Source organism: Methanocorpusculum labreanum Z (genome assembly GCF_000015765.1).
GTDB lineage: Archaea > Halobacteriota > Methanomicrobia > Methanomicrobiales > Methanocorpusculaceae > Methanocorpusculum > Methanocorpusculum labreanum.
Genome location: NC_008942.1, coordinates 1,363,283 through 1,420,123, shown reverse-complemented (window position 1 = coordinate 1,420,123; position 56,841 = coordinate 1,363,283). Strand labels below are relative to the sequence as shown.

56 protein-coding genes and 3 tRNA genes (2 of these 59 only partly in view) are annotated in these 56,841 nt (G+C 51.7%); 24 read left to right on the top strand and 35 right to left on the bottom strand.

The window, feature by feature from the left end:
• Window positions 1-279, top strand: the 3' end of a protein-coding gene (gene cbiQ / locus MLAB_RS07365) for a cobalt ECF transporter T component CbiQ (RefSeq protein WP_011833759.1). Its footprint begins 567 nt before the window's first position; the window shows 279 of its 846 coding nt (coding positions 568-846); its start codon lies off the left edge, out of view; its stop codon occupies window positions 277-279.
• Between the two features lie 608 nt (window positions 280-887).
• Here the strand turns inward: cbiQ and MLAB_RS07360 are convergent.
• The 3 genes from MLAB_RS07360 to MLAB_RS07350 all read right to left on the bottom strand — a co-directional run bounded on the left by MLAB_RS07360 (window position 888) and on the right by MLAB_RS07350 (window position 6,889).
• Window positions 888-2,612 (bottom strand): formylmethanofuran dehydrogenase subunit B, encoded by a 1,725-nt coding sequence (locus tag MLAB_RS07360; RefSeq protein ID WP_011833758.1) that lies wholly within the window; start codon window positions 2,610-2,612, stop codon window positions 888-890.
• A gap of 70 nt (window positions 2,613-2,682) precedes the next feature.
• A complete protein-coding gene (locus MLAB_RS07355; protein ID WP_011833757.1) occupies window positions 2,683-3,942 on the bottom strand; it encodes a 2-hydroxyacyl-CoA dehydratase in 1,260 nt (419 codons plus the stop codon).
• Between the two features lies 1 nt (window position 3,943).
• Entirely contained in the window at window positions 3,944-6,889 is a 2,946-nt protein-coding gene (locus MLAB_RS07350; protein WP_011833756.1) for an acyl-CoA dehydratase activase-related protein, read from the bottom strand.
• A 128-nt stretch (window positions 6,890-7,017) separates the two neighbouring features.
• On the opposite strand from MLAB_RS07350, the gene proS reads away from it, so the two are divergent.
• From proS to guaB, 5 genes are all read left to right on the top strand, one after another.
• Window positions 7,018-8,451: a proline--tRNA ligase gene (gene proS, locus MLAB_RS07345; RefSeq protein ID WP_011833755.1), complete on the top strand. Its 1,434-nt coding sequence runs from the start codon at window positions 7,018-7,020 to the stop codon at window positions 8,449-8,451.
• A gap of 118 nt (window positions 8,452-8,569) precedes the next feature.
• Window positions 8,570-9,025 carry a NusA-like transcription termination signal-binding factor gene (locus MLAB_RS07340; RefSeq protein WP_011833754.1) on the top strand — a complete coding sequence of 152 codons (456 nt, stop codon included), beginning with the start codon at window positions 8,570-8,572 and terminating at the stop codon, window positions 9,023-9,025.
• Window positions 9,022-9,336, top strand: coding sequence for a phosphoribosyl-ATP diphosphatase (hisE, locus tag MLAB_RS07335; RefSeq protein WP_011833753.1), 315 nt, complete (start codon window positions 9,022-9,024; stop codon window positions 9,334-9,336). Before MLAB_RS07340 ends, hisE begins: the two co-directional genes overlap by 4 nt.
• Before the next feature lie 71 nt (window positions 9,337-9,407).
• The gene (locus MLAB_RS07330) at window positions 9,408-10,097 is read left to right on the top strand and encodes a (5-formylfuran-3-yl)methyl phosphate synthase (RefSeq protein WP_011833752.1); all 690 of its coding nucleotides are present in this window, start codon (window positions 9,408-9,410) and stop codon (window positions 10,095-10,097) included.
• A 5-nt stretch (window positions 10,098-10,102) separates the two neighbouring features.
• On the top strand, window positions 10,103-11,572 hold the full coding sequence (gene guaB / locus MLAB_RS07325) for an IMP dehydrogenase (protein WP_011833751.1): 1,470 nt from the start codon (window positions 10,103-10,105) through the stop codon (window positions 11,570-11,572).
• 643 nt (window positions 11,573-12,215) lie between these two features.
• Here the strand turns inward: guaB and MLAB_RS07320 are convergent.
• The 13 genes from MLAB_RS07320 to endA form a co-directional block, all read right to left on the bottom strand.
• Window positions 12,216-12,818, bottom strand: coding sequence for an ArsR/SmtB family transcription factor (locus MLAB_RS07320; protein WP_011833750.1), 603 nt, complete (start codon window positions 12,816-12,818; stop codon window positions 12,216-12,218).
• A gap of 68 nt (window positions 12,819-12,886) precedes the next feature.
• Window positions 12,887-15,628, bottom strand: a complete 2,742-nt coding sequence (alaS, locus tag MLAB_RS07315; RefSeq protein WP_011833749.1) for an alanine--tRNA ligase — start codon at window positions 15,626-15,628, stop codon at window positions 12,887-12,889.
• Between the two features lie 148 nt (window positions 15,629-15,776).
• The gene (locus MLAB_RS07310) at window positions 15,777-16,505 is read right to left on the bottom strand and encodes a sugar phosphate isomerase/epimerase family protein (protein WP_011833748.1); all 729 of its coding nucleotides are present in this window, start codon (window positions 16,503-16,505) and stop codon (window positions 15,777-15,779) included.
• Window positions 16,502-17,731, bottom strand: a complete 1,230-nt coding sequence (locus MLAB_RS07305; RefSeq protein ID WP_011833747.1) for an ABC transporter ATP-binding protein — start codon at window positions 17,729-17,731, stop codon at window positions 16,502-16,504. Before MLAB_RS07305 ends, MLAB_RS07310 begins: the two co-directional genes overlap by 4 nt.
• On the bottom strand, window positions 17,728-18,675 hold the full coding sequence (locus tag MLAB_RS07300; RefSeq protein WP_011833746.1) for a FecCD family ABC transporter permease: 948 nt from the start codon (window positions 18,673-18,675) through the stop codon (window positions 17,728-17,730). Before MLAB_RS07300 ends, MLAB_RS07305 begins: the two co-directional genes overlap by 4 nt.
• 57 nt (window positions 18,676-18,732) lie before the next feature.
• Complete coding sequence (locus tag MLAB_RS07295) at window positions 18,733-19,383, bottom strand: hypothetical protein (RefSeq protein WP_011833745.1); 651 nt, start codon at window positions 19,381-19,383, stop codon at window positions 18,733-18,735.
• Between the two features lie 2 nt (window positions 19,384-19,385).
• Entirely contained in the window at window positions 19,386-23,096 is a 3,711-nt protein-coding gene (locus MLAB_RS07290) for an outer membrane protein assembly factor BamB family protein (protein ID WP_187146112.1), read from the bottom strand.
• Window positions 23,097-23,246: 150 nt separating this feature from the next.
• The gene (locus MLAB_RS07285; RefSeq protein WP_187146111.1) at window positions 23,247-25,064 is read right to left on the bottom strand and encodes a helical backbone metal receptor; all 1,818 of its coding nucleotides are present in this window, start codon (window positions 25,062-25,064) and stop codon (window positions 23,247-23,249) included.
• Between the two features lie 341 nt (window positions 25,065-25,405).
• On the bottom strand, window positions 25,406-26,413 hold the full coding sequence (locus MLAB_RS07280; RefSeq protein ID WP_011833742.1) for an ABC transporter substrate-binding protein: 1,008 nt from the start codon (window positions 26,411-26,413) through the stop codon (window positions 25,406-25,408).
• Window positions 26,414-26,526: 113 nt separating this feature from the next.
• Window positions 26,527-28,149: a phenylalanine--tRNA ligase subunit beta gene (gene pheT, locus MLAB_RS07275; RefSeq protein WP_011833741.1), complete on the bottom strand. Its 1,623-nt coding sequence runs from the start codon at window positions 28,147-28,149 to the stop codon at window positions 26,527-26,529.
• Window positions 28,150-28,151: 2 nt separating this feature from the next.
• On the bottom strand, window positions 28,152-29,576 hold the full coding sequence (gene pheS / locus MLAB_RS07270) for a phenylalanine--tRNA ligase subunit alpha (protein ID WP_011833740.1): 1,425 nt from the start codon (window positions 29,574-29,576) through the stop codon (window positions 28,152-28,154).
• Between the two features lie 3 nt (window positions 29,577-29,579).
• Complete coding sequence (locus MLAB_RS07265; RefSeq protein ID WP_011833739.1) at window positions 29,580-30,836, bottom strand: tryptophan--tRNA ligase; 1,257 nt, start codon at window positions 30,834-30,836, stop codon at window positions 29,580-29,582.
• A gap of 10 nt (window positions 30,837-30,846) precedes the next feature.
• Window positions 30,847-31,857 (bottom strand): tRNA-intron lyase, encoded by a 1,011-nt coding sequence (endA, locus tag MLAB_RS07260; protein WP_011833738.1) that lies wholly within the window; start codon window positions 31,855-31,857, stop codon window positions 30,847-30,849.
• A gap of 97 nt (window positions 31,858-31,954) precedes the next feature.
• Between endA and MLAB_RS07255 the strand changes: the two genes are divergently transcribed.
• Entirely contained in the window at window positions 31,955-33,145 is a 1,191-nt protein-coding gene (locus MLAB_RS07255; RefSeq protein ID WP_048062098.1) for a hypothetical protein, read from the top strand.
• A 656-nt stretch (window positions 33,146-33,801) separates the two neighbouring features.
• On the opposite strand, the gene MLAB_RS07250 is transcribed toward MLAB_RS07255, so the two are convergent.
• The 5 genes from MLAB_RS07250 to MLAB_RS09440 all read right to left on the bottom strand — a co-directional run bounded on the left by MLAB_RS07250 (window position 33,802) and on the right by MLAB_RS09440 (window position 37,265).
• Window positions 33,802-34,560: a MarR family transcriptional regulator gene (locus MLAB_RS07250; protein WP_011833736.1), complete on the bottom strand. Its 759-nt coding sequence runs from the start codon at window positions 34,558-34,560 to the stop codon at window positions 33,802-33,804.
• Window positions 34,561-34,645: 85 nt separating this feature from the next.
• Window positions 34,646-35,584 (bottom strand): ribonuclease Z, encoded by a 939-nt coding sequence (locus MLAB_RS07245; protein ID WP_011833735.1) that lies wholly within the window; start codon window positions 35,582-35,584, stop codon window positions 34,646-34,648.
• Entirely contained in the window at window positions 35,585-36,355 is a 771-nt protein-coding gene (locus MLAB_RS07240) for a sugar phosphate isomerase/epimerase family protein (protein WP_011833734.1), read from the bottom strand.
• The gene (locus MLAB_RS07235; protein WP_011833733.1) at window positions 36,352-36,891 is read right to left on the bottom strand and encodes a dephospho-CoA kinase; all 540 of its coding nucleotides are present in this window, start codon (window positions 36,889-36,891) and stop codon (window positions 36,352-36,354) included. The genes MLAB_RS07240 and MLAB_RS07235 overlap by 4 nt, the downstream gene beginning before the upstream one ends.
• Window positions 36,891-37,265 (bottom strand): Sjogren's syndrome/scleroderma autoantigen 1 family protein, encoded by a 375-nt coding sequence (locus tag MLAB_RS09440; protein WP_052288993.1) that lies wholly within the window; start codon window positions 37,263-37,265, stop codon window positions 36,891-36,893. Before MLAB_RS09440 ends, MLAB_RS07235 begins: the two co-directional genes overlap by 1 nt.
• Before the next feature lie 121 nt (window positions 37,266-37,386).
• On the opposite strand from MLAB_RS09440, the gene MLAB_RS07225 reads away from it, so the two are divergent.
• Window positions 37,387-37,650, top strand: a complete 264-nt coding sequence (locus MLAB_RS07225; RefSeq protein ID WP_048062097.1) for a UPF0147 family protein — start codon at window positions 37,387-37,389, stop codon at window positions 37,648-37,650.
• Here MLAB_RS07225 and MLAB_RS07220 read toward each other — a convergent pair.
• Window positions 37,647-37,895, bottom strand: coding sequence for a DUF1922 domain-containing protein (locus MLAB_RS07220; RefSeq protein WP_011833730.1), 249 nt, complete (start codon window positions 37,893-37,895; stop codon window positions 37,647-37,649). The two genes, MLAB_RS07225 and MLAB_RS07220, sit on opposite strands and share 4 nt — an antisense overlap.
• A gap of 131 nt (window positions 37,896-38,026) precedes the next feature.
• Here MLAB_RS07220 and MLAB_RS07215 point away from each other — a divergent pair.
• From MLAB_RS07215 to MLAB_RS07205, 3 genes are all read left to right on the top strand, one after another.
• Window positions 38,027-38,137 (top strand) — tRNA-Tyr (locus MLAB_RS07215).
• Window positions 38,138-38,156: 19 nt separating this feature from the next.
• Window positions 38,157-38,229, top strand: a tRNA-Asp gene (locus MLAB_RS07210).
• A 45-nt stretch (window positions 38,230-38,274) separates the two neighbouring features.
• Window positions 38,275-38,347 (top strand) — tRNA-Asp (locus tag MLAB_RS07205).
• A gap of 682 nt (window positions 38,348-39,029) precedes the next feature.
• Here MLAB_RS07205 and MLAB_RS07200 read toward each other — a convergent pair.
• The 8 genes from MLAB_RS07200 to MLAB_RS07165 are packed head-to-tail and all read right to left on the bottom strand — an operon-like array spanning window position 39,030 to window position 46,236.
• Complete coding sequence (locus MLAB_RS07200; protein ID WP_011833729.1) at window positions 39,030-39,866, bottom strand: tetratricopeptide repeat protein; 837 nt, start codon at window positions 39,864-39,866, stop codon at window positions 39,030-39,032.
• Window positions 39,859-40,497, bottom strand: coding sequence for a 2-phospho-L-lactate guanylyltransferase (cofC, locus tag MLAB_RS07195; RefSeq protein WP_011833728.1), 639 nt, complete (start codon window positions 40,495-40,497; stop codon window positions 39,859-39,861). The genes MLAB_RS07200 and cofC overlap by 8 nt, the downstream gene beginning before the upstream one ends.
• Before the next feature lie 44 nt (window positions 40,498-40,541).
• The gene (gene folP, locus MLAB_RS07190) at window positions 40,542-41,345 is read right to left on the bottom strand and encodes a dihydropteroate synthase (RefSeq protein ID WP_011833727.1); all 804 of its coding nucleotides are present in this window, start codon (window positions 41,343-41,345) and stop codon (window positions 40,542-40,544) included.
• The gene (gene glyA, locus MLAB_RS07185; protein ID WP_011833726.1) at window positions 41,345-42,595 is read right to left on the bottom strand and encodes a serine hydroxymethyltransferase; all 1,251 of its coding nucleotides are present in this window, start codon (window positions 42,593-42,595) and stop codon (window positions 41,345-41,347) included. Before glyA ends, folP begins: the two co-directional genes overlap by 1 nt.
• A gap of 38 nt (window positions 42,596-42,633) precedes the next feature.
• On the bottom strand, window positions 42,634-43,947 hold the full coding sequence (locus MLAB_RS07180) for an FAD-dependent oxidoreductase (protein WP_048062096.1): 1,314 nt from the start codon (window positions 43,945-43,947) through the stop codon (window positions 42,634-42,636).
• A 1-nt stretch (window position 43,948) separates the two neighbouring features.
• Window positions 43,949-44,884: a hypothetical protein gene (locus MLAB_RS07175; RefSeq protein ID WP_011833724.1), complete on the bottom strand. Its 936-nt coding sequence runs from the start codon at window positions 44,882-44,884 to the stop codon at window positions 43,949-43,951.
• A 48-nt stretch (window positions 44,885-44,932) separates the two neighbouring features.
• Window positions 44,933-45,688, bottom strand: coding sequence for an NAD(+) synthase (gene nadE, locus MLAB_RS07170; protein ID WP_011833723.1), 756 nt, complete (start codon window positions 45,686-45,688; stop codon window positions 44,933-44,935).
• Window positions 45,685-46,236 carry a hypothetical protein gene (locus tag MLAB_RS07165; RefSeq protein WP_011833722.1) on the bottom strand — a complete coding sequence of 184 codons (552 nt, stop codon included), beginning with the start codon at window positions 46,234-46,236 and terminating at the stop codon, window positions 45,685-45,687. Before MLAB_RS07165 ends, nadE begins: the two co-directional genes overlap by 4 nt.
• Before the next feature lie 91 nt (window positions 46,237-46,327).
• On the opposite strand from MLAB_RS07165, the gene MLAB_RS07160 reads away from it, so the two are divergent.
• Entirely contained in the window at window positions 46,328-46,756 is a 429-nt protein-coding gene (locus MLAB_RS07160) for a hypothetical protein (RefSeq protein ID WP_011833721.1), read from the top strand.
• Window positions 46,757-46,798: 42 nt separating this feature from the next.
• On the opposite strand, the gene MLAB_RS07155 is transcribed toward MLAB_RS07160, so the two are convergent.
• Genes MLAB_RS07155 through MLAB_RS07140 form a run of 4 tightly spaced genes read right to left on the bottom strand, consistent with a single transcriptional unit; the run spans window position 46,799 to window position 49,689 of the window.
• Window positions 46,799-47,533: a methyltransferase domain-containing protein gene (locus MLAB_RS07155; protein ID WP_011833720.1), complete on the bottom strand. Its 735-nt coding sequence runs from the start codon at window positions 47,531-47,533 to the stop codon at window positions 46,799-46,801.
• A complete protein-coding gene (locus MLAB_RS07150) occupies window positions 47,530-47,868 on the bottom strand; it encodes a nascent polypeptide-associated complex protein (protein ID WP_011833719.1) in 339 nt (112 codons plus the stop codon). The genes MLAB_RS07155 and MLAB_RS07150 overlap by 4 nt, the downstream gene beginning before the upstream one ends.
• Window positions 47,865-48,359 carry a PUA domain-containing protein gene (locus MLAB_RS07145; protein WP_011833718.1) on the bottom strand — a complete coding sequence of 165 codons (495 nt, stop codon included), beginning with the start codon at window positions 48,357-48,359 and terminating at the stop codon, window positions 47,865-47,867. The genes MLAB_RS07150 and MLAB_RS07145 overlap by 4 nt, the downstream gene beginning before the upstream one ends.
• Complete coding sequence (locus MLAB_RS07140; RefSeq protein WP_011833717.1) at window positions 48,292-49,689, bottom strand: single-stranded-DNA-specific exonuclease RecJ; 1,398 nt, start codon at window positions 49,687-49,689, stop codon at window positions 48,292-48,294. The genes MLAB_RS07145 and MLAB_RS07140 overlap by 68 nt, the downstream gene beginning before the upstream one ends.
• A gap of 62 nt (window positions 49,690-49,751) precedes the next feature.
• Between MLAB_RS07140 and MLAB_RS07135 the strand changes: the two genes are divergently transcribed.
• From MLAB_RS07135 to MLAB_RS07080, 12 genes are all read left to right on the top strand, one after another.
• On the top strand, window positions 49,752-51,128 hold the full coding sequence (locus tag MLAB_RS07135) for a bifunctional ADP-dependent NAD(P)H-hydrate dehydratase/NAD(P)H-hydrate epimerase (RefSeq protein WP_011833716.1): 1,377 nt from the start codon (window positions 49,752-49,754) through the stop codon (window positions 51,126-51,128).
• A 1-nt stretch (window position 51,129) separates the two neighbouring features.
• Window positions 51,130-51,606: a cyclic pyranopterin monophosphate synthase MoaC gene (gene moaC / locus MLAB_RS07130; RefSeq protein ID WP_011833715.1), complete on the top strand. Its 477-nt coding sequence runs from the start codon at window positions 51,130-51,132 to the stop codon at window positions 51,604-51,606.
• Between the two features lie 136 nt (window positions 51,607-51,742).
• Window positions 51,743-52,327: a 50S ribosomal protein L15e gene (locus tag MLAB_RS07125; protein WP_011833714.1), complete on the top strand. Its 585-nt coding sequence runs from the start codon at window positions 51,743-51,745 to the stop codon at window positions 52,325-52,327.
• 23 nt (window positions 52,328-52,350) lie between these two features.
• Entirely contained in the window at window positions 52,351-52,995 is a 645-nt protein-coding gene (locus MLAB_RS09435; protein ID WP_011833713.1) for an RNase P subunit p30 family protein, read from the top strand.
• Window positions 52,992-53,435 (top strand): Rpp14/Pop5 family protein, encoded by a 444-nt coding sequence (locus MLAB_RS07115; RefSeq protein WP_011833712.1) that lies wholly within the window; start codon window positions 52,992-52,994, stop codon window positions 53,433-53,435. The genes MLAB_RS09435 and MLAB_RS07115 overlap by 4 nt, the downstream gene beginning before the upstream one ends.
• A 2-nt stretch (window positions 53,436-53,437) precedes the next feature.
• The gene (gene psmA / locus MLAB_RS07110; protein ID WP_011833711.1) at window positions 53,438-54,256 is read left to right on the top strand and encodes an archaeal proteasome endopeptidase complex subunit alpha; all 819 of its coding nucleotides are present in this window, start codon (window positions 53,438-53,440) and stop codon (window positions 54,254-54,256) included.
• Between the two features lie 8 nt (window positions 54,257-54,264).
• Entirely contained in the window at window positions 54,265-54,966 is a 702-nt protein-coding gene (locus MLAB_RS07105) for a ribosome assembly factor SBDS (RefSeq protein ID WP_011833710.1), read from the top strand.
• Between the two features lie 59 nt (window positions 54,967-55,025).
• Window positions 55,026-55,310, top strand: a complete 285-nt coding sequence (locus tag MLAB_RS07100) for a 50S ribosomal protein L37ae (RefSeq protein WP_011833709.1) — start codon at window positions 55,026-55,028, stop codon at window positions 55,308-55,310.
• A gap of 4 nt (window positions 55,311-55,314) precedes the next feature.
• Window positions 55,315-55,446 carry a DNA-directed RNA polymerase subunit P gene (locus tag MLAB_RS07095; protein ID WP_011833307.1) on the top strand — a complete coding sequence of 44 codons (132 nt, stop codon included), beginning with the start codon at window positions 55,315-55,317 and terminating at the stop codon, window positions 55,444-55,446.
• Window positions 55,443-55,844 carry a hypothetical protein gene (locus MLAB_RS07090; RefSeq protein ID WP_011833708.1) on the top strand — a complete coding sequence of 134 codons (402 nt, stop codon included), beginning with the start codon at window positions 55,443-55,445 and terminating at the stop codon, window positions 55,842-55,844. Before MLAB_RS07095 ends, MLAB_RS07090 begins: the two co-directional genes overlap by 4 nt.
• Window positions 55,841-56,071: a KEOPS complex subunit Pcc1 gene (locus MLAB_RS07085; RefSeq protein WP_011833707.1), complete on the top strand. Its 231-nt coding sequence runs from the start codon at window positions 55,841-55,843 to the stop codon at window positions 56,069-56,071. Before MLAB_RS07090 ends, MLAB_RS07085 begins: the two co-directional genes overlap by 4 nt.
• A 3-nt stretch (window positions 56,072-56,074) precedes the next feature.
• Complete coding sequence (locus tag MLAB_RS07080) at window positions 56,075-56,452, top strand: prefoldin subunit beta (protein ID WP_011833706.1); 378 nt, start codon at window positions 56,075-56,077, stop codon at window positions 56,450-56,452.
• A 27-nt stretch (window positions 56,453-56,479) separates the two neighbouring features.
• Here MLAB_RS07080 and cofE read toward each other — a convergent pair whose 3' ends face one another.
• Window positions 56,480-56,841: the 3' end of a coenzyme F420-0:L-glutamate ligase gene (gene cofE / locus MLAB_RS07075; protein WP_011833705.1), read on the bottom strand. It continues 412 nt past the right edge of the window; only the last 362 of its 774 coding nucleotides appear in the window; its start codon lies off the right edge, out of view; its stop codon occupies window positions 56,480-56,482.

Below are 56,841 nucleotides of genomic sequence, written 5' to 3'. Positions count from 1 at the left end.
ATCCAGTCGGCATTTGCCTGCAAATGTTTCACCTGGTCCGATCGTCATCTTCCTCTTGCGTATCGGCTTCGCGTGATCGGCAACGCGGCCGGATCCTTATTTATTCGTGCCATCGATCAGGGAGAACGAACCTATGTTTCGATGTGCTGCCGGGGATATGCGGCCGACTCGGCGATGCATTTTTCAAAGAAACCTCTGGTATTTGCCGAGTGGATCTTCCTCTTCTTTGGGGTCGGGTATCTCCTTTTGTTTCCGGCACTGGTTTATATGATATTTTAATGCGTGTTAGCCGGCCCGCATTGGATTTCAAGGGTTTTGCGGGCGCTACCCGGCGCGCATGCGATTAACGTTTCCTAGTGTCCGCGCTCTTGCTGCTTTCCTCTAAAACCCTGCAGATCAGGCGTTTTTGGACGATTTTGCCACGTTTTCTCCGAGACCTTCGCAAAAGTATTTACAGTGAGAAATCAACAAGAAAAATAGGAAGTTCCACAGGATTGAGGCGACGTGGGTTAACTTACACCGGGGAGCCGGATAGGGGGTCTGACCAGCCCCTGAATGCTGCAGTCATTGAGATAAACGAGGTGCCGGGAAGACGGGAATCGTCTCGCCATGGAAATTTATCCATCGACAGGTAGCCAGACTATTTGCGTAATCACTCACTAAAAACCGAGGTGAAAACCAAATGCAGAACAAACCTATGGCAGGCAAAAAGGACGCAGCACCTGTTAAATCAGACGCAGCCCCGAAAGCAGCCCCAGCACGCGACGCACCTTCAAAGAAAGGAAACCGCAAGTAATGCGGTCTCTTTCCTGAAGGAAAAAATAGTTGAACATACCCTTATGTGAGGCGGGCACCCCGTTTCACATAAGCTCGCCTGCATTCAGAACTTACACTGTCTGCTCTTTTTTGATCCGTCTGACTTCTGAGAGAATGCGCTGGAGTATCTCCGTATCCGAAGGAACAGAGGAGTCGAGGATCTTTTTGACATGAATTGGGATCCCGTCCATCCGGTATGCTGTACCTTGCGTATCGATCCCGACGATGGATCCCGGCAGCTGGATCTTGGCAAACGGAGTTGTCAGCGACACGTAGGGGTCAAGGACGATCGTGTTTATTTTCGCCAGTCTTTCGATGCTTGTTCTCGGGAAATGTGCGCCGATATCTGTCGATACGACAACACAGCAGTCGACCTCGTTTCGTTCCAGCAGATCGATCCCGCTCGTTTCGCCGGGATTGTAGTAGGCGATCCCGCGCGAATAGTCGATGGCAAACGGATAGCCTGTTGTCAGAGAGAAGATATGGCATGTACCGTCCACGTTCCAGTGACCTTTGAGAGGGGAAAGGGCATATTTGGTATGACGGTTCAGTTCATCGATAAGTTCGATTCCTGCCCGGACGTTTTTGTACTTTCCTCTTGAGTGGGTGAGCCCAACCCCGGTAAAAAAGATCCCGAACTTTGCGCCAAGCAGGATGTCCCCGAGTTTTAAGAGCTGACCCTTCTCGACCCCGCCGATCTCATCGGGGAGGATATCTCCTTTCCCGGAGACGATCGCCCGCAGAGCATTGAATACGGCAAAATCCGCTCCCGGTTTTATTTTCAGGAAGACATCTGCCAATTTTGCCGTCTCGGATTCACGAATGTCAACCACGACAATTGTTCGATCCTCTCTTCCCTCTTTTCGGAAATAACCTGATGTATAGGTCGTATAGCGGGACATATGCCGCGGATGGGCTACCTGCGGATTACATGCCCAGTAGACCACGACGTCGGCCCTGTTCTTGACCTGACCAAGTGTACATCCCGGATGGCCAACCTCCTGGATGGCGAGAACCGTTGGTCCGTGACATTCCGAAGAACAGTTGTCTATCACGCCCCCGACCTCTTCGGCGAGTTCGATTCCAACCTGCATTGCCTCGGCCGATGTACTGCTCCATCCGTACAAGAGCGGCCGTTTTGCGTGGGCGAGACACATCGCGGTCTTGGTTATCGCTTCATCGTAATCGGTATATCTCCATTCATTTCCTTCACGAACCGCGGGGGAGAGGAGCCTGCCGGATGCTTTGAATTTTTCGGCACAGAGCGTACAGCCGTTTACGACTGATGTGACTTTCCCGTTTGAGAAATGAATCTCCAGATCATCACAGACGCACCCGCACATCGGGCAGACGGCATGCTGTGCTACTATCTCCCCATCTGGACAGCCGGGAACTCTGTCGGCAGTTGGAAGGTCGAAAGGAACTCCGCCAAGGTCAATCATAAGATCCGTTGCCGAAACCGATTTTTCCTTCGTGGCCGAGACTTCCACGATTATACCTTTAAAGTCAGGAGCTCCGGTGGAGTGAGTGTTTCCCGTCAGCAGAGCATTGCAGTATGGACCAAGCGGCATGTAAATGATGCCTCTGGGGGTGTCTGAAGACTGGATAGCAGTAAAAACGATGGAAGTCACTGGTGAGGAAACGAGGATCTGCTCTCCGTCTTCAATATCGAGGTCCATCATGTCCATTGGATGCAGATAGCAGAGCGATGTACTCCTGGAGTAACTCTCTCCCTCTTTGTGATAGAGGGCTTTTCCCTGATCGATCGTTCGGCCGCTGCTCATCAGCATTTTCATGATATCCTACCTCTCGTATCTTTACTTTAAGTGGTATCCTCTAGTTAATATATGCATTTATAGGTCCCGGTTACTCGGATTTTGCGTTGGCCAGCATAAGTTTGATCCGGTTTTCCTGATTGATCCGTGTTGCCCCCGGATCATAATCCACTGCGACAATATTCGAGTCAGGGAAATCCACTTTCAGTCTTCTCATCATGCCCTTCCCCACGACATGGTTTGGAAGACAGCCAAACGGCTGAGTACAGACGATGTTCGGGGTTCCGGTGTGGATAAGTTCCAGCATTTCGGCGGTGAGGAGCCACCCCTCTCCCATTTTATTCCCGTATCCGAGATATCCTTTGATGAACTCCTGCAGATCGGCAAAGGTCCCCATGGCACGAAATGATCCTTCGTCTTTTATTACGCCGATCGTGATCTTCTGGCAGGTCTCGATATATCGCTGGGCGACCCCGATTGCGAATTTTTTCAGTTTGCTTCCGCCGTACAGATCCACATCCACTGAGCGGTTGTTGAATTTGAACAGCATGAAGTCGGTGATTCCGGGCACGATCACTTCCACACCTTCGCTGGTCAGGAAGTCTTCGAGATTGTTGTTTCCAAGCGGAGCATACTTGATATAAATCTCGCCGACGATCCCGACCCTGATCTTCTTTTCTGTACTTTTTGGGATCGCTGCAAAGTCGCGGGTAATCTTTTCCATATATCGTTTCATCTGTCCGCGGCTCATTCCTTTTCCGTGAACGAAAAGGTCTACAAGATCATCGGTCCATTTCGAGATCAGGGAATCGGTCGCTCCCTTCTCCAGCTCATACGGCCTGCATTGATTGCCGAGATGAACCAGAAGATCCCCGTACATCATACCGTAGATCATCCGGCGGCCGACCGAGAAAGGGATCTTAAATCCGGGATTCTTTTCAAGACCCGACAGATTGATCGAGATCACCGGAATATACTCTAAGCCCGCTTTCTTGAGCGCTTTTCTGAGAAGGTGGATGTAGTTCGAGGCCCGGCACCCCCCTCCGGTCTGGCTGATGAGAAGGGCCACTTTGTGGGGGTCGTATCTTCCGCTTTGGACCGCTTCGATCAGCTGACCGATGACGAGAAGAGCCGGATAGCAGGTGTCGTTGTGTACATATTTCAGCCCGGTCTCTACGATCTCCCGGTTGGTAGATGTCAGAATCTCGATTCTGTATCCTTCGAGTTCGATGATCCGCTTCAAAAGATGGAACATCACCGGAAGCATCTGGGGCATGAGGATCGTGTATTCATGCTTCATCTCCTCGGTGAAGAGGAGCCGCCCGGTCTCGTCGTACACTAATTCAGCCATCTTATGTTCTCTCCCTTGCTTCGACCGCTGCGATCAGACTTCGCAGACGGATCTTCACAGCTCCGAGATTGGTGATTTCATCGATCTTGATTTGCGTATAGAGTTTGCCCCCCGATTCAAGGATGTCTCTGGTCTCGTCCGTTGTTATTGCATCGATCCCGCACCCGAATGAAACGAGCTGGATAAATTCCATATCCGGCTGGGTGCAGACGTATCTGGCAGCCGAATAAAGTCTGGACTGATAGGTCCATTGATTCAGTACTTTTCGCGGCTCCTTTTTCACGAGATGGGCTATTGAATCCTCGCTGATGAGAACAAATCCATATGACACGGCAAGTTCGTCGATCCCATGGCCGATCTCCGGGTCGATGTGATAGGGTCTTCCGGCCATAACAAGGATCTTTTTCCCGTTGTCCCGTGCGTATTTGATATATTCTTCGCCTTTTGCACGGATCTCAGATTTATAATCCTCATATGCCTTGTATGCCGCACGGGCGGCCTCCTTTGTCTCATGTGCCGGAATGCCGAACTCGCCTTTGAAGTAGGCGGCGGCACGTTTGGCAAAATCTTTTGGTCTGTGCAGACCGAAGTAGGGATTCAGGAACCTGACTTTTTCCAGTTCGGAGATGTTTGCTGCAAGAAGTTCCGGATAGTAGGCGACGACAGGACAGTTGAAATGGTTGTCTCCTGCCCCCTCGTCGAAGTTGTAGGGCATACAAGGGTAGAAGATCGTATCAATTCCTTCGTCGATCAGGGAAATAACATGCCCGTGCATAAGTTTTGCCGGGTAGCAGACCGTATCCGAAGGGATAGTGTGTTGACCGAGCCGGTAGATGCTGCGGGATGATTCGGGAGACAGAACCACTTCGAAGCCGAGTCTGGTAAAGAACGTATGCCAGAAGGGAAGGTTCTCGAACATATTGAGTCCAAAGGGTATCCCGATCTTCCCGCGGGGTCCCGGAACGCCGGTCAGCGAACGCAGACGGTCATACTTCCATTTTGCCAGATTCGGAAGGTCGTTTTTCTGTTTTCCAAGCGGGCGGCTGCATCTGTTTCCCGAGACGAACCGGCGTCCGTTGTCGAAGGTGTTGATCGTCAGACTGCAGTGGTTCGTACAAAGTTTGCAGGTGATAGGTCGCGCCTTGTGGGTAAAATCCGCAAGCTGATTCAGGGTAAGGAGTCCCGGGTTTTCCGGCGCCGTATCCTTTGCGTACAGCGCGGCGCCGTATGCCCCGGATATCCCGGCGATGACCGGGCGGGTGACCTGACGCTTGAGTTCCTGTTCAAAACTTCGAAGGACCGCGTCATTATTGAATGTCCCTCCCTGAACGACGATGTGTTTGCCGAGATCGTCGGCACTTGCTGCGCGTATGACTTTGTAGACCGCATTTTTGACGATCGAGATGGACAGTCCGGCAGAAATATCGGCGACCGTTGCCCCGTCCCGCTGGGCCTGTTTGACCGATGAGTTCATGAAAACCGTACATCTCGATCCAAGGTTCACCGGATGTTCAACGAACAGGCCTAATTTCGAAAACTCCCCGATCTCGTAGCCGAGAGCCCGGGCGAACGTTTCGATAAACGACCCGCATCCGGATGAACATGCCTCGTTTAAGAAGATACTGTCGACTGCCCCGTTTCGGATCTTGAAGCATTTCATATCCTGTCCGCCGATATCGATGATAAAATCCACGTCCGGGTTGAAGTGTCTGGCGGCCTGATAATGGGCGATCGTTTCAACCAGCCCAAGATCCATATTGAAGGCGTTTTTTATCAGCTCTTCTCCATAGCCCGTGACCGCGCTTCCTTTGATTTTGATTCTGTCTCCGGCAAGTTCGTAGATCTTTTTGAGTTCGGCGAGAACGATCCCGACCGGGTTTCCCTGATTCGATCCGTAATACGAGTAGAGAATCCCGCAGTTTTCATCGATCAAAACGAGTTTTGTCGTCGTGCTTCCCGCATCAACGCCGAGCCAGGCGTCACCCGTGTATGATGAGATGTCTGTTTTCGGCGGTGCATTGCTGTTGTGCCGTTTGCAGAACTCCTCATATTCTTCCTGAGAGGTGAAAAGAGGCGGCATGGTGTTTGTGTGGGTCGCGTCGTCCACGCTTTCCCGGATTCTTCTCAGAACGTCGCCAAATGGGGTGGATTCGTATCCGTCCGTCGAGAGAGCCGCTCCAAGCGCCGCAAAACAGTCGCCGTTTTCCGGGAAGACAGCATGTTCATTGTCGAGGCCAAGCGTCTCGGTAAACCTTTTCCTGAGACCTTTGTAGTAATACAGCGGCCCGCCCAAAAATACGATAGTCTCTCCAAGGCTTCTGCCTTGTGTCAACCCGGCAATCGTCTGGTCAACGACGGCCTGATAAATGGATGCTGCTACATCCTCTTTTCGTCCGCCCTGATTGAGGATCGGCTGGATGTCCGTCTTTGCAAAAACGCCGCAGCGGGATGCGATCGGATAGATCTTTTCGAAATGCTGCGAGAGTTCGTCGAGTTCCTCGACGCTTACGTTCAGCAGGGTCGCCATCTGATCGATGAAAGCTCCCGTCCCTCCGGCGCAGCTCCCGTTCATCCTTTCTTCAAGACTTCCCTTAAAAAAGATGATCTTTGCATCCTCCCCTCCGAGTTCAATCACGGAATCTGCATTGGGGATGTAGCTTCTGACGGCCTTTGCTGTAGCAAAGACTTCCTGAATAAACTGAAGATCGGCGGACTTTGCAACGCCGAGCCCCGCCGAACCTGTGATCAGGATACGAACCTGTTTTCCGTCAAGAATCTCCGAGGCCCGATTCAGAAGTTCTTCTGTCTTTTCCCTTACCTTCGAGAAGTGACGTTCATATGCCCGATAAAGAATATTGTCTGCTTCATCAAGGACTACAACTTTGACGGTGGTCGAGCCGATGTCGATGCCGATTTTCAATATCGATGTATATTTGGGCTCCGTCATTTATGTAAGCAGTATTAGTCCGGCTTTTCAATATATCTTGTGGGATATATCTCCATGATAAGCGTCTCCTGACGGAACGTGGGATTAATACTATCAAGGGCCCAATAATAACTACTTCAGGTGAATATATGGCAGAAGAAACCGGGGCACTCCCCTCCCGTACCGATTTTAGCGCATGGTACAACGAAGTTATCCGCCGTGCGGATATTATGGACGTTAGGTATCCCGTCAAAGGACTCTACGTCTGGTATCCGTTCGGATTTGCACTCCGCAATCACACATACACCCTTCTTAGATCGCTTCTAAATAGAGATCACGAGGAAACCCTCTTCCCCCTTCTCATCCCGGAAACCGAGTTCATGAAGGAAGCCGAGCACATCAAAGGATTCGAGGACGAGGTCTACTGGGTCACCCACGGCGGTCTCTCACCGCTTGACGTTAAGCTCGCTCTTCGTCCGACCAGTGAGACGGCAATCTATCCGATGTACGCTCTGTGGGTACGTTCCCACGCCGATCTTCCATTAAAGCTCTATCAGGTCGTCAACACCTTTAGATATGAAACAAAACACACCCGCCCCCTGATCCGGCTTAGGGAAATCACCTCTTTCATGGAATCCCACACGGTCCACACCGACTGGGACGATGCAAATAAACAGGTCGAGTATGAGCTTGGTCTTGCCACCGAATTCTATCGTGATCTCGGTGTGCCGATCATCATCTCCCGCCGCCCGGACTGGGACAAGTTCCCCGGAGCTGACTTTACGATGGCAATCGATGCAGTCATGCCCGACGGCCGGACCCTGCAGATCGGAACCGTTCACCATCTCGGCGACCACTTCTCCACGACCTATAATATCACCTATGAGGATGTGAACGGCGAACAGAAACTTGCTTCGCAGACCTGCTTCGGCATTTCCGAGAGATGCATTGCCGCGATCATCGCGGTTCACGGTGATGACAAAGGCCTGGTCCTTCCGGCAACCGTTGCCCCGACCCAGGTCGTTATCATCCCGATCATCGTTGGAAAACGCGGTGACGAGATCATGGCTGCGGTGGAAAAACTCGAGAGCGAACTGAAAGCCGCCGGGCTCCGTGTGAAAACGGATGCACGCGATATGCGGCCGGGCGCCAAGTATTATCACTGGGAACTCCACGGCGTGCCGCTTCGCGTAGAACTCGGCCCGCGCGATCTTGACAATAATCAGCTCGTCTGTGCAAACAGGCTTGGCGTCAAGACCACGATCCCAAGAGAAAATGCCGCCGATTCCGTGAAGCGTCTGCTTGATGAAGCACACGATCAGATCCTCGAAAAAGCCGAAGACCATCTGAGCAGTCATCTGAAGACCGTTAAGACCGTAGATGAGTGTAATCAGAGTTTAGAGGAAAACATCGTCATTGTTCACTGGTGCGGAGAGAAGGCCTGCGCCGATAAGCTTGAGGAGCTCACCAACTCATCCCTTCTTGGAACGGGTGTCCGCAGCAAATATGTCGTCGATGATGAAGGACCGTGCATCGTCTGCGGCAAACCGGGAAAAACCGCTCTCGTCGGCAGATCATACTAAAATAATTTTACACACAATCAAAAAAATTCATATAAAAACAGAGGATATCATGTCAAACAATGATCAATATTCAAAAACACAAAATGATAAAGCCGCATCCGGCATGCCGATAGATGAGATGCATGAGCTTGACCGGACCCTCGGCTTCAAAGAACGCCGCTATATTGAGGAGCTTCGAATCCTGACCAAAGCTACCGCAATCGACTGTATCATTGATGACCGGTTTGAACGGATCATCTATGTTATCCGTCAGGGAGACATGGGGATTGCTATCGGGAAAGGCGGAGATAATATCAAAAAGATGTCCCGTGTTCTTGGGAAACGAATCGAGATGGTCGAGTTCGATGAGGACCGCGAAGTTTTCATCGCGAATATGTTCAAGCCGGCCGAAGTCGCTTCAGTTTCGTATGGCGGCCGGGACGAACCGGTGATGATCACCGTTCCGGAACGGGGGGACTTCGGTCTTGCTATCGGAAAAGGCGGGTCGACGATCGAAAAAGCCAGAATTCTGGTCCGAAGGTTTTATGGTAAAGAGGTTGGAGATATCCTCATACCGAACAGAGGAAGCGTATGACGGATGCAAAAGTATTCGATGAGTTATGGCAGGTCATCTGCGAAAGGGCGGCGTCTGAAAGTTTAGAGAAGTCATATGTGCGGCATCTCCTGTTTCATGAAAAGGGCATCGACAAATCCCTTGAAAAGGTAGGAGAAGAGGCCGTTGAATTCATTCTCGCCGCAAAGAACGGCGTTTCTGAAAAAACGGTGGGAGAAGCAGCGGATCTCATTTTCCATATGATGGTTGCTTTAAAAGCGGCTGATGTGGACTTTGATCTCGTGGAAGAAGAGCTCGCCGTTCGTCGCGCCGGGATGCATCTTCACGATTAATCCGGCGAATCTGTGGTTTCTTATCTCATTCAGACGTAACCCCTATTAACCCGAACCGCCACATAATATACATGAAACTCTTAGTCAGCCCAAGTTCAATAGACGAGGCAAAGTTCTGCCTCGATGCTGACATTATTGATGTGAAGCGCCCTGCCGAAGGGTCGCTTGGCGCTAATTTTCCGTGGGTGATCCGCGAAATTAAACGTATGGCTTCTTCAACTCCCGTTTCCGCAGCTATCGGCGATTACCGCCCGACTCCGGGAAACGCTTCTCTTGCTGCATACGGTGCTGCCTGTGCCGGAGCTGATTTTGTTAAGATCGGTCTGATGTTCAGTGATAAACAAGCTGCAAAAGAAGTTATCGAAGCAGTCGTTCGTGCCGTCAAAGAACCTTTTCCGGAAAAAACCGTTGTTATTGCCGGTTACTCGGATTATGAACGGCTCGGTGCAATCAGTCCTTTTGACATCTCACCGCTCGCAGCTGAATACGGCGCAGATTTCTCTATGATCGATACCGGGATGAAGGATGGTAAAAGCACATTCGAGTTCATGAACGAAGATTCTCTGACAGACTTCACCGATCTGAACCGATCCCTAGGTATAGGCACTGCTCTGGCCGGATCCCTGAAGTTTGCGGATCTTCCGATCCTCAAAGAGATCGATCCAGAGATCATCGGTGTCCGCGGCATGGTTTGCGGCGGAGACAGAACAACCATGGTTCAGGAAAGTCTCGTAAAGAAAGCGATTCAGATGGTAAGGTAAACAACATGTTTGGAGAAAAACTCAACATCCCTACGGCACTCACCTTCGATGATGTGCTGATTGAACCGGCAGAATCCTGGATAGAGCCAAATGATGTAGATGTTCGATCCAGATTCTCTAAAAACATTTCACTCTCCATACCTTTGGTGAGTGCGGCAATGGACACAGTTACCGAGGCGGAAATGGCAATTTCTATGGCACGCGCCGGAGGTATCGGCGTTCTGCACAGAAACTGTACGCCCGATGAAGAGGTCTCCTTTGTCACCCGCGTTAAGTCGGCTGACAATGTCATCGAACGTGATGTCAGATACGTGACCCCCGACACGACCATTGCTCTTGTGGCAAATCTCATGGACCGCCACTCGATCGGCGGCGTGCCGGTCGTTGGTCCTCACGGCAAACTTCTCGGCATCGTTTCGCGCCGGGATGTCCGCGGCCTTGTTAACAAGACCGGGACGGAAACCGTCGAAACGATCATGACCAAAAAACCGATCGCCGTGAAAGACAATATCACTGCAGATGATGCCATCAATATGATGTACACCAAAAAGGTCGAGCGTCTTCCGGTCGTTGATGACAAAGGCAGACTGACAGGTATCATCACCATGCAGGATCTGCTTGAAAAACAGCAGTATCCGAAAGCCAACCGCGATGCAAACGGAAAACTCCGTGTCGCCGCCGCAGTTGGACCGTTCGACATGGAGCGTGCATTAAAACTCGCAGAGGCAGGCGTTGATGCGATCGTTGTGGACTGTGCCCACGGCCATAATATGCATGTTGTCCAGGGAGTAAAAGCGATCAAAGGCGCCGTCTCATGCGATGTCGTCGCCGGAAATATCGCCACCTCGAAAGCTGCCGGCGAACTTGTAGGGTTCGTTGACGGGATCAAAGTCGGCATCGGTCCAGGTTCGATTTGTACGACCCGTATCGTTGCTGGTGTCGGCGTTCCGCAGATCTCTGCCATCGCCAACGTATGTGATGTCGCAGATCCATGTGGCGTCCCGGTCATCGCAGACGGCGGCGTCAAATACAGCGGTGATGTGGCCAAGGCAATCGTAGCTGGCGCTTCGTCAGTAATGATGGGCAGTATGTTTGCCGGAACCGACGAGGCTCCAGGTAAAACGATCATCGTCAAAGGCCGGAGATACAAACAGTACCGCGGCATGGGATCGCTCGGCGTCATGACCTCTGGAAATTCAAGCGACCGCTACTTCCAGAAGAAAGGTATCGGCTCGACCAAGTATGTTCCGGAAGGCGTCGAAGGTGCCACTCCGTATGTCGGTTCCGTGACCGATGTCATCTATCAGACGATCGGCGGTCTCAAATCGGCGATGGGATATTCCGGAAGCAAGGATATCGAAACTATGCGGACGAATGCCAGGTTCGTCAGAATTACCTCCGCGGGACTGAAAGAGTCCCACCCCCACGACATCCTGATCACCGATGAAGCACCGAACTACCGTACCAATCTCTGAATTGGTACTTCTGTTTTTATTCCGAAATTAAAAAGAATAGGACTTACACGTTGTTATCCTTAATCCACGTCGGTAAGGGTATTACTGGGTGTTGAAACATGAGATAAACCAACCGCGAATCGGCGCGAATCCGCCCTTCGGGCGCGGCGAATCGGATTTGCTATTCCTCACTCTCGCTCGTCGTGTCCCTCGCAAATCAAAGATTTGCTCGGCTAAGACACGACGGCTCGTCCCTTCATCGGGACCGTTCGGGCAAATCCTGTCGGCGCCCCAGCGCCTCCTGTGAGAGAGATTCAGTGAGCAGTTCTTAATCTGAAATATATCCATTTTACTGACAATCACGATATAAGATAAAGAGGTAAATCAATCATGGGAGCCGCCGGGGCAGCGACAGGATTTGCCCGAACGGTCCCGATGAAGGGATGAGCAAGACAGCGAAGCTGGATTGCGAAAGTGAGGATAAGCAAATCCGATTCTGGGAGCAAGCCAAAGGCTTGCGGGATTCGCGCCGATTCGCGGTTGGTTTTTTCTCTTGTGTCTACACTAAGACCGTGAACGAAATCAAAGTACATCTCATAGAACTTCAGTTGTTGTTTTTTTGGTTGAGGTCACACCGCGTAAGTCCTATAAGAAAAAAGATTTTTTATCCGTTTTTTCTGACAAGGTATATTTCATATGCCATCATCAGTGCTAAAACGGCGAGGGAAATGACCAGAAATCCCTGTACAACATTATGGACCAACGGCATCCATGAAACGCTTTCCACTGCCGGACCCGCCGCCGTCTTTATTGCAAACATCTCTGCCGTATCGCTGGTTTGAATGGGATATCCTGCCCTGACGGTTAACTGGTTCAGCATCTGGGGGATGGCAACAACGAGGGAACAGCCAATCGCGATTACGCCGGCCATTGTGCCGTATCTCTCCGCGATGCCTTTCAAATCAACGGTCTTTCGGGGAGCAAACACAACAACCTGATCTTTGACCGCATAGATTTTCATCTCACGTCCCTTCTCGCTCCACCTGGTATTGGAGATCTCGACCAAGCCTGCTGAAAGCATATTTTCCAGATGATATTTTACAGTTGTAAGGGGAAGTCCGGTCCGCTCGGCAAGCGCCGTGGCACTCTGCGGATTTCCTGTGAGTGCGTTGAATAGATCCGCAGATGTGGGAGAAGACATCGCCTTGGCAACTTTTTGCGCCTCAAGGGAACCGTGTTCCAGCACAACAACATTCTCTTCCTGCATGATATGTACTCTACTTGTATGGATGCGAGCGGATATAACCCTCTCCTAAACTGCGAAAAAAGTGGTAGTTATGAATTGAATTCTGCACGGATGAACGACTCGGCTTTGAGAAGCGCCTTGCCGACGGCTGACGGATCCGCTCCCGCTCCCTGAGCGAGATTCTCCTTACCTCCGCCTTTTCCGCCGAGTTCTGCGCAAACCTCGCCGACCAGTTTTCCTGCGTGGATCTTCCCGGTCCCTGACGAGGCAACGACGCCAAGCCCGTCAGCGGTCGTGATCAAAACCGTCACGCCGCCCCGTTCGGCGATCTTTCCTGCGACCGTCACAAGCTCCTTTCTGGAGACGTCGATCTGTTTGATAACGACCTCGACCCCGCCAATATTGATGCCTTCGATCCGTGAAAGTTCGAGCTCAGCGATCTTTGCCCGGAGCTTTTCGATCTCTTTACGCTGATCCTTCCACTCGGTGAAGAACCGGTCGACCGATCCGGGGAGATTTTCCGTCTGCACGGACAAGGTGTCTGCGGATGTATTCAGCAGGCTCTGGATATGCTGCATGGCATCAAGGGCCGCGAATCCTGCCGCGAACTCGATACGCTCGACACCGTCCTGGATGTGCTCCAGTTTAAGGATCTTGATCGGACCGATCTCGCCGGTAGACTGACAGTGTGTTCCGGCGCATGCCTGAACCTCGGCACCCATCTGAACGACACGGATGTCTTTTCCTGGGGGGACACCGCCCTGGTAAAGGGCAAACCCGAACTTCTGCTCCGCCTTTACTCTGTTCTCGATCTTGACCATTGTCGGGAGATTCTCCATCACCAGACGGTTGGCGATCGTTTCCATCTGTTTCAGCTCCTCGGGCGTGATGTGGGTGTAGTGACGGATATCCAGCCGTGCGACGTCGGTCGAGAGCTGAGATCCGGCCTGGTGGACATGTGGACCAAGCACCTCTTTTGCGGCGCGGAGAACCATGTGGGTCGCCGAGTGATGACGCATAAGTGCCCACCGGCGGTCCTCATCCAGAACTCCTTTCACTCTGTCGCCGCGCTTAAGGGTGTTTTCCCGGACCTTGTGGAGGATGACGTTTTCCCACTTTACGACTTCGTCAACACGGACCATCGTCGATTTCGTCACAAGCATACCGGTATCGGACGGCTGTCCTCCTCCCTCGGGGTAGAACAGAGTGGCGTCCAGAACAACATAGTTGTCGAAGATGTCTAAGACCGTTGCATCGAACTCCATGTCGGCGGGACGTTCGTAGAAACTCTTGCGGGTCTCCGGGATCTTGGCAATACGTTCTGCGTATTTTGCGAGCGGCGAGACAGGTTTTTCCGTCTCGTTCTCGGAGTGCATGTCCGCGATCTGCGAATCGAAGTCGTCGGGGATCTCGAACTCGGCGCCGGTGTCTTTTAGGATCTTTCCCATCAGATCGACCGGAATGCCGTGCGAGTCGTAGAGCGTGATCAGTTCAGCGAGCGGGACCGGTTCGTTCTTCTTGACGTAGGTCTGGCCAACCCGCTGCACGGTTCTGGTTCCGCGTTCGATGGTCGTATCGTACTTCTCGACCTCACGGTTGATGATGTGTCTGACGATATCCTCATCCTGCTCGAAGTTGGCAAGACCGATCGTCTTCATCTGACTGACCACAAGATCGCCGAGGTCGTCATCCATATTGAGATCCTGCATCATTCTGATACTGCGTCTCAGAACGAGACGGGCGAGATATCCTTCGCGGACGTTGGACGGAACGATCAGATCGCCGAGCATGTATGCGAGACATCTTGTGTGATCGCAGAGAGCATACACGGTTTCCATCGGAACGATGATCTCTTCGAGTTTCGCAACCGAGATGTTGGTCGCGTCGGCCACCTGCTGTCTGAGGTCGCGGATCTTTTCGCCGCGGATATCCATGAGGCCGGCAAACTTGGCGTTCAGTCCTAAGATGCGCTCGACCTCGGGATTTTCCAGACGGTCCTCCATTCCTGCCGCGGTGAGGATACGCGGGATCATTTCCGGGAAGACCGCGTCGTAGGCGGTCGGCGTTCCGCAGGATGCCCAGGTGAATCGTTCCAGGCCGTAGCCTGTATCGACGATTCTGAGAGGCATCTCGTAGTAGTCTTTACCGTCGATACTGACAGGCGGTTTGCCGGAGTTCTTCCGGGAAAGGTTCATGAAAACGAGTGTGGCCACTTCGAGGCCACCCATTAAGACCTCGACGCTTGGTCCTGCATTTCCTCCGCCGAACCACGGATTTTCCTTGTAGGTGAGATCGAATACGTTTCCGCCGAGTGACTCGATAAATCCGCTGCAGAGTTCAAGGCAGCGGTCTTTCCAGTAGATCGGTTTCTCGTCGGTGTTGAAGGCATGGTGCGCCATCATCTCAAAGCAGGTGAAGTGTCTGCCGGATCTTCCCACGTTGTCAAGATCGTTCAGTCTGATACAGGGCTGGGAGATCGTCAGGGGGTTTGCCGGCGGCGGGCATACGCCGCTCGTTACGAACGGCTGGAAATCTGCGATGGATGCAATGGTAAGATAGATATCGTCACGCCATCTTGCGGCTACCGGGTATCTGTTGATTCTCGTGTGGCCGTGTCTCTCGAAGAAGGAGAGATATGCCTCCCGCATTTCCGTAAGGCTGTGTTTTGTGAAAATAGGATTTCCAATGAACTGATAAGGTTCACACGGTGCATCCCCGCAAATCTCCCGGTTTGGGTCGAGGGTCCAGAATGCACTGCCGCATTTTTTACAGATTTTGCGGATGAATCCGTTTTCTTTGAAGTATTCAAGCTGATATTCGTTTTCTAGCATGGGTAAACCTCCGGTAGATACAGTATATATTTGTAGGATTGATGCAGTTAAATGAGTTTGCGTTGGATTTTTGAGTCAGGAGGTGTACGGGATTTACACAGAACAGTAAACCGGATCTTTGCGGCCTCGTTTCTCACCGGGATTACGTTCAATATCCAAGAGATGTCAGATACTCCAGACTGGGCTTGACATCCTTGAGTTTGAGAACTTCAAGGATCAGCGTCGCATCTCCGATCTCCGGAAGAATTTTTCCAAAATCCACTATCCCCGTTCCGCAAGCGGCATGTTCATCGCACATTCCTTTATTGTCGTGGAGATGAAAATGATCCGGTTTTTCCTTGAGAAATGCATCGAGCGTTCCGGTAAGATTTGCATGTCCCACATCCAGAGCCAGTCCAAGTCCCGCTGCACGAAGGTCCTGGATAAGTTCCGTGTTTTGAAAAAAGCAGCAGTCCATCGATCCGAGATTTTCCATGACGAACCGGACGGAGAACTCCTCCTGAAGATCGCCAAGCTCCTGAATCGATCTGTGCAGAGCAGAGACTGACGCTTTCCTGCATGTTGGATCAAGGCAGAATCCCGGATGGATCACCAGTTTTTTCGCGCCCACCAAGTCTGCGATTTCTGCAGTTTCTTTAATCACCGCGATGCTTGCTTTGCGGATCGGCTCAAACGATTCGGCAATATTCCCGTCGGCAGTCGGTGCATGAATCGTGTAACGCAGATCGAATTTATCCAGAACGGATGCATGTCGAAAGAGAGAATGATTTGCATCGCACTGGATCTCCACAAGATGTGTGAGCGGCTCCAGTATGGTGAGTGCCCGTTCAAGCGGCAGATCCATTACGCAATTTGTGGAGATGCCTACTTCGTTCATGGATTTCCGGCGTACAGTATCTTCATAAGGGCCGTGATGCCGGGTACAATCACTGCTTCGTTTTCGATGAGGGCTCTGCGGATGTGTGTCGCTTCGCCGTTTGTGTAATCGTCCCCCTCCCCGAAAAGATATACTGGTTTAGAAACTTCGGTGAGAGCTTTCAGATTTGCCAGATTGCCGTATCCTACTGGCATGCCTGTGACCACGATTTTATCCGCGCTGGCCAGCATCAGCTTCAGTTTTTGAACTGATTTGTCACTCACGACGGCAAACGGCGGTTCGATGATCGTTTCCAAACCGAGTTTCACTGCTGCAAGACAGTCCGAGTCGTTCGCCGCCAAAACACCGGCAGATACGGAAAATCCATGCAGACATAAGGTATGGAGGATCTCAGTCCCCGTTCCACCTCCGGAGATCACATGGATGCGGGTGGAGGCGGGTGTTGGCTGAACACCATACTCAGGCATGAGGTGCGGTTTTCCGGTAAGCGGGTGGATTGACACCATCATGCCAATTGAAAAACTCTCCCGGATTTTTTCCGGTGTCAGGACTTCCATGGGGGTCCCGACTGCGAGAATTTTACCTTGCTTCATCAGCACGATCCTATCACAGAAGTACGATGCCAGATTCAGATCATGAAAGACGCCAATGACCGTGATCTTCGGCGTAAGGTCCCGGATAAGGTCCATGATTTCTATCTGATGATTGATATCGAGATGGGATGTTGGTTCGTCAAGAAGGAGGATCTTCGGCTGCTGGGTCAGTGTTCTCGCAATCAGGACACGTTGCCGTTCTCCGCCCGAAACCTCGGTGATCAACCTGTCTGCGAGAGGAAACGTGTTTGTGGTTTTCATCGCTTCATCGGCGATTGCCAGATCTTTTGGCGATAATGGGGCGAGTTTTCCAATATGCGGATATCTTCCCATAAAAACGATCTCCCGTACCGTGAATGGAAATGCGACATCAGTTTCCTGCCCGACGCACCCAATCGTTTTTGCGAGAGTACGGGAATCATATGATTCTGCGTCCAGGCCTTCAATGAAAACCGCTCCCTGATCCGGTTTCAATATTCTGGAAAGGGCACGCAAAAATGTTGTCTTGCCGCATCCGTTCGGCCCGAGGATCCCGATGAATCCGCCCTGATCAACAGCGAGAGAGAACTGTTCGATAACACGATGATCCCCGTATTTCACAGAAATATTGTCTGCCGAAATCGTTGGCGTCATACCCGCGTCCTCCTGCGAAGCAGGTAAATAAAGAACGGAGCTCCGAGAAATGCAGTAACGATCCCAACGGGGATCTCGACGGGAAGTGTTCTGGCAAAGGTATCAGCCCACATGAGGAGAATGGCTCCTGCCAGCACGGATGCCGGAAGAAGGATTCTGTGGTCTGGGCCGGTGAAGATCCGCATAATGTGAGGGATTATGAGTCCGATAAATCCGATGCATCCTGATATGGATACTGCGATGGCAGTAATAAATGTGGCTACCATGAGCAGAATTTTTTTGGTTCGTTCCGTGTTCACGCCAAGATGGATCGCCTCCTCCTCTCCAAGTGCCATAACGTTCAGATCACGGGAAAAGAGGTAGAGAATGACCGCTGCCGCCGGAATTAAGAGCGCGAGCCCTACATCGTCCCAGTACATGTTCCAGAATCCGCCCATCATCCAGAACATGATCTGGTGAAGACTGTTTCCGGACAAGTACATGATGAAGGAGAGCATGGCAGAAAGGAAAAGCGAAACTGCGATTCCCGATAATAACAGGGTTTCGACTGCCATCCGTCCGTTCCTCTGAGATATGAGATATACGGTGATCGTTGAAGCGGCTGCTCCGATAAAGGCAAAGAGCGGCATGAGTAATCCTCCGAGAAAAACAATCGCGCAGGCCGCCCCAAGAGCGCCGCCGGTCGAAGTTCCGATGATATATGGGTCCGCCATTGGGTTTCTGAAAAGTCCCTGCATCACGCAGCCGGCGGCGGCAAGCCCCCCACCTACCAGAAGTGCCCCAATCACCCGCGGGAGCCTGACTTCAAAAATCAGTTTTCGAATCATCTCCGAGTCAAAGGTGAGAAGAGAAAACCCCGACACTCCAATACAGGTGGTGAGGACAATGCTTATCAGAAGAACGATGAGAAGCACGGGTAGGAGAAGAACGGGGTGGCGAAGCATAATTGTGTATATGTTGTTTGTGTTAAGTAAAATAAAGGTGTGTGATTTGATGTCTTTTCATATTCGTCTGCGGGCTGCGAAAAGAATTCCGATTCCAAGGCACCCAACTGTCCAAAGGAGTGGGGCAGGAGATGCGGGAGTCTGTGTTACTGTTTGTGTTTGGGTTTCTGCAGTATGGGTGGGTGTTGCAACCGGTGTGTCGGGCATGATGGTGTTTGTTATCGAGACCAGGAGAAGTTCATCCGGCAATGATGTCAGGTTTACCTGGAACACATCCATATTATTGTCATTTATGTCTGTCAATGATGTATTGATTACGGACACCGTCTGATTCATGATCGTAATCACGCGTATATCTGATTGGTTTACTGTCCAGGCATGCGATACCGGAAGCTGAATGGCCACGCCGGTAAGATTCGTGACATCCAGTTTGTTTGAAGTTATGTTTACCAGATATGCAATATTGGTTATGGACATTCCGTCAATATCCTTTAACGTTGTCAGGATGGATTGGTTGATTTCCGATGATACGTTGATTGTAATTTCAGTGCCGCTGATAATATCCTGCGGGATTTTATCAAAGGTAAGGAATACTATCGGTGAGATCTCTGTGGTTTCATTTTCTGCGGTCGCAACCCCGGTATATGAAAAAACTGCAAAGAGGATGAGCAGCAGGATAAAAATTTGTTTTGTGTGATTTTTCGACATTTTTACACCTCTATTCCGGATGTTTTGATTTTGCCTGCAGCAGGTACAAGTTCTGCAGTCATGTTCTGGATTTCAGCCGTGACTATCTCATCACTCCTGATGAGATTCTTTACTGGGATGGTCATCTGAAGACCGGGTTCGGTAATTATTATTGTGTGTTCGGTAATGTTGACAAACCCACCTGCCTGTGTGATTGAGGTGTCGACCGTGATTCTCTGCGGGATCCCACTGCTGATGGTGACGCCCTCAGGCATTCCAAGATTGATTGTCGGCGTTTCTGCCGCTGAAAGATTAAGCAGCGGCACCGCGGATGCTTTGACCTTTACGATGAATCCGTAGGCATACTGACTTGTCTCCGGTATTGACGCCATACTCTCACTATAATACCAGACGATTTTATCTCCGTCATGGACCATGTAGTTATTTGACATCTGGCTTGTTGTCAGACCGTTTACCTGATACAGCCACCCGTTGAGATTTTCATCCTGAGCGATTCCATTGATGGAATGAACATAGATTCCGCCTGGCCACTCTTTTGTCTGGAGATTCATTCCTGATGCATGCAGTATCCCGAAAACACTCAGGTTGTTTACGATGAATGTTTTATCGTCCATTGTGGTTGTGTAGGTGAATGATCCCGGATCAACGGTGATAGTGCCGTAATATATGGTTTTATACTTGATAGTTGCGAGATTTGCCACAGGTCCCGTTGATGAAACCGGTGTTGTTCTGGAATCTGCCGGGATCTCATCTATTGCTGCAAGGATTGTTGAGAATCCCGGGATGTCTACAAGGAATTCCACCCATCCCGGAGCCACATTTCCAATCGTGTAATGCAGCTGCTCATAACCGTTCGAGCCGTCAACATATCGATAGAAACTCACGTTCGATGCATTGGCGTAATCAATGGCAAGACGAATGGAAAGGCGGGCGTAGTTGTTAAGCTGATGGATGTTGTTTACCCCATATGCATTTGACGAGTCTATCTCTAAGATGAAGAGAGGTTTTTCGTTTGAGTTTGGTAGGGTGTAGTTTGTCTGAATATTCTGCCACTCATCATCGGAAATTGAACTTTGATTCTGATATCTGGAGATGCTTATCGTAACATTTGATGCGTTAGTAACATCTGTCCCAGTAAAGAAGATATGGGTTGTGTCCGGGATTGAGTCCCCGGTAAGTTTTGCTTCGAGGTTGTTGGATTCGTCGAATGCTGATGGCGGTGTTGTTACAATTATTTCAGCGCTGTTTGTTACTGATCGATTATCATATTCCGCAGTTACGGTGATGATTTTAGTCCCGGCATTTGTATAGATTTTATCAACAGTAGAGGCAACGCCTGAGGATTTTGTTTCAACAACGGTGGTATTGTCGCCAAAGTCCCACGAATATGTGGTATTTCCCGGGTAATTGGAGAGGGCAGTAAAGACAGCAGATGCTCCCGTGACCATCGTTGATGGATTTGTGATGCTGAGGTCTGAAATGCTGTTTACCGTAACATTGACCATATATTCCGTTCCTATCACATTCCACGATGCATCGAACTCATCATAATGGAGTGAAATAGTTGCTCCCGCGACTACCGGGTCAAGAACGCTGTAGACCGGTATTTCGTTATTGTTGTAATATGTGGTCATCCACGAATGCGACCAATCCTCTGCATTTTCTATTCCATTGATGTCTTTTATCGTATCATATTCGGTGAGGTTATAGGTGAACCCTCCTGCCGACACTGCCGCATCGAGTGCATCCTTTACCGTCACTCCCGTTGAAGAATTCGTCAGATTGACCGTGTCATCGTAGATGATCGTCCACGGTGCTGGTTCATCGATATTCCCTACGGTTACATTCACGAGATACTGGGTTCCGACAACATTCCACGATGCGTCGAGCTCATCATAATGGAGTGAAATGGTGGCTCCGGCGACTACCGGGTCAAGCACGCTGTAGACCGAGGTGTCATTATTGTTGTAGTATGTGGTCATCCACGAATGCGACCAGTCCTCTGCATTTTCTATTCCATTGATGTCTTTTATCGTATCATATTCGGTGAGGTTATAGGTGAACCCTCCTGCCGAAACTGCTGCATCGAGCGCATCCTTTACCGTCACTCCCGTGGATGTGTTTGTGAGATCGATCGTGTCATCGTAGATGACTGTCCACGGTGCTGGTTCATTGATATTCCCTACGGTTACATTCACGAGATACTGGGTTCCTACAACATTCCACGATGCATCAAGCTCATCATAATGAAGTGAAATGGTGGCTCCGGCGACTACCGGGTCAAGCACGCTGTAAACCGGTATTTCGTTATTGTTGTAGTATGTGGTCATCCACGAATGCGACCAGTCCTCTGCATTTTCTATTCCATTGATGTCTTTTATCGTATCATATTCGGTGAGATTATAGGTGAACCCTCCTGCCGACACTGCCGCATCGAGCGCATCTTTAACCGTCACTCCTTCCGAGGTATTCACCAGACGTACTGTTCCCTCGTAGAGCACTGTCATTGGGGCGGGGGGAACATATGGCTGATCAGCGGCATTTGTTTTGTCGATTTCGATAAGATCCCCCTCTCCAATGACATAAAATCCAGCTCCTTCTGAACCGATGAACAGATTTTCACCGTACACTACTGGAGAGGATGCAAAGAATGTGTAGTCTTCTCCAGGATTTCCGCTCTCCGGAAGACTGAAGTTCCATTCTTCTGCCCCTGTTGTTGCATTTATTGCAAAAACTTTTCCGCAATGTGCATTCATTGCATAATAAATTGTATTTCCCGCAAGCACTGGATTGAGATAGCTGCTGGATCCTCCGCTTACATGCGTAGTAAATCCATCAAGTGCCTCTCCTGAAGTAATATCATATGCTGCCAGGGTCCCTCCCTGGGAAACATATACGGCCGAGTCGGTTACGACAGGTGTGGTCGAAGTGAGCGTGGAGACATTCCATGCCTCGGTCCATTCTCCGATCGTGTTTATTCGGTACAGAATGCCGTTTGCATTAAGATAAACTGCGTTCCCGTGTGCCACGATCGAACTGCCGGTTGTAATGGCTGATGGGAGTGTGTAGGAATTAACCAGATCGTTTGCCGGAGATATTTCAAGAATTCCGGTATCATCCATCACAAGCAGATTGTTTGAGGATGAAAGTGTTGGTGAGGTAAAGATAATTCCCCCGCTTGACCCAAGCCCGCGTTGAAAAACAAGATTGCCATTTCTGGTGTCATATCCCATAAGCTGGTGCTTCGTAGGGCTCGTAACATAGACCACACCATCATTCACGAGAGGGGCCCCTGTCAGACCCCAATATCCGGCTGTAATGCCGGTCACACTCCACACAGTATTTCCTGTATCTTCATCAAGACAAAACAATGCTCCTGATTTTGTACCAGCAAAGACTTGTCCATCTGCAACCGTTATTTCGGACAACACTTCCCCGATGGACCGGAACCATATCAGGTCTCCATTGGTTAAATCAAAACAGAAAACTCCCATCGCATTTGTGGTGGAGAAGTCCATACTTTTCCAGTTTGCAATAAACAATCTGTTGTCATGTACAGCAGATGTACTGTCGATGCCTCCATCAACAGAGATATGCATCCTGACATTATCTGACGTTGGCCCTGTTGGTTCATCTGCAGATGCAACGCCAATAGTACATATCATCAGGACGATGATAAACAACAAATAGAGAAATTCACGCATTTTTTTCATACACATCAACTCAGTATGTTGAAGTGTACTTAATTGATATTATATTAAAATAATTATTTTAAAAGAAATTTAAATTTATATAATGACAAAAAATTAACTTATGGGGTGTGAAATAATCTTAAAAATAATTGTATATATTTTCTGCACGAATCACCTTTTTCGGAAGAAAAATATTCCGCAAACTGCTGCACATGTTATAATAATCGAAAATCCGGGTGATGACGCGGATGATGTATTATCTTCCTGCGCGCCAAAAAGTTCCGGGTGCTCAATTTTAGCCAGTGTCTCAATACAATCTACAATTCGAGGGCCTCCTCGGTCCATAATATCTGCATTTATTACATAAACCTGATTATTTTTCACTGCTGAAAGGGTCTGCAGCCTTGCTTCCTCCTCAAAGTAATTTTTCAGAATGTCAGTACCTCCTTCTCCCATTCCCATACCGGAATCAACAATAATGATCTCCGGATCCGTGGTCAGAAGTTTTTCCAGTGTTACTACACCCCAACCTTCAACATCATTGAATGCATTAGTGCCGCCGGCGATTTTGATCATCTCATCCTGAAACGTGTTGTTTCCCGAGACCCATAACGGATCCGTCCACATACAGTGAATCGTCCGCGGTGCAGTTGTAACGTTCTTCAGTTTTTCTTTTACGTCCTCTATTCGGCCTTGCATATTGTCAACAAGTTCTTGAGCTTCTGTCGTTTTTCCGGTTGCCTGCCCGACAATTTCTATGTCATGCAGCGTGCCGTCGATACTGTCCGAGTTCAGTGTGATAACAGGATATCCAAGATTTCTCAGATGATTTATCAGGTCTTCCCCGTTCCCATAATAGGCAAAGATGAGATCAGGGTCCTGGGTAATCACACGTTCAACGTTCACCGTGGTATAACCGCCAATAATGGGTTTTGTTGCTGCCTCCTCAGGATAGTTGCAATATTCGGTTACGCCGATGATTGAGTCATTAAGACCAAGCGCAAACAAAATTTCGGTATTAGCCGGAGCAAGCGATATGATTCGTGATGGTTCCTCGGTAATAGTTACTGTGTAACCGTAGTCATCGGTAATTGTGACCGGATTCCATTTTCCGGTTGGTTTTGTGGATGTCGGGGTAGGTGTAGTTTCAGGAGATGCGGTCGGCACGGGTGTTTTGGATATTACATCCGCATACGTACTGCTTCTAATATCATATCCCGTCTGGAGCGGCATGATCGGGTAGGATTTACCACTCAAGGCAGTCACCGCGCGAGCCGTCATACTTACCGGGCTGTCTACAACATATTCGGTATATTTGAATGAACCGTCAGCCTGCTGGAGAGAGAGGAGATAATCAATCGGATTGTTTCCATTATTGGTAACTGTCAGAGGGTCAACTCCGCAGGCTGCGAGTGCCTGAATTACCCATGCCGTTGAAGCAAGGTTGCTCTCAGAATAATAGCCGTAGTTGAATCCTCCAGTAGGCTCCTGAACATCACGAAGATATTGGATTGCATTGGTGATGACCGGATCATTCGGGCTCACTCCCCCAGCTATGAGTGCCATTATCGATGCTGCTGTGTCGTCACTGTCAGAAACACCGCCTTCAGCCCAGGCAAATCCTCCGTCATCCTGCTGCTGTTGTTTTAACCACGCAACAGATGTGCTGACATCTTCACCGGTGGCAACAAGTCCGAAGATACCCCAGTAGGTTGTATAGATGAAGTCGCCGATTTCTCCGCTGGATTTTACCTTTGACTTTAGATCGGTCACATAGTTATGGCCGTTATAATCGTGAGGGTCTACTCCGAACTGAACAAGATAGGTGATTTTCTTTGCCATCTCTCCCGTTCCATCCGCGTCATCCTTAATTGAATTCCAGTAATCGAGGGGGGAATTTTCATTCACTCTCCAGGTTTGCGGGTCTTCTCCTGCTGAAGAAATTGCCGTGACGGCAAACCATGTGGTGCCGATCGATCCTTCTACCATGCTGGGTTCCGCAAAACCTCCGTCTGGGAATTGTGAGGCAGCAATGTAATCAAGTGCACTTTGTATAGCTTCATCAACATCTGGGGATGAAGCCGAAGATGTACCGCACACAGTAATGAGAGAGAGAAGCAGTACAATTAATATGAGGGATATTTTCGGTTTCATGATCATCTTCCGGCATGGAAAATATATAACATAAATGTCTTTCCTTAATAAAATTTATTTTACTTACATATATATTGCTTTATAATATGTTTCTGCATCCGCTGAAGTGTCAGGCCTTTCTCTCTCACAAAATCGGCATAGGGATAAAAAAAGAAACTGGGGATAAACCAGGAAGATTAGATCCGCCTGCAGACAAAGAGACCGCCGATAAGTCCGGCAATGATCAGGACCGTACCAAACCCGGGGGAAGCCGCGGTCGATCCGGGTTCGGCATACTCGCCGAAGATCTCCGGATGGAGGATCTGGGCAAGCTGCTCTAAGGAAATAACGATCCTCGGTCCCCCTCTATCGAAGGTATCCGAATCCATAACATAGACTGCATTATTCTTTACTGCAGTAATCCCGCTGAGCTGCGGTTCGGTTAGGAACGCTTTCTGCAGTGTGTTTTCACCGATAGTTCCCATCTTTGAACCGGAATCAACCAGAATGATCTCCGGATCGGTTGTGAGCAGTTTTTCGAGCGTGACCACGCCCCAGCCATCTACGTCAGAAAAGGCATTAGTTCCGCCGGCAAGCGTGATCAGTTCGTTCTGAAATGTATTATTTCCCGAAACCCAAAACGACTCAACACTCATTGCGTGCATAACCGTTGGTCTTACCGTAATATCTGTAAGTTTATCCGTTATTGCCTGGATACGGGTCTGCATGTCGGATATGATTGAATCCGCTTCGGTGGTTGTACCGGTGCAGGTTCCGATCATCCGGATCGCATCATAGGTTCCCGCTACGCTGTCAGACTGAATTACGATGACCTTGTATCCAAGCTGGCGGAGAGAATCTATATTTTCCTGTCCGTTTTTCGGGTTGGCAAAGATGATATCCGGATTTGCTGCAACGATTTTTTCCACGTTAATTGTAGAATATCCACCCATTTTCGGTTTTGTCAGGGCTTCTTCCGGATAGTTGCAGTATTCAGTGACGCCCACCACCTTGTCCCCAAGTCCGAGAGCAAAGATAATCTCCGTGTTTGTCGGGGCAAGAGAGACGATCGTCTCGGGCTGACTCTCTATTATCGATTCAAAGCCTGAGTCGTCGGTGATGGTTACCGGGGTCCATCCAAGGGCAGAGCCGGAAAATACGGCAAGGGCCAGCAGGAAAATCAGAAATATTCGTACCTGTTTCATTGTTACTTGTGGTTTAACTTACATAAGTAAATAAATTATGAGTTGATATCCCGGATCCGTATCTACCGGTTCAGATGCGGGATAAAAAAAGGGGTGATTCCTGTTTTGAGCGGTTATTCGTTTGAGACGAACCCTCTCAGGTCGATCTCGAAAGCGACCGCCTGATGTTCAAGTCCGAATCCGACGAGAACATCCGGATTGATCTCGCCGAAGACGCCTATCTTCTCGCCTGATACATAGATATCGCCGCGTCTTCCGGGAATAAATGCATCATCTGCAGAATCCCGCACCTCATATTCGATCGACATCATTCTGCAGAATGCATCCATCACTGCGTAAATCTCCGAGAAGTCCGCAGACGTGTGGATAGATGCCGCCGCCATCTTCGGATAGGTGACCAGATTTTCCACTACGTCGCCGCATGCAAAGATCTTCTGCGGAAGTTCGCGGGAACGGTTGATCGAGAGCGACTCCATCAGAAGCGGCAGGATGTCGGTTCGGATGATCGTCTGATCCTCGCTGATCGGGTGAAGAACGTGCAGAGCTGCCGGGTTCTCCGGTCTGTGCATCAGACTGTAGGAGACATCCCCGCTTGTCAGCGTGAACGGCGTGTTCTCGATATACGACAGTCCGACCATAATATTTCTGACGAGACTGTAGAGTTTCTGGACCGGGTGCGGCTTTCCGACAGTGAAACTCGGCGGCAGGCTTGTCTCGATCTTATCGTATCCGTAGGCGATCGCCGCGTCTTCATACACATCATGATCGTGCATGATGTCGGCCCGATAACAGGGGATATCGACGGAAACGGTATCCTCATCGATCACTTCGGCGCCAAATCGCATCTTCATAAGAAGTTCGGTCATCTGGGATGCAGTCATCGGAATGCCGGTGAGTTTGCTGCATTCCGAGACGGAAACGGTCCGTTTTTCCGGACGAAGATCGGGTGAGACGACACCGTCGATCTCCACCGATTCGATCTCCGCTCCCATCTCGACGAATGCGGCACAAAGGATTTTCACAGCTACACTCACGGCACGCGGTTCGATTCCGGTGACATCCAGAAGAATATTCTGTGTATCCTCCGTAACTCTGGTCAGCTCGCCGTTAATGATCGGGGGGAAGGAGCAGACTCTGCCTTTTGCATCGGTGATCAGCGGGAATCTCTCGAACTCTTCCACGATTCTAGCATAGGCTTTCCCTTTCGGGTGCTCGGCAAGGATCTCTTCCATCGTCATTTCCACATCGTAATCGAGCGGCACGAATGTTGTTTTCCGATCCGCCGCGATATAGGAGAACGGTCCTTCGATCTTATCGAGATCATGCACGCCGATCGCAACCTTCTTGCGGCCGCGTCCGACTGCCCAGTGGAGAGATTCCTGCAGACCCATCAGGGATTCGATCATCGCATTGTCCATATGGACATTTCTGATAACGGCAGAGCCAAGATACGGCCGGATGTTTGCCAGCTTTGGATCCACGCTGAAGGATATCCCCGACGGCTTGACTTCGTAGGTCGGCAGGCCAGTTTCAATTCCCAGATATCCGCGGAGAGCACGGGCCGTGCCTTCGGCGCTGTACAGATCCGGACGGTTCGGGAAGAACTGGACATCCGTCTGTTTCTCCTCCTCGCGTTCCACCTCGGACCCCATCATAGGAAGACTGGAACGGATCGTTTCTATATCCGTACCAGTCAGACGGGTCAGATATTCATTATTGAGTTTTACGATCGGCATTTTTAGCTCCTCCTTACCGGGCTTGCGCGTATCCAGTCGATATCACTCTTATACAGCTGGCGCAGGTCTTTAAGACCCATTCTCAGCATGGATACACGGGAGACCCCGAGTCCCCAGGCGAGGACCGGGCAGTCGATTCCCCATGGTGCAGTGACTTCTTTTCGGAAGATGCCCGCCCCGCCAAGCTCGACCCAGCCAAGCCCGTCGACCCAGACCTCAGGTTCGACAGACGGTTCGGTGTAGGGGAAGTATCCCGGGCGGAACCTGACCTCTTCGAATCCCATTCTGCCGAAGAACTCCTTAAAAAATCCGAGCAGGTGACCGAAGTGCAGATCCTTGTCCATCACGATACCTTCCAGCTGTTCGAACTCCGGCAGATGGGTCGGGTCGATCGTCTCCCGGCGGTAGACACGGGAGATGGAAAATGCCTTCAGCGGCGGGTTCGGGTGCTCGGCGAGGTACTGGATCGAAAGCGAGGTGGAGTGCGTTCTCAGAACACATTTCTTTCCGACCTCCGGGCTCCACTCTCCGCCCCAGCCGGTCGAACCGGTGTCTCCGCCGAATTTGTGGATATCCCTGATCTTTTCCCATCCGTTTGGAAGCGGGAGTTCCTCAGCCAGGTGGAACGTGTCCTGCATCTCGCGTGCCGGGTGATCCTGCGGCTGGTAAAGGGAATCGAAGTTCCAGAATGAGTTCTGGACGATCGACCCGTGGAACTCGGTGAATCCCATCTCGAAGAGGAGATCGCGGATCTCATCCAGGATCTGCTGGTTCGGGTGGACCCGGCCGCCGTAGATCTTTTTCGGGAGTTTGTCGATACTGTATTTTCGAAGCGGCAGGCTTTTCCACTCGCCCGAGAGGATCTGTTCACGCGTAAGAGTGGCAACCTCTTCTCTCAGATCAAGGCCGTCTTTGGCGATTTTTTCTCCGTCCGTGGTCAGCGCGATCTTCCAGGAGGTCTTTTCGACGACCTCCACCAGGCCGCGTTTTGCAAGTTCTTTGCAGGCCGGTGTGCCCGGAACCGGGTTTTTCAGTGCCAGTTCATCCTCGCCGACGGCTGTATTTTCGTTAACGAAAACGATACCGTCTTTGATCGTGACCCAGTTCTTCTTTCTCAGCCATCCAATCGCGATCTTGGAAAGCGGGTTTTTGGTCAGTTCACTCATTGGGATGGAGCCGTCTATGCTATTTAGGATCTGGCGTTCCGGCAGTCCCTCTTTCGCATATTTTTCTCCTTCTTCCGTGAGTTTTGCCTGTTCGGTGACTGTTTTTTCGAGGGTGACAAGACCCTTGTCCGCGCAGAGGTGGGCCCACTGAATCACTGATTCAAGCGCAGCGTCCATCTTTTCTGCGAGTATTTCCGCAGCCTTAGGCCCGGATCCGATCAGGGCTGCAAGAACCCTTTTCTCATTTATTGTGAGATCCATACGTTACCACTCCACCATGTGAGATACTTCATCGCGTTTTTCTTTGAATTCTTTGAGGAAGGTGAGAACACGTTCCAGTGTTTCCTTCTTGCAGGTTCCGCACATCAGCTCGCCCGCTTTACAGGCTTCGCACATCTTTGCGAGTTCCTTGTCATCTTCCTGCATATGGAATTTGTTGAGCTGATAGATCGAGCACTTCTCCGGTTCGCCGCCGAGTTGTTTCTGCTCTTCCAGCGTCTGTCTGCCGCCGGTAAGGGCACCCATGATCTTCTTTTTCGCATCATTTTCCGTGTCGTCGAACCAGACAAGACTTTCCGGGACCGATGACGACATCTTTCCGCCCTGCAGGCCCTGCAGGAAACTGTGATAGGTGGAAGAAGGAAGCATGAAACCAAAGCCGCCGAACTCCTGCTCGACGGACCTGACGATTTCATCGACCGCGGCAACGGTATATCCTGCCGGAAGATCGATGTGTCCTTCGTATTTTTTTGCGCCTTTGAAGCGTTTTGCGACCGCATCGATTGCTTCCGGCGTTGCTTTTTTCACCCGGATGCTGATGTGGGATCCCCGGTCTTCGACAAGGAACATCCGCAGGGCTTTGGTGACATCGCGTGTCAGCCGAATATGCGGATCCTGATCGATTCCAACCGGAACGATCGTTGGGGCTGCCCCGCCGACAAGCTGAGGGTAGAGGATATCTCCCACCTGCATGGCAACGCTCATTGCGTGAGCCAGCTCCGTCTCCGGCCCGAATCCGTATATTGCCGAGAGTTCGGAGAAGTTTATTTTTGTCGCCGCTTCGAAGGCCAGATCTTTGAGGGGATTATTTTTCCGCTGGGAGTAGATCTCTCCTTTAAATCCGAGAGCATAGAGGCATTCCATATATTCGCGGGCGTATGTGTCGCAGACGTCCCAGGAGAGGCCTCGAACGGCGTGGGCTTCTCTGTCCGCCATCGAAATGAACCCGCGTCCGCCCTGATTGATATGCCAGACGACCTCTTTCATCACCATCAGGTGTCCGAAGTGGGGATGTCCCGAGGGCATGAATCCGGTCAGGACATGGAAGGGTTTTTTCATTCGTATTGCTTCGGATATCGCCTCGTAGCCGCGGTGTCCGGCAACGATGTCTCTTCTGATGAAGACCGGCTGATCTTCCAGAAGTTGTTTCTGGGCAGCAAACGATTCGATCCCGAACTCTTCAAAGAGCCTGTTGATATCGACTTTCGGTGTGCTTGACCAGGGGTTTATTTGTTCTGCCATATGTTTCACATCACATTTTCATTCTGGCGAATTCGACTTCGGTGATCTCTGTTCCGGAGATGGAGGCAAAAAGCATCTTTTTCCTGACGCTGTGAGCCAAACGGACGGATCTGGATATCGCACTCATGGACATGAGTGTTCCAAAAGGCACGGCATGTGCCAGCATCTCGGAGTGTTTGCCGCTTTGTGTGTACACGCGGAAGTGGTGACCGTATTTGTATCCGGATCTTGGGAAAAATCCGAGATCTTTCAGATACCGGTACAGGATGAGTTTTTCCATGAACTCAGCGTCGGCTGATGCGGCGAGACTGATGTATTCTTCCGCGGTCATGAACGGTTCCGTTTCAAGATGTCCGCTTTCCAAAAGCCATGCGGTTTCGAGAGGTGAGAGGAACAATCTGACCCCGTCCAGCATCGTTCCAAGCCAGAGATTTTTCAGCGTCTCGGTGATGCCGTTTCCTTCTTCCGTCACATACGAGGGGATACCGGCGATCTTTGCATGGATCCCGCTTGGGAGTTCGGATTGTTCAATGGGTTTGGGTGTACCGATTCTTACCTCGTAATATGTGAGTTCATGTTCGTCGTCCAGCACGGCCAAAACAAACTGTTTGCGCATGTTTGCCGATGCTGCTGCATCTTTGATGACTGCGGCGAGATCGACCATGTCTCTTTCAGAGAGGACGCGCATAAGATACCGGGACTGACCTTTTCCGGGTCGAAGGCCGCGTGGGAAGACGCGGAAGTCCTGCGGACCGGTGGTCACGACATACCCGCGTTCCCTGATGTCTCTGTATACAACGAAGTTTCGTAAAAAGCCGGGTTTTTTCGCGCATTCGGCCAGGAGTTGATCAAAGGAGAGTCCGGGGATCTCGATTTTACCCCGTGCCATCAGATAGAGGGCTTCTTTGGGGTCGAGACGGAGGACTCCTGATTTGTCCGGCCGTCCATAGCCGCTCTGCTCGTACAGGGAGAGAGCTTCGGATGAGGCGATTACCTGGGTTCCGTCGAATTCTGCTTTCACGCGGAGTTAAGGTTTGTTCTCTATTATCATTAATGAAGGGGGTGTAATGCAGGGACAACGACAAAAGATACTAACAAGGAATGTGAAATATACTCATATGTCCCGACGCATACATACGGGTCTCCTCCTCCTTCTTGCAGCAGTGCTTTTCTGCGGTGCAGGTCAGGCGGTGGTCACCGAAACTCTGAATGAGACCTATCATCTCGGAGATTACTACACGGATATCCTGTCCGTTTCAGCAGCGAATGATGGTGGATATTATCTCGGTATTATCCACGATGATATTTTGTCTCTGGTAAAATCCGATGCGAAAGGAAATGCAATCTGGTCAACCAACGTCACCGGCTCCGAGTTCCGTTTAATCACGACCTTGTCGGACGGCGGCTGCGTGTACGTGACCTCGCTCGATACCGACACCTATCTCTGCCGTGCGGATCAGACCGGAAAGATCATCTATGAAATTCCACTGACCGGCGTTGGCGCAGGGGTTCAGCCGGTTGTGATCAATGGCAATACGATCAAATTTGCCGGCTGGTTCTGGGAAACCGACACTGGCTTTACCCAGAGTTTTTTGTTGAGTGACGGTACTCCCGCAAACGATCAGCTCTCCCTTCCGGAAGGCAGGATCCCCGTTTCAATGATGAAGAGTGGCGGGGATTATGTTCTGGTTGGCGGGGCAACGTCCAATGTATCTGCCGTCAGCGATGAAGCCTGGATCATGAAAATTAAAGACGGAGGAACGGTCGTCTGGAATACAGTCATAAAAACCACCAGTACAGAGCCTGAGTATTACGGCCCCGGAAGCACTGCGTATGCCCTTTGCGAGGGAGAAGACGGAGGGTACTTCGTTACCGGTACTACGGCTCCGTATAATCTCTCCACCGCTTTTGGCATTATCTGGGCCTCAATGATCTCATCCGACGGAACGGTTACGTGGGAAAAGGAGTTCCGTGGAGCTGTTCCCTACGGCGTTGCGAAACTCGGTGACGATTACCTGATCGCTGGTACCGGCTGGAACGCTCCTCTCTGGATGACCCTTACACCGGCTGGAGCCTTGCTTCAGGTTGTTTATCCTGAAGTGACTGGTCAGTTCAACTCGGTCGCTCAGGTTTCATCCGGCAGCGTTGTTATGTCCGGGTGGAGTTATCTCACCGGATCGCCCGACGGATATTTGGTCGAGATCACTGATGATTCGGTGCCAGCTGAAAGCCCGGTTCCGATCGCAGGAATCATTCTTGGTCTCTCAGTTGCTGGAATCGCTGCTTTCATCGGCTCGCGCCGTCGGTAAATCTGCAGAATGATCATTGACAGGGTTGTAAAGCCCCGTTACCAATCTATTTTTCCATAAAGACTCAGTTAAACAGAAAAGATCCCGTCACAAAAAAGTATCTTGCAGGTGAGGGGTTTACAGATATTCCTGTCTGATCCTGAATTTGACAGTTGGCAAATATACTTCTCCCGCCTATCTTTCCTTTTTTCTGATTTTGGGGTGCGGGAGGGCGACTCCGGCGCGGAGCCCGACGCGGTGGGAATATCTTATGTCGAAGGCTCATGTTCAAGTTCTGCTTAGCTAATCTGTCGTTGAATAGTCAGAATGGAAGGGATGAGGAGGTATGAGATGTATTTTGAAGGGAAGTGGCTTGGGAGTATAGATCTCAGTCTCATGCTTCCCGAATTGAATCTACACCTCAACACTGCGTACGTAATATCTGAATATTCCATCACCATAGAACTACACGGAAACATATAGGGCCATGGTAGATAGGATATTCCCACCGCGTCGGGCTCCGCGCCGGAGTCGCCCTCCCGCACCCCATTAATCAAAAAATATATGGAATAGTGAAGATATATTCTGGAAAGTAAGTAACTCACGAGAGCTTTTATCAAGGCTTTTGAAAAAATATTGGGGTATTCATTATGAGGTATTTCCTCTAACTGTCAAATTCAGGGTCTGATGATTTTCATACAACAGCAGTCATGCCCTTCGGTCATGCACTGGGTCTCCTCCACATTGACTTTTTCATTATAGTATGCGGAAAAAATCGCTTTGAGCATTCCGCAGGAGATCGCACAGCTTTTTCCGGAATCGGACGGCATGATCATACATTCATAACAGTGATACACTTCGATCTGCAGCGGATCGGTTGACCTAATCCTCACCTCGCCAAACCCGTAATGTTTCCAGAACTCGGTGATGTTTGCCAGTGTTTTGTCCAGAGTGTCGGCCACCAGATACACGGCGACCGCCTGCCCCAGGATTTCTCCTCCGCGCATGATAACCGGATCTATGTTGATTCCGGCTTCGCTGAGGGCTACTTTAATGATATGTGGGATGATTTCTTTATAATCGATTTTATCGTATTTTGCATATGCCTGTCTGATGAGTTCACGAAAATCCGAAGTCCCGGTCTGTACGCTTGGCGTGATATTCCCGATATGCGATGCGGTTATTTGATAGGTTTTTTTTCTTGCATCCCGTGGATCTGTTCTCACTGAGATCAGACCTTTCATTTCCAGAGTGTTGACGTATCCGGATACCGTGGATTTGGAAAGACCCGTGTACTCCATAATTCTGGTAAAAGAGACCGGTCCCTCCTCTGCCAATAGGTAGAGGATCCGATTTCGTATCGGACTGCGTACCGTGATCACAGTGCCTTTTTTTGAGTAGATATTCAGGGGTTCTTTGCTGTCCGGTTCTGGCATGGCCTGTCGCTTACTCTATTGTTTTATCGCACCTTCTTAAGTAGATTGGGAATACGGCATCTTTTCAGTGAGAGAGCGTAGAGGCTCATTCATCACTGTAGGGAATTTCCACCGTTGTCAGGTCATTTGGTGCAATAATTTCACCGCTGAAATACTCTTTTGCATCTTTGATGTGGCTTGCCGCAGTAATGTAGCGTGAACTGAAATGTACAAGGGCCAGAATTTTCGGTTTCACAAGAGCGGCCACCTGCCCGGCTTCACATGCGGTAGAGTGCCAGGCCTCTTTTGCCCGTTCGCTCCCTTCCTCTTCATCGAAGGTCGCTTCATGGATCAGAAGATCTGCATTTGCTAAAAGCTCCGGCTGATTTTTTACCGGCCGTGTATCTCCGGTGTACACAACTTTTCGCCCGCGCCGTCTCTCTCCCATGACCATCTCCGGGGTAATGGTCACCTCTTCGTCACCCCTGAGGATGGTGACCGGGCTCCCTCTCTGGAGTTTACCAAACATCGGTCCGGGTTTCACGCCCAAGGAAATCGCTCCTTCCCGGTCGAATCTGCCGGGCCGCATATCCTCTTCCAGAACGTATCCGATGCTTTCCATCCCATGGAAGGTTCTGAATGCGACGACCGAGTATCCGTCGAACATTATTACATCTCCGTCGGACACCTCGATTGCCGAGAGCGTGAACGGGATTTTCGGGGTCAGCTGATGGATGATATTTACAAACCAGTCGATACCCCGCGGTCCGTAAAGCGTCAGCGGTTCGGTCCTGCCGTTGAACGCCATCGTCTCGATGAGCCCGAATATTCCCAGATAATGGTCGGCGTGCCAGTGGGTGATAAAAACGGCATTTACCGTAAACCCGGTCTTCAGCCGCATCATCTGCTGCTGGGCTCCCTCCCCGCAGTCAAAAAGCAGGGTGTCGGATCCGCGCCTGATCATTATGCAGGACGGATTTCGAAGCGGCGTTGGCAGCGCCCCCGCGGTCCCGAGAAAATGCACGAAGAGTGTTTCACCGGCCATTTAGATCCACTTCCGTAAAAATTCGAGGCTTTTCTTTCCCTCTTTCGGGTTGCGTCCCTCGACGACGATGATTTTTCCTTTGTATTCCTTGACTATTCTCGGCATGATCTTATCCCAGTTTATCGTGCCCCCACCAAGAGGGAGGTGTTCATCGTATTTTCCATGATTGTCGTGGATGTGAAGGTGGTGGGCTTTTGGCAGGATGATTTTACAGAATTCATCCAGATTGCCGGTTGTGTTGGCGTGCCCGATATCCAGCACGAGTCCCATCCCCGGCACACCGTCGACGAATCCTTCCTGTTCGTAGGGATCACGGCAGAAAAAGTCGTCGAGGTTCGGCATATTTTCCAGACACGCGGTAATACCCACACGCTGTGCGGTTTCTCCGAGCCGGATACATGCTTGTTTGTGATTGTTCCATGCGGAAGCTTCGTCGAATCTGCTCACAGGGGAGAGATACCCCGGGTGGAGGACCACTGTGTCCGTGAGCTCTGCGGCCTGTTCGATGCAGACGGTGAACTGTCGAACTGTTTCTTCCCAAATGGGCATATTGATGGATGCAGGATTCAGATCACTGAACGGGGCATGCACGGAGACGTCAAGTCCGTTTTCATCGATAACCCGTTTGACTGCGGAAAACGTCTCCGGTTTATCCAGCCGGTAGTTTCCGTCAGCCGATATCTCCCAGCCGTCGAACCCGACCTCGGGGATCTCTGAGACCCATTCCGGATCTTCCCAGACTTTTGAAGAGGAGGCAAAGAAGATTTTCATGCAAGGCTCTCCAGATAATCCCGGATCCGTGCGGCAAACTCCTCGCGGCTCGACTCGTTTTCGATCCGCATATCCGCAAGAGCGACGGCTCGGCTAAGTCCAAACGACTCCTCGCGTTCGTCGCGTGAGCGAAGTGTCTCGGGCGTTGTCGTATCATCGCTTCTCCCGCGGTTTTTCATCCTGAGAAGGCGCGTCTCAAAACTTGCCGTGATTGCCAGAAGCGAAAAGTCGCTGAAGACGGATTTGAAGTAGGTAACCTCGGCGTCCCCTCTTATCCCGTCGATGACGACAATGTTCGGGTTGATTTTTGCGATCTCCTCTGCCGTTAATATCGCGACCGCGTCCATACCGAGTTCGGCACGAAGGTTTCGTGCGGCTGCTCCGATGTTCTCGTCCGTTAGTTCCAGTCCGTTTTCGATGACCTTTCTCCGGATCATATCCCCCATGACCACGACGGGGATACCAAGTTGCCCCGCGATCACGGAAAACTCCCCCTTCCCGCTCGCGGGATACCCGACAACGCCGACGACTTTCATTATCTCGAGAGTATGGTTTTTGCTTCCGCGGCGGTCCTAATGCACTCGATTAAGGTCCGGCAGCGTTCCGGTTCGGTTTCGGCGGCGGCACGGGTGCAAAGCTGGAGAATCAGCGCATCAAGGCTTTCGAGAATGTTTTTCGGAGCAGGTGACGGGGTCTGATCGGCGGCGGCATATTTAGGCACGATCATCTGGATCTTTTCCGCGGTTTCCTTTTGCGCTGTATCTTCAGTTGGAGTATTGGCACAGACCACGCACATCTTCTTTCCCTTCACATCAAATAGAGGGGCCTCGCATTTGGGACAGAGTTCCGAGAGCATTTTCGCGCCGTTTAGGAGATACTCCGTCATTATATCCTCGGGTTTTTTCGTCATGGCTGTTTTTCTCTTCTGTACAAATTGGTTTTCAGAGTATATAATGTCTCAAGAATAAAGGGAGTCTTTATTTTTGCGGAGGTTTAACATGAGTTACAGATTTTGGGGTTGGGAGCTAAATATGGCAAATCCGGAAGATATGATCAAGCAGTGCATTATGATGCTGCATGCAATGAGTGAAGATTCAACGATTCCGCGGAATATCCGCCGCGTGGCCGATGAAACGATGAAGGTTCTCCAGGATGAGAAGAAAACGATCGGTCTAAGAGCCGCAAGTGCCTTGTCCATGATTGATGAGGTCAGCAATGACTCGAATATGCCGATCCATGCACGGACCAGGATATGGGAACTTGCTTCGACTCTTGAAGCAATACCCTTTGACTAACTCTTTTTTTCTAACGATCCGCCGATCTTATTCGCAGACGTGAAGCCCGAGTTTTTCGCTGTCTGCATGCGTCTGAGAAGTTCGCCTGCTTCATCTGCCGATTCGCACACGGCAAGCAGTTTTGTTTGTGTAAGATCGATTTTGTTCCCGCAGATGCAGGTTTTGGTAGCATAGGAAAGGTCGGCGACTATCCTCCTTCTGCATTTCATGCACCCGATTACGGAAAATCCCTCCCTGTTTTTCATGGTTCTTATCGTTTCAGTAATTCTTACTTTTCTTACATATCAGGTTATTTATGTCCATGTTCGTCGGCTGCCGGGTTTTCCAAATCGGTATGTTTATATTTTTACAGATCCTTCTAGTTAAAGCAGTCAATCCCGACTTAACTCAGATGGTAGAGTGCGCGGCTGTAGAAAGAAATTAACGCCTGCGGGCGTACTGCGCGGCTACCGCGATGTCCCCGGTTCGAATCCGGGAGTCGGGACCATTTTCAAGACGCAATCAATGCCCAAGTAGTGTAGTGGCCTATCATGCAGCCCTGTCACGGCTGCGACTCGGATTCGAATTCCGACTTGGGCGCTTCTTCTTTCGTTTTGATTGTGCGGGATTGACGTGCGGTTTGTTGCCCAAGTAGTGTAGTGGCCTATCATGCAGCCCTGTCACGGCTGCGACTCGGATTCGAATTCCGACTTGGGCGTTTCGTTTTTTTAATAGGACTTACGCGGTGCGATCTTAACCGGAAAAAAACTGAAGATCTTATGAGATGTACTTCGATTTCGTGAGTGGCATAAGTGTGGACACGTGAGAAAAGACCAACCGCGAATCGGCGCGAATCCCGCAAGCCTTTGGCTTGCTCCCGGAATCGGATTTGCTGATCCTCACTTTCGCAATCCAGCTTCGCTGTCTTGCTCATCCCTTCATCGGGACCGTTCGGGCAAATCCTGTCGCCGCCCCAGCGGCTCCTATTATTGATATTTCTCTTGATCTTATATCGTGATTGTCAGTACAGTGGATATTTTTCAGATTAAGGACTGCTCAATGAATCTCTCCCTCACTGGAGGTGCCGGGGCACCGACAGGATTTGCCCGAACGATCCCGATGAAGGGACGAGCCGTTGGGTCGGCGGGTTGGCGACGAAGTCGACGACCTTAGCGGAGCAAATCTTTGATTTGCGACCAGGCCCAACGAGCGAGAGTGAGGGTCAGCAAATCCGATTCGCTTCGCCCGAAGGGCGGATTCGCGCCGATTCGCGGTTGGTTTTATCTCATGTGTCCACACCCAGTAATACCCTTCACGAATTGGATTGAGAGCACACCGCGTAACTCCTATTTTATGAATTATCAGATTCTGTTTTCAAACCGATTATAAAAAAAGAGTATTCAGATCCGCCGGCTTTTCGCGTTTGCCCATCTTACTCGGATCTTCATTTCATCCTCTGGCGCTGGTCCGGCTGCCAAGGCATCCGAATACATGGAATATGCTTCGCCAAAGTTTTTCAGCTGTTCAAAGATGATTCCCCTGAAGAACAGAACAAGTGCCTTATTTTTGGGTTCGGCCGCAAGACAGGCGTCATAATATCTGAGGGCGTCGTACAGCAGACCTTCGCTGCGGAGATTATTTCCCCGCTCGAAAAGCTCCTCGGCCGTTCCAACAGGTGTTCGCCAGTTTCCGGATTTGTACACCTCGGAGGCATACGGCGGAACAAAGGGTTTGCCTGCCTCTTTTGCCAGATGAACTTTTGAAAGCCAGATCTGGGTCAGCATTGCGTCGTCATGCAGAAAACACCACTCCTCCGCACGGTACAGACAGTTGCCGGCCGCTTCGTAGTTTTGCAGCTGGGCATACGCCTGGGCACGTACGACGAGGGATGCGGCGTCCGCTGTTCTGATTTCATCCGCCTCGTCCACCGTGACAAGCGCCTCGTTTGGTTTCTCGGCGTATAACTGTGCCTCGGCTTTCAGTACGAGCAGCATCGAAGTAAACGCCGGGATCCGTTCTGGATCTGTTCCCTTCCACTCCGGAATGATTCGGACGGCAGTATCCATACACTCTATACACTCGTCATATCTTCCAAGCGCCTTCAGAACCGAGGCCTTTCCAACATACGTGAGGGGATCAGAGGGATCTTCTCCAATTGCCTCGTCATATTTTCCGAGAGCCTCCTCAAACTTTCCGGAGAGGGCAAGCTCCTCGGCTTTTTCGATAAAATCAGACAACTTCCTTACCGTCCCGGTGGACCTTCACCCGTCCATCCTCTACAGAGAGGGAGAATCCGTGTTCATACAGCCATTCGCGGGCATTTCCGTGTCCGTGGATCATCAGCTCGACCAGATCCGCCGGCTCGTCCACGTCGGTCGACATTCTCATGGAGTCGATGATCTCGACGGTGAGTTCGAGTTCCTCGGCGATTTGGAGATGCCGCCTGAACGAGAATCCATAGTATTCCACATGGAACTTTTCCGGCTTCTTGACAAATATCACATTTGTCCCGCCGCCGAGACCCGGCACGATCGCCATATCCGCTTTGGTGGAGATGACCCGCTGAAGACTTCCGGGCGTCACCATCGGAAGATCCGACATGATGATCAGGGCCGGGCAGTGGAACTGCGGAAGGGCCCAGTTGATCGCTTCATTGAGTCCCTCCTTTCGTATTGCCACGAGGGCATCCCTGCACTCGTACTTTGACGTGCAAAGGAGCGTTGCACTGCATCCTGTCCTTCTGACTGCGAGGATCACGTCTTCCAGCATTATCCTCGCAAACTCCTCGCGTTCCTCCTGGGACAGAACGGATGAAAGCCGGGTCTTCGGGTTGACCGGTTTGAACGGAATCAGGGCGTGGAAGTACATTGTTACTACTATTTGGGGCCTTTTGATGATAGATACTTTTCTCCTTAGGGGTGCATCATCTGAAAAACTTTCAGGATGTCCTTTGATGGGCCTACATCATGGACCCGCACGATGTCCGCTCCCCCCTCCAGAAGAGCATAAAGGACGGCGAGGGAGCCGTAAAGCCGTTCATGCGGCGGCTTATCCAGACAGTCACCGATGAACGTTTTTCTGGATGCTGCAGCAAGAAGCGGATATCCGTATACGTCCAGCTCGGAAAATCTGCGGCAGAGTTCCCAGTCCGCCTCGCTCGATCGTTCTGCGATCCACTTCCCGATACCGGGGTCCAGGATCAGCTGGTCGATGTTGTAATGTTCGGCCCTGACGATGATCTCTCTTAAAGCTTCATGTGTGGAGGCAATGTTGGTCGGATCGCCCGGCCGGTTGTGTGCCGTCATGGCGATTATCGGGAGGCCGCTGTCCGCCGCAACTTTTGCGTAACGGACATTCGAGAGTCCGCCGATATCGTTCACCGCGTCGATGTTGTATCTGAGTGCCGCCTCGAGAACCTCGGGATACATCGTATCGAGTGAGAAGACGGCGCCGGAATCTTCCAGATTCTTCAGCGTGCGGATGACCCGTTCCTTTTCCTCAGCGACGGTGATCGGCGGCGCCGTAAGAGCCGTACTTCGTGCACCTATGTCGATGATATCGGCACCTGCGCGGCGCATCTCCTCGACACGGGTCGTTACCAGTTCGTAAGGCGTGAACGAGTCCGAGAAGAAGGACTCTGGACTGATGTTGAGTACCCCCATAAGACGGGGAGGATTGGCACCTCCAATGCCGATCCCTTTGATGCTGACTTCCATTATAAGGTCCGAATTTCCGGATACAGAGGATACTTCAGGCAAAGCGACGTAACTTCGTCTTTGACTCCGGCAATCGTCTTCTCGTCATCGATGTGGTTTAAGACCTTGGCGATCCAGTCTCCGATCTGTTTACACTGTTCTTCCTTCATACCGCGGGTCGTGATGGTCGGCGTCCCGATCCGGATACCCGAGGTCTCGAAGGGAGAGAGAGCCTGTCTTGGGATCGTGTTTTTGTTAACGGTGATGCCTGCTTTTCCAAGAGCGACTTCCGCCTGCTGGCCGGATATGTTGTGGTCGGAAAGGTCAAGCAGACAGAGGTGGTTGTCGGTTCCGCCGGAAACGAGACGGAAGTTATTGTCTTCAAGAGTTGCTGCAAGCACTTTGCAGTTTTTGACGACCTGTTTAGCGTATTCTTTGTAGTCGTCGGTGAGCGCTTCACGGAAACAAACGGCCTTTGCGGCGATCACGTGCATAAGGGGTCCGCCCTGCATTCCCGGGAAAACCGCCTTGTCGATAGAGTTTGCATACTCTTTATTGCACATGATCACGCCGCCGCGGGGTCCGCGGAGGGTTTTATGCGTTGTCGAGGTGGTGTAGGTGGTAACGCCGACCGGAGAGTTGTGGAGTCCGGTGCAGCAGAGTCCGGAGATATGGGCGATGTCCGCCATCGATCTGGCGCCGACGTCTTCTGCGATCTCTGCGAATGCTTTGAAATCGATCTCACGCGGGTATGCGGATGCTCCGCAGACGATGAGGTCAGGCTTGTTTTTCCGTGCAAGCTCTTCGATCACGCCGTAGTCGAGACGTTCGGTATCGAAGTCGACACCGTAAAAGGAGATGTCGAAGCATTTTCCGGACATGTTTGCCGGGTCGCCGTGGGACAAGTGACCGCCGTTATTCAGGCTCTGACTGAGGATCTTGTCTCCCGGTTTCAGACATGAGAGATATACTGCTTCATTCGCCTGGCTTCCCGAGTGGGGCTGGACGTTTGCGTGTTCTGCACCGAAAAGTTGGCAGAGTCTGTCGCGTGCGAGGTTTTCGATCTGATCATGAAATTCGCAGCCGCCGTAGTAACGCTTTCCCGGATAACCTTCTGCATATTTATTGGTCAGAATGGTTCCCATTGCCTCCATTACTTCGCGTGCGACGACATTTTCCGAAGCGATAAGCTCAAGCCCCTCGACCTGACGCTTGTGTTCTTTGTTTATCAGCTGGAAAATTTCCGGGTCAAATAGTGCCAGGGAAGACATATTACGTAAATATAGTTAATATAACGTGATAAAGGCGACTACTGTCTGTTCAAAGCGTCATCCGCGAGACGGATCATCGAATACATGCCGTCGGGGGTCGGGTGGACTTCGAGCATGGGAGAGAACTCATGTACGGTCACCCCTTTACGGACCAGATATCCCAGATACGTTCCGACGATACTCGTAGAAGGCGCTGCGGTGGCAAAGCCGAGGATCAGTCCGTCTTCTTTTGAAACGGTAAGATGCATGGATCCGACCGATCCGTCCGCCACATGCCAGAACGACTCGGGTCCGGCGATGTTGGGCGAAGAGAAGGTTACGCCCTCCTCTCCTTTTTTCGGAGCACAGATGGTGTAGTCCAGACCAAGAACGATCGTGAACGGGATCTGATCAAGATCTACGGTCCGCGGGTGTCCTAGTATGGAATCCGCGGCCGCAAATCCCTGAAGGCGGGCGACCGGGGTGAAGTACGGTGCTCCGGTCACATCGCCTGCGGCATAGATCCCCGGAATCGATGTCTCCATCCTTTCATTCACTTTGATAGAGCCGTCCGGATTTTTCTTCATGCCGGTAAAGAGCGAGGTCTCGGCTTTCATACCAGTCGCGAAAAGCACCGCATCGAAAGGCAGATCCTTCCCGTCCATCCGAACACCCTCGACCTTATCCTTTCCAAGGATCTCCTCGACCTGTCCGTAGAGAATAGTGACATTTGCGAGATCGCGGAGTGCCGCCTTCATCATCTTTTCCGGGAGGATGGGCAGGAGCACACTTCTGCAGAAAATGGTCACTTCACATCCGAACGCCGCATAGATGTAGGCGAACTCGGCTGCTGAGATGCCTCCGCCGATGATCGCGAGCTTTTTCGGGAGCGTTGGCATCGTGCGAAGCGTCTTTGCGGTGTACGTGCCGGAAAGGGAACTTCCCGGGATGTCCGGCACATGGATGCCGGCTCCGGTCGCGATGATGATGTTTTCCGCTTTACGCGGCTCCCCGTTCACAAACAGTTTTCCGTCCCGGATCTCGACCGCCGCGTCGTATTCGATAACGACGCCTGCTGCTTTCGTTTCCCGTTCGAGGATGGTTTCCAGTTTCCTCTGGACTCCTTCGAGTTTCTGGATAACGTCCGGGAACCTGACGGATGCATTTCCGTCGATAACCCCTGAATTTTTCAAAAAAGATATGGTATTGATGCTGCGGGCAACATCGTTCAGCCCGCAGACGAGCATGCATCCGTCATGGATGCAGGTTCCGCCGATCGCCTTTCTCTCAAGAAGGGTGACCTCTTTTCCGGCGCCGGCGAGGCGGAGTGCCGCCATTCGCCCGGCAGGTCCTCCGCCTATAATGTAGATCATTTTAGAACACTTCGCAGCCTTCATCGGAGGGAAGTGTCAGCTCCTCGCCGGAGTATGCGTTCACTTCCACGATGTCCTTCTTTCCTCGTACCTGCCATACCGGGACGTACACTTTCTTGAAGACCAGATCGATGTTCTCATCGCTCGGCCTAAAGTCCTTCTCCTCGGCAAAGATCGCATCTCCAGCAGTCGTTTTGATTCTGACTCTGCGGGTGAGCTTTTTGATCAGATCGCATCTGATCCGCTCTTTTGCCTGATCCAGACTGGTGACCGGCGGCATGATCTCGGCATTCTGCGGGAGCTCTGCTTCCTGCGGAACGACATCGCCGAACTGTCCCGGGAGATCATTGATCGCATTGATCCAGCCCGATCCTTCATCGTCGAAGGAGACGCTCTTTCCTTTGTAGGTTGCCTCTCCACCGCTTTTGTAGTGATAATACCAGTATGGGATCATACGGAGAACGGTCGTTCCCTGCTGACGGGCAACGCGAATCGCCTCCTGTCCGGAGATCCTGACCGGAAGAACAAGGTCGTATCCGATCGGCGGCTGATTGACCCCGATGTTCGTGTATGCATAACTGGGTGCCCCGACGATATCGAACGGCAGGCTCCAGATGCGTGCAGCGGCTGCATCTCCTATGTATTTGAGGAGTTTATCCTTTGACCAAAGATCGGACTCCTTTGGTTGGAAATAGGAACTGCCGGTAAAAATGATCTTGTCGCAGCGGACTTTGGTTCCGCCGAGGTTTATCGTGTAGGGGGTCATGTCGAAGCGCTGAAGAAGATTTATGTCGTCAGAACACATGACGAGGATGCATTTTGCACCCCGCACTGCCGAGAGATTGAACGGCCCCTCTTCAATCTCACAGTCATATCCTGCGGTTTCGAGAACACGCCGTATCTCGGTCACCGCATGTGTGTGAATAAGTTCACCCATAATTAGTACCTATTGGTTCTCCATTCTCATAAAATCCGTTGTCTTGGCTCAGGTGAAGAGTCTGTTTGCCGCAGGTGCCCGTTTGTGTCTCGAGCGTTGGATGAATCCAAGTGCCTTTTCCTCGTTTGGATTGTTTGGAACGCCGCCGTTCTTTTCCAGTTCGATCAGTGCGGCGTCCAGATCGGCATAACTCATGCCGAGTTCTCCTTCGTCGCTTTGTCCTTCCCAGAATCCTGCGCTTGGAGCTTTTCTGATGATTGATTCGGGAACGCCCAACTCTTTTGCGAGGAGGTACACGTCCTTTTTCCAGAGATGGAGGAGCGGCTGGATGTCGGCTGCGGAGTCTCCCCATTTGGTCGAGTAGCCGATCATATACTCGGTTTTGTTCGAGGTTCCGCAGACGAGGTATTTGCGGGCTGCGGTGATATTGTATAATGTGGTCATTCGAAGGCGTGCCGCGATGTTTCCTCTGAGGACCGGAGTGTCGGTGATGTGGGGGGCTGCAAGGAACGCGGCTCTTACATCTTCCAGAGGAACCGTGATCAGCTCGACGCCAAGGCCTCGGCAGAGTTCCTCTGCATCCAGATGATCCTGCGGATTGTTGGATGAGACCGGCATATTCACGCCAAGCACCCGTTCGGGGGAGAGGGCTTTACAGCAGAGCGAGCATGCGACCGCCGAATCGATCCCGCCTGAGATGCCGATGACCACTCCGCGGGCGTTTGCCTCCCAGACGGTCTGTCTGATGAGGTCTTTTGTTTTTACGATCTCGCATCCGATACATTCACAGGTTACTTCGGTCATTTATCCTCCAATTTTAACGCATCACGGATATTTTTCAGCGCATAGCGGGTGCCCGGATGTTCTGCGGTAAATCCGGCGAGGAACTCCGCAGTGTTTCCGCCGATCTTTGGTTTGGATCCTTTGTATCCGTGCCGCTGTGCATACCAGAACACCTCGCCCGTTGGGATCACTGAAAACGGTGCGATCCGTCCTTTGCCGGAATCGACCAGCCGGTCCTGGGTCCCGGCACAGACGGATTCCAGCACTAAGAGAGCGGTATCGTCCAGCGTGGATGGTTCAAGGATCACATCGGCATCCTTTGGGTCTTTTACGAAGAGCAGATCAGTCCGGGCCGAAAGCATGTCCGCCAGAAAGATCCGCAGGGCAAAACTGCGGAACGTCCGATCTTCTTCGACAAAGAGTTTGGATCCCGAGGGGAAGCCCCCCCTATGCCTGATCTCTTTTTTGGCTTTCGCCGCTATGTCGGCTGCAGCGTGAAGTTCGCAGAGAGAAAGACCTGAATACGGCTGGGTCACGACTGCCTCTCTGCTGCATCGGCTGCATTTCATACAAAGAGTATGGGTTCTCCTAAAAGATATGGATATTCCCCCCGGGAAAAAAGACAAACATATATGGCGAGATATACCTATAGAGGATGATATGAAACTTCTTTATGTATCTCTCGTAATTCTGTCTTTATTTGCGGTGATTTCTTCTGCTGGCTGTCTTTATTTCGAGACCACCCCAAGTGTCCCCGTCCCGACGTCAACAACTTCCTCCTCTGATCAGGCAGTTGGAAACTGGACGGGTGTATGGACCGATACGAACGGCACCAAACAAACAACCATCACATACACGATCACCGTGTATGATTCCTCATCCGGGAACGTTGATTATGTAAAACTAATAAAAGACGGATCCTCAAGCAGCAGTTCCGAGTATTCGATCTCCGCCGATATTGTTAAAGCAGACAATGTATATTCCATGAACGCTCAACTCCTCGGCGTCTATACATTCACTCTTACGGGAAACACTTCGGCCACACTGCTTACTCCGGACAAAGTGACCGTTTCGCTGACGAAAGTATGAATAGAGCAGGTCTGCTCATCTCACTTTTTTGAAAAAAAGATTTCAGAGTTTTCGGCAGACCGTCAGGTAGCCGGTGTGCGAAACGCGTGTCGAAGGCCGGGTTCCCCGTTTGCTTCGTGTGAGTTCCCTTTCCATGCATTCAAAGGTCAGGACATTCTCTTCACCGAAGAGTTCCCGGGCGGTGTCCATGACGCAGAAAGTCTGTTCCAGAAACGGGGTATACGTCGCGAAGTATCCGCCGATCTTCAGAAGGGAATATGCATGTCTGACATGTTCGGGCTGGATCTGCATATCCAGATGCACGATGTCGTAGGGTCCGTCGTCGACCTCCAGAACATCGCAGGCCCTGCACTCAACGTTGTCGAGTCCGGCGTCCCGGATATTTCCTTCCGCTATTTTGGAAAACTCGGGTCGTGCCTCGCAGGTGACGATCGATCCAGCACATCCTCCGAAGAAGATGGCCGCGATCCCCGATCCGGTTCCGGCATCCAGCACGCGGTCACGCCGGCACATTCCCGTGTATGCCATGACCATCCCGATGTCTTTTGGCATCATCGGAGCACCGGTCCGTTTTCCGTGCGAGAAAAAGTCCGTTGCTTTCGGGATGAAAACGTGGAAAGGTTTACCCAGATGGGTCAGGATCACGTCTCCGCTCTCAAGATTAGCGGCCTCGGAAAGATCGATCATGCCAAGATCTGTCGAGAGCTTTCCCTCGCCGGCCCTGACATAATACTCGCGTCCGTTTCCGCGGACGATGATTCTGTTTGGTCCGATCATACAGAAGTCAGTTTTAAAATTGCCTCGGCAATGTCCCCTTTGCACTCAACGAGAGCTTCGCGGGCCACGTCAGGCGACACCGAGGTCTGGGAGGCAACAAGCTCCACATCCGTTTCGGGGATCTCGACTTCGGCCTCTTCGAAGTGAACATCGCCCGTAAGCTGATACGAGGTCTGTCCCTGCATCGTGATGCCGACGACCTGGGCATTCTCGAAGACGTAATTCCCGTTCGGGGTGTACACGACGACTTTGGTCACGTCCTCGATCTCGTCCATCTTCATGCCCATCTTTTTCATCGCTGCTTTCATCTGTTTGGGATTTACTCCTGGCATCATTTTTTGTTCCTTCCTTGTCTAACTTTTACTGCTGTTCCATAATTAAATCCGATCATTTCGCTTCCGGAAAGAATTGCCATCCCGGTGGCTATCAGATTGTCCGATTCATCGACGACGAACACCTCGTCTTCTGCGTGGATATTGGGGTCGCTCGAAATTACGTGTTTTGCCATGGCATTTTTGCCGTCGGCAACAAAAGGCACCGCGTCCTCCATGATCACGACACGGTTCGCAGGGGCCGGGAGAAATGCATGCAGGGCGCTCGCTCCGGGATACCCGAGTGTGAATCGTCCGTCATTTGCCCGCACGGTGACCAGCCTGTCCTTTGCGAGGCTGACGTACCGTACCCTTTTTGTGTTTGAGTACGAGAACGTGACCTGATCCGGGAACAGGGCTTCTCCTGCCCCGCGCCCGAACTGGAAGTCAGCGATCCTTCGGACCCGCTGTAAGCTGCCCTTCGACAAGCTCGTTAACTCTTCTGGTGAAATCATTCTCGCATCCTTTGGGGATATATGCGCCTGCTGCAATATTATGCCCTCCGCCTGCTCCCCCTACCTCGGCAGCGGCCGTGACCAGCGCCTCCTGCAGATCGACCCCTCTGCGCAGGATCTTTTCGTAGGTCCGCATCGAGACTTTGATGAGGTCCGGCTCGTCTGTTACGCTGCACATAACAAGGATCGGCTTATCGGTGTCGAGTTTTGAAAGGGCCATCCCTGCGCCGATCCCAACTATCGTGTCCGGATACTTCTCTCCGGTGTGGATCACCTGTATGGATCCGATGTCCTCCACGCCCGTTTCGATAATGTACTCGCAGAGTTCCCGGATGATGGACCGGTGATGTCTGAGCATATGTTCGGCTTCCCGGTATTTTTGTCCCCGGTCGCCGAAACAGACCGCCTCGCCGATCTTCGGTTTGGTCCACCGCCCGCAGGCGTTCAGCATCGTGGCATACTCGGAGGCGTTTCTCAGCGGCGTCTTTTCCATCTCGTCCGGGAAAAAGTAGAGTTCGGCAACAAGTCCGTTCGGTGCTTCCCCGTTTGCGATCATCTGCTCGGCAAGAACGCTCGTCAGCATTTTTTCTTCTTCGGGAGACAGTTCCTCCCAAAGCCGCTGATCTGACGGAGATTCATAGATCCCGGTCCTGCAGAGGAGGGCGGCCGCTTCGGCCGGTTTGCCGGAGATGCCGGGGATGATAGGGTCGTCGGAGTTCGAGAGGCAGACGTGCAGAGGTCGTGTTGAAAGACCGTAACAATTCAACCCGCGGGTGATTTTGATTTGCCCAAAGTCGGCTCCGTCTTCTGCGATCCATCTGGCAACGCCGATCAGGCCGCGGTTTTCTCTGGCCATCATATCACCGACGTTTCCAACAACGGAAAGTTTTGCAAGATCCTTGTTTACCGAATCAAGCTTTCTTGCGACGAGATAGGTGATCCCCGCCGCGCTGCATTTTGTGTATTCCTCTCCGTAAAACTGGGAGTTGACCTGAAAGTATTCGGTCCCGCCGGGTGCCGGCTGGCTAATATGGTGGTCGAGGATGAGGACTTTATCTGTCGGGATCCCCGCTTCTTCCAGAAGATTCTGCTGCCCCCCGCCAAGATCGGTGAAGATTTTCAGCGTGTCGTCGTTTGGGATGTACTTCATCGTCATCGGTTCGAGCTGACGAACGAAGACCGGGTTTACCGGGATACCCAGTCGGGAGACCGCCTGCGAGATGATCGCTTCGCTGGTGATCCCGTCAGCATCGATATGGGAGATGAGGGTTGCGGCATTCGCTTCCCGGATCATCTCTGCGGCACGGCTGACATCTTCAACGAATCCCATTCCTTATCTGATGGGATGTATCCGGGGAAAAATCATTACCCGAGCGGCACACACTAACATATATGATGCGGGATCTGGTTCAGTTCGAGTTGTCCGGGGTTGTTTCGCCGGAGACGATGCGGGTTGTTGATAATAACGCGGATGATTACGGAATCTCCGCAGCCCAGCGCATGGAAAGCGCCGGGTCCGTACTCGCCGCCGCCGTTCGATCTGAGTGTCCCGCTTCCGTTCTTATCCTCTGCGGAACGGGAAATAACGGGGGAGACGGGTTCGTCTGTGCCCGTCATCTCGCAAAGGAGTATTCGGTAAAGGTGATCTTTACCGGTGAACCGAAGACGCCGGAGGCACGGGCGGCGTTTTCCTCCCTTGACGGCTGCCCGGTGGAACTCGCTTCCTCCTGGTCGGCCGAAGATTTCTCCGCCGATGTTATCGTGGACGCCCTTCTTGGGACCGGCGCTTCCCTGCCGCTGAAAGAACCGTATGCTTCCCTTGTGGGTCTGATGAACGAGGCAAAAGGCCGTGTTCTCGCCTGCGATATGCCGACGCCGGGCGGCCGGGCTGACCGCGTGATCGCTTTTCATCTCGCAAAAACCGAGGGCGCCGAGGTATACAGTATCGGGATTCCGTTCGGCGCCGAGGTTTTCTGCGGGAAGGGGGACCTTCTTTCCGTCCCGAAAAAGCCGGCCGGGGCGCACAAGGGATGGGCGGGCTATGTGCTCGTGATCGGCGGCGGGCCGTATCAGGGTGCGCCGTTCCTTGCAGGGACCGCCGCCCTTCGTTCGGGTGCGGATGTCGTCCGCGTGGCGGCTCCCGTTGACGGATTCATGCCCGATCTGATCCTTGAGAGACTGCCGGGAAACAAAGTGGGCAAAGAACATCTGACCCGTCTGCTTGCATTGGCAGAGAACGCGGGTGTGGTGATCGCCGGACCCGGGCTCGGCGCCGATCCGGAAAGTCTCGAGGTGGCTTCGCAGGTGGTCTCAGCCGCGAAACGTGCGGTGGTGGACGCCGATCTTCTGCGTAATCCTCTGCCGAAAGCACGGGAACAGACGATCTATACGCCGCATGCAGGCGAGTTTGCCCGGGTCTTTTGTCCCGTGCCGGAGAAACTCGGTGAGCGGGGGATCATCGTCCGTGAAGCCGCGAAGCGTGCCGGCGGGACGGTTCTGTTGAAAGGAGCGGTCGATGTGATTTCGGACGGTTCCCGGGTGAAGTTCAACCGGTCCGGCGCTCCGGGCATGACCACGGGAGGAACCGGCGATGTTCTTTCCGGTGTCTGCGGCGGGCTTCTTGCCCGGATGGATGCCTTCGAGGCCGCCTGCGCCGCGGTGCATGCCGCGGGACTTGCCGGGGAGCTGGCCGATGAAGACACCGGGGACGGTCTAATCGCAACCGATTTACTGAGGCACCTTGCATACATAGTGTATAAGGAGAAATAAGATGCCGGTTTTTACTCATCTGAATGAAAATAACGAAGTCCACATGGTGGATGTGACGCCAAAACCCGACGTATCTCGTGAAGCGACCGCCAAAGGGCGGATCTATCTGCGGCCGGAGACGCTTGCGGCCATCGCCGAAGGCCGGGTCCTGAAAGGAAATGTGCTTGCGACCGCTCAGGTTGCCGGGACGCTTGCGGTAAAACAGACCTGGGCTTTGATCCCGATGTGCCACCCACTCCCGGTCGGCGGGGTAACGATCTGGTTTGAACAGACGGACGAGTACATCGAAGCGTTCTGCCGGGTGAAGACCTACGGGAAGACCGGCATCGAGATGGAGGCCCTGACCGGCGTGTCGCTTTCCCTTCTGACGATCTGGGACATGGTCAAGTCCGCGGAAAAGGATGAGGCAGGCCAGTATCCGGTGACCCGTATCGACGGGATCTCCGTTATAGAGAAGATCAAGGGCACTCCTGAGTGAAGACCTCTTCGGTCATCACGGAGTATTTATACAACATAGCTCCAATAATATACAGTTTACAGCTAGCCGCATCAAGGTGCGGTCTGTATATCACAGGAATGTAGCCGATACGGCTGAACCTGAGGTGAAACAACACATGTCGAAATCAATGTATGGATATGTCCGTGACGCGTGGAAAAAGCCCGCAGAGTCCGGAGTAAAGAAGCTCCTCTGGGAGAGAATGCAGACCTGGCGCCGTCAGGGTGCCGTTGTTCGGCTTGAGCGCCCGACCCGTATCGACAGAGCACGGGAGCTCGGATATAAAGCAAAACAGGGCATCATCGTTGTTCGCGCATCCATCCGCCGTGGTGGCCGCAGAAAATCGAGATACATCCGCGGACGCAGAACCAACCGTATGGGAATGCGCAAAGCAACCCCCGGCAAGAACCTGCAGTCCATCGCAGAAGAGCGCGCCGCAACCCGCTACCCGAACATGGAAGTTTTAAACTCCTACTGGGTAGGTCAGGACGGAAAGAGCAAGTACTACGAGGTTATCCTTGTTGACAGAAACAGCCCGTCTGTTCTCGCCGACAAGAACCTTGCATGGGTCGCAGACACCCGTGGACGTGTGTTCCGTGGAAAGACTTCCGCCGGAAGAAGGGCACGCGGTCTCCACAACCGCGGAACCGGAACTGAAAAGTGCCGGCCAAGCCTTACCTCCCACAAGAATCAGGGTAAATAACCCGGTTCTCATTTTTTCTCATTATGATAACAGACGCATGCGTGTATGCGAATGACTCGTCAAACACCACGCTTCGTCGCTTTGCTCTGACCGCCGCTTCCTGCGGTTTTTCCCGGATCATTGCCTGTGATTCCTCAGAGGACATCTCCGAGTATGCCGGCGTTTCGATCCTGAAAGGAAAAATGATCGGCAGAGTGACCGGAAAGGCATTCCTCGATGCCGTCAGAAAAACTCCTGCGGGGACGGTCGTGTTCGTGCAGGCCGGCGAAAACGGTTTCAATCGTACGGCGATCACCACAAAAGGCGTACATCTTCTGACCGGCATTGCGGACCTTCCAAAAGGAGGATTCGATCACATCACGGCAAAGATGGCGGCGCAGCAGAACACCGGAGTCGTTCTCGACCTTTCCCGGATCATCGATCCAAAGACCCGGCGGGCGGCTCTTTCCCGGTATGCCGAGATCCTCGCCTTCCATCGGAAGTACCGTTTCCCGCTTCTTTTGGCCAGCGGTGCATCCGATAGTCTTGGGCAGAGAAACATCCAGGAGGTCACTGCGCTAGTCGCCCTCTTCGGCATGACGAAGGAAGAGACGAACGCCGCTCTTTCCTCCCTTGACGGAATCCTCTATCCGAAAAAGACGGTCGAGATCGTGGAGGAGAAATCATGAGCGTTCTTCCGCCGACCCTTCGCGAAAACCGGCGCTACGTCCTGTTTCGCATCATCACCCTGGTGAACCCGACCCAAAAAGAGGTGTACCGGTCCATGGCGGATTCGGTCTCCGCACTTTTCGGTGACGCCGGGGCGGCAAAAATGCACCCGGCCGTCGTCTGGTCGGAGGGCGAGTATGCGATCGCCAGATGTACCCGCGGATACGAACAGTCCCTCATCGCCGCTTTGGCCGTTGTCACCAAAGTCTGCGGAGAACCTGCGTCATTTCGGTCGCTCGCTACATCCGGCACGATCCTTTCTTTAAAAAAGAAGGTGATCCCCGAAAGCATCGACGACACCACATATCCGGGGTATTTGTGCGCAGGTAAGAAGGTTAATAATCTCTCAAAAGAGAATGGGCATAGATATCTAACTAGAGATGATATAATTAAGGAGTAACAATGCAGCCACAACAATATCAAATGGGCGGGTACGATCGTGCCATCACGATGTTCTCCCCCGACGGACGTCTGTATCAGGTTGAATATGCACGTGAAGCGGTAAAACGGGGAACGACCGCGGTTGGTATCAAATGTAAGACGGGAGTCGTACTTCTCGTTGACAAACGGGTCAACTCCCGTCTTCTGGAACCATCGTCGATCGAGAAGATCTTTCGGATCGACGAACACATCGGTGTCGCCTCCTCCGGCCTTGTCGGCGATGCCCGGATCCTTGTCGACCGTGCCCGGATCGAGGCTCAGATCAACCGGGTAAGCTACGGCGAACCGGTCGATGTGGAGACGCTGGCAAAGAAACTCTGCGACCACATGCAGAGCTACACCCTGTTCGGCGGGGCACGCCCTTACGGTACGGCGCTTCTGATCGCCGGTGCCGAGTCGTCACCGACCGGTACAAAGTATCATCTCTTCGAGACCGATCCCTCAGGAACCCTTCTCGAGTACTCCGCCACCGGTATTGGTATCGGCAGACCTGCCGTCATCAAACTCTTCGAACAGGAGTACAAAGAAACCTGCTCGGCAGAAGAAGCCGTCCTGCTTGGCCTTAAAGCCCTGCACACCGCGACCGAAGGCAAGTTCGATATGAACACCGTCGAGATCGGTATAGCAGGCGAGTATTCCAAGAAACACTCCTCCAAAAAGGAGAGCGAGACCGCGAACGGAACAAAAATATCGACCATCGCATTTAGAAAACTGAATGTGGATGAAGTAAAGGCAGCTGTTGCCAAATTTTCCAAGACGACTCCTGCGAAAAAGGAGTGAGTTAATCTATGATTTCCCTTGATGATGCAGTAACCGCCCGTCTGGAGACACACGGGCTGAAATTTGAACTGTTGGTTGATCCCGAACTTGCCGACAAAATGAGGCACGGCGAGGATCTCGACATCGAAGATGTTGTTGCAGCAATGTATGTATACGAGAACGCTTCGCGCGGAGACAAGTCCCCGGACGAAGATCTGATCAAAGCGTTCAAGACCACCGATTTTACTGAGATCGCAAAACATATCATTCTCAAAGGCGAAATCCATCTGACGACCGAGCAGCGCCGTCACCTGATTGAAGAAAAACGCAGACGCGTCATCACCTTCATCGCACGAAACGCCGTGAACCCGCAGACCGGTCTGCCGCATCCCGTCATGCGTATCGAGATGGCGCTGGATCAGGTCCGCATAAACTACGATCCCTTCAAGTCCGTGGACGATCTGGTCAAGGAGGCCGTAAAAGCGCTCCGCCCGATCCTTCCGATCCGGTTCGAGGAACGGCGTATCGCCGCCAAATTCCCGATGGACTTTGCAGCCAGAGCGTATGCGGCCATCTCGGGCGCGGCGTATGTCACTATGGATAAAAACGAGTGGCAGAACGACGGGTCCTGGATCTGCGTCGTGACGATCCCTGCCGGCATGCAGGAAGAGTTCTTCAATCTGGCGAACGCTGCGGCGAAAGGCGATGCTCAGCTCAAGATACTTGAGTAACGCATACTATTAAAACAACTAAGAACGAATATTACTAGATATTTCTGGAGGAATAAAAAATGGCATCCAAGAGTAAACATGTTGCAAAAGGACGCGTCACCGGCAGCGCCGGACGCTTTGGTCCGAGATACGGCCGTTTCTGCCGTAAGATGGTCAATGAGAGCGAGAAGATCTCCCGCGCGAAGCACCTGTGCCCGATGTGCGATACGATCGCTGTAAAGCGTGTCGGAACCGGCATCTGGGAATGCAGAAAATGCGGATACAAATACGCAGGCGGCGCCTACGTCCCGCAGACCCCCGGCCTCAAGGTCGTTCTTCGTACTATCGAGACCAAAGGAGTATAACCCAATGGTTGCTTATAAGTGCGCCCGCTGTAAACAGTTGGTTGAGATCGGTACGAACATCCGCTGCCCCTACTGCGGTCACCGTATTCTTTTCAAGGCCCGCGGAGCCGGCACGAAAGAACTGAAAGCCAGATGACAATTGTAACTTCATCGCGCAAACCGGCTCCGGAAGTCCGCAAACTGGCAAAGGAGATCGCCTTTGCTCTGGACTTTCCGTTTGTTCAGCGCGGGAAAGCTGGAGTTCATGATATAGGGGGGGATGACCCCCGCGTTATTTTTCTGTCGGGTTCAAAACGGCAAGGTCCCGTCTTCGATCTGATGGTCAACGACTCTCTCGTCTTTTCCATGCTGATAACCAAGGTCACCGAATCCGAACGTACCGGCATCTTTGCCAAAGGGTTTTTCACCCGGGAAAAGGAGTTGTTCGATTACCTTTCGCCGCATGTTCCCATCACCTATGATGAGAACGCCGACGGTCCTATCGTTTTTTGCGGCACCCAGAAAAGGCAGTATGTCCTGCAGGTCATGGTATGAACCACGCAGCATGTTTTGTCTTTGAAACCCCGTTTGCAGCAAAACTGTATGAAGTTCTCGCCCCGGAAACCGTCAGCGATCCGGGGGAAAAATCCAACGTGCGGCTCACCTGCGGCGACTCTTCCGTGACACTCCAGGTGGAAGCGGAGGATGCGGCGTCTCTTCGTGCGTCCCTCAATATGTGGCTGCGGTTGGTTAATGTATCCCACGAAGTATTGGAGTTGTAAAAAATGACAGCACCCCAGCAGGCGGCGGGAATCCCGCCGCAGATCCAGCAGCAGCTTGGAATGTTCCAGCAGATCCAGCAGCAGCTTCAGCAGGTATCGTCCCAGAAAATGCAGTATGAGATGACGCTCCGTGAAACGAAGCGTGCTCTTGAAGAGATCGAGGCCGCGGCAGACGATTCCGTGATCTACTCGGCGATTGGATCCATTCTGATCCAGAAACAGAAGGCTGCCGTCAAAGCGGAACTCGAAGAGAAGGTCGACTCCCTTGAACTCCGCATCGGTTCTCTCGACAAGCAGGAGAAGGCAATGACCACCAAAGCAGCGCAGCTCCAGAAGCAGATCCAGGAAGCAATCAGCGGCGGCGTCCCTGCTGCCCAGTAACTTTTTTTTACCAAATTTACAAAAAAATTATTTGCCGAGATTGAGGAAGAGATCCTCTTCGGCGGGTATCGTTTCTATTCTGCAGTTTTCGCATCTGATGTACGGGTATCCGCGTACAAGAACGACCGGGACCCCCTCGGAGGCCTCTCCCATCAGAAGTTCGGCGGTCGAGGCGAGAGAGTCGGCGATCGCCCTTCTTGTGACCTGCAGTTTGTTTCCGTAAAGGTCTGGTTTTCCCCGCTCGTCCGAAATCGGCTGGATCCCGGAGCAGCCGATGGCGACCCCCGATACCCCAAGGCGCATCGAATGGGTCCGTGAATCGATGATGATGACCGCGGTATCTTTTCCGGTGCGTTCCCTGATCTCGTCACGCAGTCGTTTGGCGCTTG

Coding starts and splice junctions, on each gene's coding strand:
- MLAB_RS07360 (WP_011833758.1), bottom strand. CDS start 2,612: ATGAAAATGCTGATGAGCAGCGGCCGAACGATCGATCAGGGAAAAGCC.
- MLAB_RS07355 (WP_011833757.1), bottom strand. CDS start 3,942: ATGGCTGAATTAGTGTACGACGAGACCGGGCGGCTCCTCTTCACCGAG.
- MLAB_RS07350 (WP_011833756.1), bottom strand. CDS start 6,889: ATGACGGAGCCCAAATATACATCGATATTGAAAATCGGCATCGACATC.
- proS (WP_011833755.1), top strand. CDS start 7,018: ATGGCAGAAGAAACCGGGGCACTCCCCTCCCGTACCGATTTTAGCGCA.
- MLAB_RS07340 (WP_011833754.1), top strand. CDS start 8,570: ATGCATGAGCTTGACCGGACCCTCGGCTTCAAAGAACGCCGCTATATT.
- hisE (WP_011833753.1), top strand. CDS start 9,022: ATGACGGATGCAAAAGTATTCGATGAGTTATGGCAGGTCATCTGCGAA.
- MLAB_RS07330 (WP_011833752.1), top strand. CDS start 9,408: ATGAAACTCTTAGTCAGCCCAAGTTCAATAGACGAGGCAAAGTTCTGC.
- guaB (WP_011833751.1), top strand. CDS start 10,103: ATGTTTGGAGAAAAACTCAACATCCCTACGGCACTCACCTTCGATGAT.
- MLAB_RS07320 (WP_011833750.1), bottom strand. CDS start 12,818: ATGCAGGAAGAGAATGTTGTTGTGCTGGAACACGGTTCCCTTGAGGCG.
- alaS (WP_011833749.1), bottom strand. CDS start 15,628: ATGCTAGAAAACGAATATCAGCTTGAATACTTCAAAGAAAACGGATTC.
- MLAB_RS07310 (WP_011833748.1), bottom strand. CDS start 16,505: ATGAACGAAGTAGGCATCTCCACAAATTGCGTAATGGATCTGCCGCTT.
- MLAB_RS07305 (WP_011833747.1), bottom strand. CDS start 17,731: ATGACGCCAACGATTTCGGCAGACAATATTTCTGTGAAATACGGGGAT.
- MLAB_RS07300 (WP_011833746.1), bottom strand. CDS start 18,675: ATGCTTCGCCACCCCGTTCTTCTCCTACCCGTGCTTCTCATCGTTCTT.
- MLAB_RS07295 (WP_011833745.1), bottom strand. CDS start 19,383: ATGTCGAAAAATCACACAAAACAAATTTTTATCCTGCTGCTCATCCTC.
- MLAB_RS07290 (WP_187146112.1), bottom strand. CDS start 23,096: ATGAAAAAAATGCGTGAATTTCTCTATTTGTTGTTTATCATCGTCCTG.
- MLAB_RS07285 (WP_187146111.1), bottom strand. CDS start 25,064: ATGGTAGAAGGATCGATCGGCACCACATGGTTTGCCGTCACGGCAATT.
- MLAB_RS07280 (WP_011833742.1), bottom strand. CDS start 26,413: ATGAAACAGGTACGAATATTTCTGATTTTCCTGCTGGCCCTTGCCGTA.
- pheT (WP_011833741.1), bottom strand. CDS start 28,149: ATGCCGATCGTAAAACTCAATAATGAATATCTGACCCGTCTGACTGGT.
- pheS (WP_011833740.1), bottom strand. CDS start 29,576: ATGGATCTCACAATAAATGAGAAAAGGGTTCTTGCAGCCCTGATCGGA.
- MLAB_RS07265 (WP_011833739.1), bottom strand. CDS start 30,836: ATGGCAGAACAAATAAACCCCTGGTCAAGCACACCGAAAGTCGATATC.
- MLAB_RS07255 (WP_048062098.1), top strand. CDS start 31,955: ATGTCCCGACGCATACATACGGGTCTCCTCCTCCTTCTTGCAGCAGTG.
- MLAB_RS07250 (WP_011833736.1), bottom strand. CDS start 34,560: ATGCCAGAACCGGACAGCAAAGAACCCCTGAATATCTACTCAAAAAAA.
- MLAB_RS07245 (WP_011833735.1), bottom strand. CDS start 35,584: ATGGCCGGTGAAACACTCTTCGTGCATTTTCTCGGGACCGCGGGGGCG.
- MLAB_RS07240 (WP_011833734.1), bottom strand. CDS start 36,355: ATGAAAATCTTCTTTGCCTCCTCTTCAAAAGTCTGGGAAGATCCGGAA.
- MLAB_RS07235 (WP_011833733.1), bottom strand. CDS start 36,891: ATGAAAGTCGTCGGCGTTGTCGGGTATCCCGCGAGCGGGAAGGGGGAG.
- MLAB_RS09440 (WP_052288993.1), bottom strand. CDS start 37,265: ATGACGAAAAAACCCGAGGATATAATGACGGAGTATCTCCTAAACGGC.
- MLAB_RS07225 (WP_048062097.1), top strand. CDS start 37,387: ATGGCAAATCCGGAAGATATGATCAAGCAGTGCATTATGATGCTGCAT.
- MLAB_RS07220 (WP_011833730.1), bottom strand. CDS start 37,895: ATGAAAAACAGGGAGGGATTTTCCGTAATCGGGTGCATGAAATGCAGA.
- cofC (WP_011833728.1), bottom strand. CDS start 40,497: ATGTACTTCCACGCCCTGATTCCGTTCAAACCGGTCAACCCGAAGACC.
- folP (WP_011833727.1), bottom strand. CDS start 41,345: ATGGAAGTCAGCATCAAAGGGATCGGCATTGGAGGTGCCAATCCTCCC.
- glyA (WP_011833726.1), bottom strand. CDS start 42,595: ATGTCTTCCCTGGCACTATTTGACCCGGAAATTTTCCAGCTGATAAAC.
- MLAB_RS07180 (WP_048062096.1), bottom strand. CDS start 43,947: ATGATCTACATTATAGGCGGAGGACCTGCCGGGCGAATGGCGGCACTC.
- MLAB_RS07175 (WP_011833724.1), bottom strand. CDS start 44,884: ATGGGTGAACTTATTCACACACATGCGGTGACCGAGATACGGCGTGTT.
- nadE (WP_011833723.1), bottom strand. CDS start 45,688: ATGACCGAAGTAACCTGTGAATGTATCGGATGCGAGATCGTAAAAACA.
- MLAB_RS07165 (WP_011833722.1), bottom strand. CDS start 46,236: ATGAAATGCAGCCGATGCAGCAGAGAGGCAGTCGTGACCCAGCCGTAT.
- MLAB_RS07160 (WP_011833721.1), top strand. CDS start 46,328: ATGAAACTTCTTTATGTATCTCTCGTAATTCTGTCTTTATTTGCGGTG.
- MLAB_RS07155 (WP_011833720.1), bottom strand. CDS start 47,533: ATGATCGGACCAAACAGAATCATCGTCCGCGGAAACGGACGCGAGTAT.
- MLAB_RS07150 (WP_011833719.1), bottom strand. CDS start 47,868: ATGATGCCAGGAGTAAATCCCAAACAGATGAAAGCAGCGATGAAAAAG.
- MLAB_RS07145 (WP_011833718.1), bottom strand. CDS start 48,359: ATGATTTCACCAGAAGAGTTAACGAGCTTGTCGAAGGGCAGCTTACAG.
- MLAB_RS07140 (WP_011833717.1), bottom strand. CDS start 49,689: ATGGGATTCGTTGAAGATGTCAGCCGTGCCGCAGAGATGATCCGGGAA.
- MLAB_RS07135 (WP_011833716.1), top strand. CDS start 49,752: ATGATGCGGGATCTGGTTCAGTTCGAGTTGTCCGGGGTTGTTTCGCCG.
- moaC (WP_011833715.1), top strand. CDS start 51,130: ATGCCGGTTTTTACTCATCTGAATGAAAATAACGAAGTCCACATGGTG.
- MLAB_RS07125 (WP_011833714.1), top strand. CDS start 51,743: ATGTCGAAATCAATGTATGGATATGTCCGTGACGCGTGGAAAAAGCCC.
- MLAB_RS09435 (WP_011833713.1), top strand. CDS start 52,351: ATGATAACAGACGCATGCGTGTATGCGAATGACTCGTCAAACACCACG.
- MLAB_RS07115 (WP_011833712.1), top strand. CDS start 52,992: ATGAGCGTTCTTCCGCCGACCCTTCGCGAAAACCGGCGCTACGTCCTG.
- psmA (WP_011833711.1), top strand. CDS start 53,438: ATGCAGCCACAACAATATCAAATGGGCGGGTACGATCGTGCCATCACG.
- MLAB_RS07105 (WP_011833710.1), top strand. CDS start 54,265: ATGATTTCCCTTGATGATGCAGTAACCGCCCGTCTGGAGACACACGGG.
- MLAB_RS07100 (WP_011833709.1), top strand. CDS start 55,026: ATGGCATCCAAGAGTAAACATGTTGCAAAAGGACGCGTCACCGGCAGC.
- MLAB_RS07095 (WP_011833307.1), top strand. CDS start 55,315: ATGGTTGCTTATAAGTGCGCCCGCTGTAAACAGTTGGTTGAGATCGGT.
- MLAB_RS07090 (WP_011833708.1), top strand. CDS start 55,443: ATGACAATTGTAACTTCATCGCGCAAACCGGCTCCGGAAGTCCGCAAA.
- MLAB_RS07085 (WP_011833707.1), top strand. CDS start 55,841: ATGAACCACGCAGCATGTTTTGTCTTTGAAACCCCGTTTGCAGCAAAA.
- MLAB_RS07080 (WP_011833706.1), top strand. CDS start 56,075: ATGACAGCACCCCAGCAGGCGGCGGGAATCCCGCCGCAGATCCAGCAG.